The 56,069-nt window shown below is 56.9% G+C and carries 61 protein-coding genes (2 of these 61 cut by a window edge); 42 read left to right on the plus strand and 19 right to left on the minus strand.

Features of this window, described 5'->3' with window-relative positions:
* Together KDN35_RS01185 and KDN35_RS01190 are read left to right on the plus strand one after the other, a co-directional pair.
* Positions 1-1,185, plus strand: the 3' portion of a protein-coding gene (locus tag KDN35_RS01185) for a CotS family spore coat protein (RefSeq protein ID WP_212131894.1). The gene continues 750 nt to the left of window position 1, outside the view; 1,185 of the gene's 1,935 nt are visible here — the last part of the coding sequence; its start codon lies beyond the left edge, outside the window; the stop codon is at positions 1,183-1,185.
* A gap of 135 nt (positions 1,186-1,320) precedes the next feature.
* Positions 1,321-2,460 carry a glycosyltransferase family 4 protein gene (locus KDN35_RS01190; RefSeq protein ID WP_171564258.1) on the plus strand — a complete coding sequence of 380 codons (1,140 nt, stop codon included), beginning with the start codon at positions 1,321-1,323 and terminating at the stop codon, positions 2,458-2,460.
* A 292-nt stretch (positions 2,461-2,752) separates the two neighbouring features.
* Here the strand turns inward: KDN35_RS01190 and KDN35_RS01195 are convergent, their stop codons facing one another.
* Entirely contained in the window at positions 2,753-3,091 is a 339-nt protein-coding gene (locus KDN35_RS01195; protein ID WP_212131895.1) for a hypothetical protein, read from the minus strand.
* A 502-nt stretch (positions 3,092-3,593) separates the two neighbouring features.
* Here KDN35_RS01195 and KDN35_RS01200 point away from each other — a divergent pair.
* Genes KDN35_RS01200 through KDN35_RS01220 form a run of 5 tightly spaced genes read left to right on the plus strand, consistent with a single transcriptional unit; the run spans position 3,594 to position 8,439 of the window.
* Entirely contained in the window at positions 3,594-4,442 is an 849-nt protein-coding gene (locus KDN35_RS01200) for a DUF7847 domain-containing protein (RefSeq protein ID WP_249178832.1), read from the plus strand.
* Positions 4,426-5,070, plus strand: a complete 645-nt coding sequence (locus KDN35_RS01205; protein ID WP_212131896.1) for a DUF4129 domain-containing protein — start codon at positions 4,426-4,428, stop codon at positions 5,068-5,070. The genes KDN35_RS01200 and KDN35_RS01205 overlap by 17 nt, the downstream gene beginning before the upstream one ends.
* Positions 5,054-6,190 carry a DUF4350 domain-containing protein gene (locus tag KDN35_RS01210; protein ID WP_171564254.1) on the plus strand — a complete coding sequence of 379 codons (1,137 nt, stop codon included), beginning with the start codon at positions 5,054-5,056 and terminating at the stop codon, positions 6,188-6,190. The genes KDN35_RS01205 and KDN35_RS01210 overlap by 17 nt, the downstream gene beginning before the upstream one ends.
* A 7-nt stretch (positions 6,191-6,197) precedes the next feature.
* Complete coding sequence (locus tag KDN35_RS01215; RefSeq protein WP_171564253.1) at positions 6,198-7,118, plus strand: AAA family ATPase; 921 nt, start codon at positions 6,198-6,200, stop codon at positions 7,116-7,118.
* The gene (locus KDN35_RS01220) at positions 7,069-8,439 is read left to right on the plus strand and encodes a DUF58 domain-containing protein (RefSeq protein WP_171564252.1); all 1,371 of its coding nucleotides are present in this window, start codon (positions 7,069-7,071) and stop codon (positions 8,437-8,439) included. The genes KDN35_RS01215 and KDN35_RS01220 overlap by 50 nt, the downstream gene beginning before the upstream one ends.
* Here KDN35_RS01220 and KDN35_RS01225 read toward each other — a convergent pair.
* Entirely contained in the window at positions 8,406-9,386 is a 981-nt protein-coding gene (locus tag KDN35_RS01225; protein WP_171564251.1) for a stage II sporulation protein M, read from the minus strand. The genes KDN35_RS01220 and KDN35_RS01225 overlap by 34 nt on opposite strands.
* An 89-nt stretch (positions 9,387-9,475) precedes the next feature.
* Here KDN35_RS01225 and KDN35_RS01230 point away from each other — a divergent pair, with 89 nt between their 5' ends.
* The 7 genes from KDN35_RS01230 (at position 9,476) to KDN35_RS01260 (ending at position 17,212) form a co-directional block, all read left to right on the plus strand.
* Positions 9,476-10,297 (plus strand): RDD family protein, encoded by an 822-nt coding sequence (locus tag KDN35_RS01230; protein WP_171564250.1) that lies wholly within the window; start codon positions 9,476-9,478, stop codon positions 10,295-10,297.
* Positions 10,298-10,403: 106 nt separating this feature from the next.
* A complete protein-coding gene (locus tag KDN35_RS01235; RefSeq protein ID WP_171564249.1) occupies positions 10,404-10,919 on the plus strand; it encodes a coiled-coil domain-containing protein in 516 nt (171 codons plus the stop codon).
* Positions 10,900-11,979, plus strand: coding sequence for a phosphodiester glycosidase family protein (locus tag KDN35_RS01240; RefSeq protein ID WP_171564248.1), 1,080 nt, complete (start codon positions 10,900-10,902; stop codon positions 11,977-11,979). Before KDN35_RS01235 ends, KDN35_RS01240 begins: the two co-directional genes overlap by 20 nt.
* Positions 11,980-12,180: 201 nt before the next feature.
* Positions 12,181-14,211 (plus strand): gamma-glutamyltransferase, encoded by a 2,031-nt coding sequence (gene ggt, locus KDN35_RS01245; protein WP_171564247.1) that lies wholly within the window; start codon positions 12,181-12,183, stop codon positions 14,209-14,211.
* A 269-nt stretch (positions 14,212-14,480) separates the two neighbouring features.
* Positions 14,481-15,488, plus strand: a complete 1,008-nt coding sequence (locus KDN35_RS01250) for a M15 family metallopeptidase (RefSeq protein ID WP_249178833.1) — start codon at positions 14,481-14,483, stop codon at positions 15,486-15,488.
* Between the two features lie 216 nt (positions 15,489-15,704).
* Entirely contained in the window at positions 15,705-16,238 is a 534-nt protein-coding gene (locus KDN35_RS01255) for an RNA polymerase sigma factor (RefSeq protein WP_230077118.1), read from the plus strand.
* Positions 16,229-17,212, plus strand: a complete 984-nt coding sequence (locus KDN35_RS01260) for a hypothetical protein (protein ID WP_171564246.1) — start codon at positions 16,229-16,231, stop codon at positions 17,210-17,212. Before KDN35_RS01255 ends, KDN35_RS01260 begins: the two co-directional genes overlap by 10 nt.
* A gap of 174 nt (positions 17,213-17,386) precedes the next feature.
* On the opposite strand, the gene KDN35_RS01265 is transcribed toward KDN35_RS01260, so the two are convergent.
* Entirely contained in the window at positions 17,387-17,725 is a 339-nt protein-coding gene (locus KDN35_RS01265; protein WP_171564245.1) for a hypothetical protein, read from the minus strand.
* A gap of 149 nt (positions 17,726-17,874) precedes the next feature.
* Positions 17,875-18,441, minus strand: a complete 567-nt coding sequence (gene lepB / locus KDN35_RS01270; protein ID WP_171564244.1) for a signal peptidase I — start codon at positions 18,439-18,441, stop codon at positions 17,875-17,877.
* 395 nt (positions 18,442-18,836) lie between these two features.
* Between lepB and KDN35_RS01275 the strand changes: the two genes are divergently transcribed.
* The 3 genes from KDN35_RS01275 to KDN35_RS01285 all read left to right on the plus strand — a co-directional run bounded on the left by KDN35_RS01275 (position 18,837) and on the right by KDN35_RS01285 (position 20,158).
* Positions 18,837-19,259, plus strand: coding sequence for a MarR family winged helix-turn-helix transcriptional regulator (locus KDN35_RS01275; RefSeq protein WP_171564504.1), 423 nt, complete (start codon positions 18,837-18,839; stop codon positions 19,257-19,259).
* Positions 19,260-19,339: 80 nt separating this feature from the next.
* Positions 19,340-19,861 carry a hypothetical protein gene (locus tag KDN35_RS01280; RefSeq protein WP_171564243.1) on the plus strand — a complete coding sequence of 174 codons (522 nt, stop codon included), beginning with the start codon at positions 19,340-19,342 and terminating at the stop codon, positions 19,859-19,861.
* Positions 19,862-19,984: 123 nt separating this feature from the next.
* Positions 19,985-20,158, plus strand: a complete 174-nt coding sequence (locus KDN35_RS01285; RefSeq protein ID WP_171564242.1) for a DUF4025 domain-containing protein — start codon at positions 19,985-19,987, stop codon at positions 20,156-20,158.
* 186 nt (positions 20,159-20,344) lie between these two features.
* Here the strand turns inward: KDN35_RS01285 and KDN35_RS01290 are convergent, their stop codons facing one another.
* The 3 genes from KDN35_RS01290 to KDN35_RS01300 all read right to left on the minus strand — a co-directional run bounded on the left by KDN35_RS01290 (position 20,345) and on the right by KDN35_RS01300 (position 23,339).
* On the minus strand, positions 20,345-20,854 hold the full coding sequence (locus tag KDN35_RS01290; RefSeq protein WP_212131897.1) for an isoprenylcysteine carboxyl methyltransferase family protein: 510 nt from the start codon (positions 20,852-20,854) through the stop codon (positions 20,345-20,347).
* Positions 20,855-20,861: 7 nt separating this feature from the next.
* On the minus strand, positions 20,862-21,926 hold the full coding sequence (locus tag KDN35_RS01295; protein ID WP_171564240.1) for a type III polyketide synthase: 1,065 nt from the start codon (positions 21,924-21,926) through the stop codon (positions 20,862-20,864).
* Between the two features lie 159 nt (positions 21,927-22,085).
* Complete coding sequence (locus KDN35_RS01300) at positions 22,086-23,339, minus strand: MDR family MFS transporter (RefSeq protein ID WP_171564239.1); 1,254 nt, start codon at positions 23,337-23,339, stop codon at positions 22,086-22,088.
* Between the two features lie 345 nt (positions 23,340-23,684).
* Here KDN35_RS01300 and KDN35_RS01305 point away from each other — a divergent pair, with 345 nt between their 5' ends.
* The 3 genes from KDN35_RS01305 (at position 23,685) to KDN35_RS01315 (ending at position 26,163) form a co-directional block, all read left to right on the plus strand.
* The gene (locus KDN35_RS01305) at positions 23,685-24,329 is read left to right on the plus strand and encodes a GGDEF domain-containing protein (RefSeq protein ID WP_171564238.1); all 645 of its coding nucleotides are present in this window, start codon (positions 23,685-23,687) and stop codon (positions 24,327-24,329) included.
* A 204-nt stretch (positions 24,330-24,533) separates the two neighbouring features.
* On the plus strand, positions 24,534-25,151 hold the full coding sequence (locus tag KDN35_RS01310) for a DUF47 domain-containing protein (RefSeq protein WP_171564237.1): 618 nt from the start codon (positions 24,534-24,536) through the stop codon (positions 25,149-25,151).
* Positions 25,144-26,163 (plus strand): inorganic phosphate transporter, encoded by a 1,020-nt coding sequence (locus KDN35_RS01315; protein ID WP_171564236.1) that lies wholly within the window; start codon positions 25,144-25,146, stop codon positions 26,161-26,163. The genes KDN35_RS01310 and KDN35_RS01315 overlap by 8 nt, the downstream gene beginning before the upstream one ends.
* A 68-nt stretch (positions 26,164-26,231) precedes the next feature.
* Here KDN35_RS01315 and KDN35_RS01320 read toward each other — a convergent pair whose 3' ends face one another.
* The 4 genes from KDN35_RS01320 to KDN35_RS01335 all read right to left on the minus strand — a co-directional run bounded on the left by KDN35_RS01320 (position 26,232) and on the right by KDN35_RS01335 (position 28,871).
* Positions 26,232-26,471 carry a hypothetical protein gene (locus KDN35_RS01320; protein ID WP_171564235.1) on the minus strand — a complete coding sequence of 80 codons (240 nt, stop codon included), beginning with the start codon at positions 26,469-26,471 and terminating at the stop codon, positions 26,232-26,234.
* A gap of 180 nt (positions 26,472-26,651) precedes the next feature.
* Positions 26,652-27,281: a Crp/Fnr family transcriptional regulator gene (locus tag KDN35_RS01325; RefSeq protein ID WP_212131898.1), complete on the minus strand. Its 630-nt coding sequence runs from the start codon at positions 27,279-27,281 to the stop codon at positions 26,652-26,654.
* Between the two features lie 65 nt (positions 27,282-27,346).
* Positions 27,347-27,994, minus strand: coding sequence for a Crp/Fnr family transcriptional regulator (locus KDN35_RS01330; protein ID WP_212131899.1), 648 nt, complete (start codon positions 27,992-27,994; stop codon positions 27,347-27,349).
* Positions 27,995-28,040: 46 nt separating this feature from the next.
* Positions 28,041-28,871 (minus strand): methyl-accepting chemotaxis protein, encoded by an 831-nt coding sequence (locus KDN35_RS01335; RefSeq protein ID WP_249178834.1) that lies wholly within the window; start codon positions 28,869-28,871, stop codon positions 28,041-28,043.
* Positions 28,872-29,138: 267 nt separating this feature from the next.
* Between KDN35_RS01335 and KDN35_RS01340 the strand changes: the two genes are divergently transcribed.
* The 12 genes from KDN35_RS01340 to KDN35_RS01395 all read left to right on the plus strand — a co-directional run bounded on the left by KDN35_RS01340 (position 29,139) and on the right by KDN35_RS01395 (position 39,939).
* The gene (locus KDN35_RS01340) at positions 29,139-30,479 is read left to right on the plus strand and encodes an MFS transporter (RefSeq protein ID WP_249178835.1); all 1,341 of its coding nucleotides are present in this window, start codon (positions 29,139-29,141) and stop codon (positions 30,477-30,479) included.
* A gap of 167 nt (positions 30,480-30,646) precedes the next feature.
* Positions 30,647-32,125, plus strand: a complete 1,479-nt coding sequence (locus KDN35_RS01345; protein ID WP_171564231.1) for a 4-hydroxyphenylacetate 3-hydroxylase family protein — start codon at positions 30,647-30,649, stop codon at positions 32,123-32,125.
* Between the two features lie 36 nt (positions 32,126-32,161).
* A complete protein-coding gene (locus tag KDN35_RS01350) occupies positions 32,162-32,719 on the plus strand; it encodes an NADPH-dependent FMN reductase (RefSeq protein WP_212131900.1) in 558 nt (185 codons plus the stop codon).
* Positions 32,706-32,915, plus strand: a complete 210-nt coding sequence (locus KDN35_RS01355) for a tautomerase family protein (RefSeq protein WP_212131901.1) — start codon at positions 32,706-32,708, stop codon at positions 32,913-32,915. Before KDN35_RS01350 ends, KDN35_RS01355 begins: the two co-directional genes overlap by 14 nt.
* Entirely contained in the window at positions 32,912-33,457 is a 546-nt protein-coding gene (locus tag KDN35_RS01360) for a 3-hydroxyanthranilate 3,4-dioxygenase (protein WP_212131902.1), read from the plus strand. The genes KDN35_RS01355 and KDN35_RS01360 overlap by 4 nt, the downstream gene beginning before the upstream one ends.
* Positions 33,442-34,452 carry an amidohydrolase family protein gene (locus tag KDN35_RS01365; protein WP_212131903.1) on the plus strand — a complete coding sequence of 337 codons (1,011 nt, stop codon included), beginning with the start codon at positions 33,442-33,444 and terminating at the stop codon, positions 34,450-34,452. Before KDN35_RS01360 ends, KDN35_RS01365 begins: the two co-directional genes overlap by 16 nt.
* A gap of 2 nt (positions 34,453-34,454) precedes the next feature.
* Entirely contained in the window at positions 34,455-34,916 is a 462-nt protein-coding gene (locus KDN35_RS01370; RefSeq protein WP_171564226.1) for a RidA family protein, read from the plus strand.
* An 11-nt stretch (positions 34,917-34,927) separates the two neighbouring features.
* Positions 34,928-36,397, plus strand: coding sequence for an aldehyde dehydrogenase (locus KDN35_RS01375; RefSeq protein ID WP_171564225.1), 1,470 nt, complete (start codon positions 34,928-34,930; stop codon positions 36,395-36,397).
* A 26-nt stretch (positions 36,398-36,423) separates the two neighbouring features.
* On the plus strand, positions 36,424-37,209 hold the full coding sequence (locus tag KDN35_RS01380; RefSeq protein ID WP_171564224.1) for a 2-keto-4-pentenoate hydratase: 786 nt from the start codon (positions 36,424-36,426) through the stop codon (positions 37,207-37,209).
* Positions 37,202-38,089 (plus strand): acetaldehyde dehydrogenase (acetylating), encoded by an 888-nt coding sequence (locus KDN35_RS01385; protein ID WP_171564223.1) that lies wholly within the window; start codon positions 37,202-37,204, stop codon positions 38,087-38,089. The genes KDN35_RS01380 and KDN35_RS01385 overlap by 8 nt, the downstream gene beginning before the upstream one ends.
* Before the next feature lie 22 nt (positions 38,090-38,111).
* Positions 38,112-39,140 (plus strand): 4-hydroxy-2-oxovalerate aldolase, encoded by a 1,029-nt coding sequence (gene dmpG, locus KDN35_RS01390; protein ID WP_065066727.1) that lies wholly within the window; start codon positions 38,112-38,114, stop codon positions 39,138-39,140.
* A gap of 13 nt (positions 39,141-39,153) precedes the next feature.
* Entirely contained in the window at positions 39,154-39,939 is a 786-nt protein-coding gene (locus tag KDN35_RS01395) for a 2-keto-4-pentenoate hydratase (protein ID WP_171564222.1), read from the plus strand.
* A gap of 266 nt (positions 39,940-40,205) precedes the next feature.
* On the opposite strand, the gene lgt is transcribed toward KDN35_RS01395, so the two are convergent.
* Together lgt and ligD are read right to left on the minus strand one after the other, a co-directional pair.
* Positions 40,206-41,006, minus strand: a complete 801-nt coding sequence (gene lgt, locus KDN35_RS01400; RefSeq protein ID WP_171564221.1) for a prolipoprotein diacylglyceryl transferase — start codon at positions 41,004-41,006, stop codon at positions 40,206-40,208.
* Between the two features lie 116 nt (positions 41,007-41,122).
* A complete protein-coding gene (gene ligD, locus KDN35_RS01405; RefSeq protein WP_171564220.1) occupies positions 41,123-42,028 on the minus strand; it encodes a non-homologous end-joining DNA ligase in 906 nt (301 codons plus the stop codon).
* A gap of 161 nt (positions 42,029-42,189) precedes the next feature.
* Between ligD and KDN35_RS01410 the strand changes: the two genes are divergently transcribed.
* The 4 genes from KDN35_RS01410 to KDN35_RS01425 are packed head-to-tail and all read left to right on the plus strand — an operon-like array spanning position 42,190 to position 46,577.
* Complete coding sequence (locus KDN35_RS01410) at positions 42,190-43,809, plus strand: spore germination protein (protein WP_171564219.1); 1,620 nt, start codon at positions 42,190-42,192, stop codon at positions 43,807-43,809.
* A gap of 4 nt (positions 43,810-43,813) precedes the next feature.
* Positions 43,814-44,977 (plus strand): Ger(x)C family spore germination protein, encoded by a 1,164-nt coding sequence (locus KDN35_RS01415; RefSeq protein WP_171564218.1) that lies wholly within the window; start codon positions 43,814-43,816, stop codon positions 44,975-44,977.
* A complete protein-coding gene (locus tag KDN35_RS01420) occupies positions 44,970-45,206 on the plus strand; it encodes a hypothetical protein (protein ID WP_171564217.1) in 237 nt (78 codons plus the stop codon). Before KDN35_RS01415 ends, KDN35_RS01420 begins: the two co-directional genes overlap by 8 nt.
* A 12-nt stretch (positions 45,207-45,218) precedes the next feature.
* Entirely contained in the window at positions 45,219-46,577 is a 1,359-nt protein-coding gene (locus KDN35_RS01425) for a GerAB/ArcD/ProY family transporter (RefSeq protein ID WP_171564216.1), read from the plus strand.
* A 4-nt stretch (positions 46,578-46,581) separates the two neighbouring features.
* On the opposite strand, the gene KDN35_RS01430 is transcribed toward KDN35_RS01425, so the two are convergent.
* The 3 genes from KDN35_RS01430 to thiC form a co-directional block, all read right to left on the minus strand.
* Positions 46,582-47,532, minus strand: coding sequence for an ATP-dependent DNA ligase (locus KDN35_RS01430; RefSeq protein ID WP_171564215.1), 951 nt, complete (start codon positions 47,530-47,532; stop codon positions 46,582-46,584).
* Positions 47,533-47,669: 137 nt separating this feature from the next.
* Positions 47,670-47,840 carry a hypothetical protein gene (locus tag KDN35_RS01435; protein ID WP_171564214.1) on the minus strand — a complete coding sequence of 57 codons (171 nt, stop codon included), beginning with the start codon at positions 47,838-47,840 and terminating at the stop codon, positions 47,670-47,672.
* Positions 47,841-47,891: 51 nt separating this feature from the next.
* A complete protein-coding gene (gene thiC, locus KDN35_RS01440) occupies positions 47,892-49,673 on the minus strand; it encodes a phosphomethylpyrimidine synthase ThiC (protein WP_171564213.1) in 1,782 nt (593 codons plus the stop codon).
* Positions 49,674-50,109: 436 nt separating this feature from the next.
* Here thiC and KDN35_RS01445 point away from each other — a divergent pair, with 436 nt between their 5' ends.
* Complete coding sequence (locus tag KDN35_RS01445) at positions 50,110-50,988, plus strand: cation diffusion facilitator family transporter (RefSeq protein WP_171564502.1); 879 nt, start codon at positions 50,110-50,112, stop codon at positions 50,986-50,988.
* 262 nt (positions 50,989-51,250) lie between these two features.
* A complete protein-coding gene (locus KDN35_RS01450; protein ID WP_249178836.1) occupies positions 51,251-51,640 on the plus strand; it encodes a YcdB/YcdC domain-containing protein in 390 nt (129 codons plus the stop codon).
* A 119-nt stretch (positions 51,641-51,759) separates the two neighbouring features.
* Here the strand turns inward: KDN35_RS01450 and ku are convergent, their stop codons facing one another.
* Positions 51,760-52,686 carry a non-homologous end joining protein Ku gene (ku, locus tag KDN35_RS01455; RefSeq protein ID WP_212131905.1) on the minus strand — a complete coding sequence of 309 codons (927 nt, stop codon included), beginning with the start codon at positions 52,684-52,686 and terminating at the stop codon, positions 51,760-51,762.
* A 133-nt stretch (positions 52,687-52,819) separates the two neighbouring features.
* Between ku and KDN35_RS01460 the strand changes: the two genes are divergently transcribed.
* Together KDN35_RS01460 and KDN35_RS01465 are read left to right on the plus strand one after the other, a co-directional pair.
* Positions 52,820-53,047, plus strand: coding sequence for a hypothetical protein (locus KDN35_RS01460; RefSeq protein ID WP_212131906.1), 228 nt, complete (start codon positions 52,820-52,822; stop codon positions 53,045-53,047).
* A gap of 121 nt (positions 53,048-53,168) precedes the next feature.
* Complete coding sequence (locus KDN35_RS01465; protein WP_212131907.1) at positions 53,169-53,669, plus strand: GNAT family N-acetyltransferase; 501 nt, start codon at positions 53,169-53,171, stop codon at positions 53,667-53,669.
* Positions 53,670-53,778: 109 nt separating this feature from the next.
* On the opposite strand, the gene KDN35_RS01470 is transcribed toward KDN35_RS01465, so the two are convergent.
* Positions 53,779-53,922 carry a hypothetical protein gene (locus tag KDN35_RS01470; protein ID WP_171566931.1) on the minus strand — a complete coding sequence of 48 codons (144 nt, stop codon included), beginning with the start codon at positions 53,920-53,922 and terminating at the stop codon, positions 53,779-53,781.
* Between the two features lie 383 nt (positions 53,923-54,305).
* On the opposite strand from KDN35_RS01470, the gene rsmD reads away from it, so the two are divergent.
* On the plus strand, positions 54,306-54,914 hold the full coding sequence (gene rsmD / locus KDN35_RS01475; protein ID WP_171566932.1) for a 16S rRNA (guanine(966)-N(2))-methyltransferase RsmD: 609 nt from the start codon (positions 54,306-54,308) through the stop codon (positions 54,912-54,914).
* A complete protein-coding gene (gene coaD, locus KDN35_RS01480) occupies positions 54,911-55,396 on the plus strand; it encodes a pantetheine-phosphate adenylyltransferase (RefSeq protein WP_171566933.1) in 486 nt (161 codons plus the stop codon). The genes rsmD and coaD overlap by 4 nt, the downstream gene beginning before the upstream one ends.
* Before the next feature lie 4 nt (positions 55,397-55,400).
* Here the strand turns inward: coaD and ylbJ are convergent, their stop codons facing one another.
* On the minus strand, positions 55,401-56,069 hold the 3' portion of the coding sequence (ylbJ, locus tag KDN35_RS01485; protein WP_171566934.1) for a sporulation integral membrane protein YlbJ. The gene runs 561 nt beyond the window's last position; the window shows 669 of its 1,230 coding nt (coding positions 562-1,230); its start codon lies off the right edge, out of view; its stop codon occupies positions 55,401-55,403.

The raw sequence follows: 56,069 nt of genomic DNA on the forward strand, positions 1-56,069 counted from the left end.
GGGCCAGGCGGTCTGTGGGTGATCGACCTGGATGGGGTCGCGTACGATCTCCCTTTTCGCGACCTGCGCAAGTTGATTACGAGCACGATGGATGACATGGGCGTCTGGGATATTACCTGGATGCGCGGAATGATCGAGGCGTACCACGAGGCAAATCCGCTCAGTGCGGAAAGTTTCGACGTCCTGCTGATTGACATGGCCCTCCCCAACGAGTTTTACAAGCATCTCAAAGAAATATTTTACGATCCGGTGACGTTTTTGAGCACGGGAGGAGTGGAAGCTATCCAGCAGCGGATTGTCGCCGCGGACCAGTCCAAGTGGCAGGCGCTGGCGGAACTGGCCAAGGACAGAGCCAAATACAAGGCAGAGAATTACGAACAGTTGGCGGCGCTGCGCCAACCGAGCCGGCCGGCCAGGGAAAGTGTTCCGGATGCAGACAAATGGGTTCTGCAGCAGCCGGCACAAGCAGAGATGCAGCCAGAATCGGCTATGGAAGGCAAACGGGATATGGCTGCTGTGCCTGAACCGCTCGCACAAGGAAAACAGCGTGCGGCAGAAGAGCCTGCAGTTGCTACGAAGCAAGGAAAACAACGTGCGGCAGAAGAGCCTGCAGTTGCTACGAAGCAAGGAAAACAACGTGCGGCAGAAGAGCCTGCAGTTGCTATGAAGCAAGGAAAACGGCGTGCGGCAGAAGAGCCTGCAGTCGCGACAAAGGTAAAGGAACCAGTCGGTGCTGCGCCATCCGAAGCGGAAGCGAAGGAGCCCGCCGTCTCATTGGTGCCTGTCGTGCGGGATAAAGTGCGGATAAAACTCAAAGCCGCAGACGCCAAACGCGTCTACCGCAAGCGTGTTCGCGTTGTGAAACGAGATGAGAGCCGCCCGCAGAAAAAACGTAAGCCTGTGAAAGCGGTGAGGAGCGTGAGCCGGCGCAAACCGGAGAAGGCTCGGACGACGAAGCGCAAATCGGTCCAGACGCCTCGGACGACGATCACGCGCAAACTGACACAGTCTGCTTCGCAGGCAGCGAAGCGCAGAGCGAAGCAAAAAAGCAAAACCGGCGTCGTCAAGCTGAAAAAGTTGGCGCGCCGAGCGGCTTCCACGGTGAAGGTCAAACGAAAACAGCAGAAGTCATCCGCATCGGCAAAAAGAACGGTCAAAGTCAAAAAGAAAGCGGTCAAAAACTGAAAACGCCTCTTCGGCCAAACATCGACCACTTGAATTAAGGCGGCCGCAGCTGCCGTCCAAAAGCCGTACGGCTGCAGGCAAGACAGACGGGCCGCCAGCTTGAACCAAGCGGCGAGATGGGAAAGGAGAATTCGGATGAAGGGGTTACTGATCTGTACGGAAAAATTGCCCGTACCGCCAATCCGGGGCGGTGCCATTCAAACCTATATTGCCGGTATCGTCAATATACTTGGCAAGCACCACAACGTAACGGTATTGGGGACGTCCGATCCCTCGCTTCCGCAAGAAGAAACAAGGGAGAATGTTCGGTACGTGCGTGTCAACGGACAGGGCGTCTTTGAGCTGTACGCGAAAGAAGTGGTCCAGTATCTGCGCAACAATTCGTACGACATCATTCACGTATTCAACCGACCGCGCCTGGTTCCGCTGATTCGGGAAGTGTGTCCCCGCGCGCGGATCATTTTAAGCATGCATAACGATATGTTTGATCCAGCCAAAATTGAACCTGACGTCGCTATCAAGGCGATCGAAGAAACGGAGCGGATCATCACCATCAGCAATTACGTCGGCAAGGTGATCTGCGAGTTGTATCCGCAGGCGGCGTCCAAGGTGCGCACCATCTATTCGGGTGTAAATCTGGACGTGTTCGTGCCGTGGGAACGGTCGCAGACGGCCAAGCAAATTCGCAACCAGCTCCGCTCGGAGTACAAACTGAACGGAAAGCAGGTCATCTTGTTCGTCGGACGGCTCACTCCGAAGAAAGGGGCCGACGTCCTGGTCAGGGCGATGAACGAACTGTCGCGCCGCCATTCCGACATTGCGCTCGTCCTGGTCGGGGGTTCCTGGTACAGCGTGGACAAAGTGAGCGATTACGTGGCTTACGTCCGTGCTCTGGCTGCGCGTTCTCCCGTTCCGGTCATCACGACGGGATACGTGCCGGCCGAACAGATTCACCACTGGTTTTGGGCCGGCGATATTTTCGTCTGTCCCTCGCAGTGGGAGGAGCCGCTCGCCCGCGTCCACTATGAAGCGATGGCCGCTGGACTGCCGTTTGTCACGACGCAGCGAGGCGGTAATCCAGAGGTGATCATCAACGGCAACGGCCTGTTGGTCGAACAGCCGGAAAATCCGCAGGCATTTGCCGAAAAGCTGCACACGCTGCTCTCCAACCGCGATTTGCAGCGGAGAATGGGCAACGCCGGCCGGCGTTTGGCCGAGGAACGATTCACGTGGAGCCGGGTGGCAAAGGAAGTGCTGCAGGTCTGGAACGGATAGCACCCGTTCATTCGTTCGCCTTGTAAGATGACAGGCCAAAAAGCGCGTCCGTTTGGGAAGCAGACAGGGAGGATATGACCGGTACGTGCCGGAATACGCCTCCCTGTTTCTTTTTTCAGCGGAGCGTGATCCGTTGCGAAACAGGCTTGTCCACCTGTGGAAAGCAGACACGCCATGGGAGACGATCGGGAAAAACGAAGACCGGCCCAGGCGCGGAACGTGCACGCGACGGCGAAACGATCCAGGGATTTGCCCGAGCCGGCAGGCAGACTCGTCTGCTCCCCACAGACGTTCAGGAGGTCGGGATGACGGCCACGATCCGATTCATGGGAATAATCACACTGCCAGGGACAGCTTCTTCGCTGGGCGCAGGCTTCAATTCGATGATGCCGTCTTCCACGCGAACCAGGTTCCCGAACCGGTAACGGCGACTTTGCGCTCCCCAATCGACGGACAGGATGACTTCAACGGCTTTTTGGTTTTTCATGCAGCGTTCCAGTTCCTTTCGCAGGCTGTTCATGCTGATCGCATCCGCCGTCTCCGGAGAGTCGACATCTACTTTGACGACAGGAGCCGGGATGATGGCAGGCGGGGGTGCGTCCACACGAACCTCGGGTGCCGTGACGTTCACCTGTGGGGTCGGAGTGGTGACATTCACCCGCGGCGGTCGGACATATACGCGCAGCGTCTTGTCATTTTTCTTTATGCGCCGCGTTGTTCTAACAGTGAGAGAACGGGAGCGGGATGCGGAACGGGCTATCCTCTTTTTTGCTGCTTTGGCCGCTTTCATTACTGACACCTCCATCTGTGCATGGTGTAGTATATGCACGGCGGGAATGCAGGAATTGGACAAATATCCAGCAGGTGAAAAAATGAGCCAGTCCTGGAGGAACTCGACACATTTTTCCAAACATAGAGGAATTTTTTAAAAACGTAGGAAATTCGTGTATAATGGTCGGGGAATCGCTAATACATAGGTGGAGGTCTCGTGCATGAATTACTCGCAGTTTAAACCGATGGGAGTGGGAAGCCTGCTGGATCGGAGCTTTTCTCTCTATCGGCATCACTTTGTTCAATTTTTTCTATTGACGTTGCTGCTACTTGGACCATGTCTCCTGATGCAGGAGGTATTAATGACAGATTTTGACAGCGTGCCTCTGGTGAAGAGCGATGAAGAATCGTCGACTTTTTGGGAAATCTGGCAAAACCGCCTGGTTGAGCCCGACCCCGCCCTGAACGACAACGTGGGGGATAACGTGGGGCTCCTGCTGTTGAACCTGCTTGTCATTGTGCCGCTGACGTTGCTGTTTGCCTATCCGCTGACTCTCTCGGCGACACTGCTGATGACCAGAGCGGGGGTGACAGGGGAGACGATCAGCATGAAAGCGGCGCTGAAGCAGGCGCTGAGCCGGGTGTGGCCGCTCGCCGGCAGCACGTTTGTATTTGGACTGTTCATTTCAGGCATCCTGGTTATTTTGACTGTGCTTTTTATGGTGGTCGGCATCAGCATCGTAGGCATGGCGACCGTGGATGACAGCGATCTTTCACCGCTCGCCCTCATCGGTTGGCTAATCGGCGGGTACATCGCACTGATTATCACAGTCGTGCTTGTATCGAGCTTTTTTGTGATTCGTTGGGGGTTTTACCTGCCGGTAGTGTTGCTGGATCATGAAGGGCTTGGTATTGGAAGGAGCTGGAAGATAACAAAGGGCAACTTCTGGCGCCTGGCAGCGCTGTACCTGGTGATGACGGTGATCTACACCATCTTCTCTGGCGGCATTTCCGCCTTGTCGCTCGTCGTTTTTGGCACGTCCATCCTGAGCAAGCTGATCCAGGTGCTGGTCTCGTGCCTGCTGATGCCGTGGATGATGATTGTCTACGCTCTTTCCTATCTGGATCTGAAGCTGCGTTATGAAGGAACAGACGTGGAGGCGCTGCTGAAGCGGCAGGCTGCGGCGGAGTTGAATGGCAGCCATGATTGATGCGGATCAACTCTCCCGCGACAAGGAGCGGCTGGCGCAGATATTGTCTGCCGATGAGTATGCCGTTCGGGCAGAGGAGGGAAAAAGCTGGCTGGATGTGCTGATGGAGCCCATCGTGGAGATGATCAGCCGCCTGCTGAAGCACGCTGACGTGTCGCCGGGAGCAGTCAGCACACTGTCGGGTGTGATCATCATCGCCGCTCTGATCGGCCTGTTCGTGCTGATCATCTGGCTTATCAGCCGGATGGTGCGGACGGTACAGCGAAAAGCAGCGCCGCTTTCGAGAGGGGAACACATCCGCACGCACGCCGATTGCCTGCGGGAAGCCAAGGAAATGGGACAGCGGGGCGAGTGGCGGGAAGGCATGCGCCTCATGTTCCTGTCCCTGCTCTTGTATCTGCAGGAGCAGTCGTGGATCCGGGTGGAAAAGTGGAAGACCAACTGGGAGTATATGGATGAGCTGCGCGAACGCCAGCCGGCTTTGGAACCGCTGTTTCGCCGCCATGCACACGCCTTTGAACAGGTGTGGTACGGCAGGAAGCGCGTGGAGGAGTCGGTCTTTTGGCAGCATGTGAGCGAGCTGGAACAGCAGTGGAGCGGGGAGGGACAGCATGGGGACCGTCGCTAAATACCGTCTGGCTCTCGCCGCCGCCGTACTGCTGCTAAGCGTGCTGGGCTGGCTGTTCATCAATCCGGCAGCTCCGTCGTATCCGCCGTACGTCTCGTTTTCGCCCCAGCCAACCGGTCTCAAGGCAGTCGCGACGCTGCTGGGGGAAAAGCGAAGCGGCGTCAAAGAGTGGCGCCAAGCGTGGCGCTTTTTGCCGTCGGGCGGCGGTCAGGCGCTGATCGTGGTCGAACCGCTCCAGGTGACGGACATCGAACGGGAGGATATCCTCCGCTGGGTGGAGAGCGGCAACGACCTGATCGTGTTTGAAAAAAATCCGACCGGATGGGAGGAGGCTGACCTGTCGGCCGTTTCCGCGGGGGAGGCAGGAGATGAGGCAAAAAAAGAGAGGCCCATCTACACCTCTATCCCCGGTCAGAGCGGGACCGGGCTGGTGCATGCGCACAAGCGGCTGGACGACACGCCGGGCATGGAGAAGCTTCTCTCCGACGATCTGGGCATCATCGCCGGACGGACGCAGGTGGGGGCTGGCACAGTCACGCTGTTTCTCGTGCCCGAGTGGCTGACGAACGAGCAGGTGATGAACCACTCCCACTTCGAACTGATCTGGCCGTACCTGCAGGGGGACTGGAGCGTCGTCTGGCTGGATGAGTACCATCACGGCTATCGGCAGCAGCCGGGCATGCTCGCCGTCTACCCGGGTTGGTTGGTGGCGGCTCTGGCCCAACTGGGGCTAGTGCTCCTGTTTTGGCTGTGGCGGAAGGGCAAACGATTTGGCCCTGTCTACACCCTGCGGGAATGGACGGTTCGCCGTGGGGATGAAACGCTGCTGGCCGTGGCGAGCTGGTACGAACGGCGCCGCCTGACCCTGGATGCCTTGAAGATCCGGGAGGCGTACCTGCGGCAGGTCATGCAGGAGCGCTGGGGGCTTCACACCCGGGCTTCGTTCAGTGAAATCGCGGCGGCAGCCAGGGCGAGGTGGAGCGAAGCGGAGGCGGCCTCGCTCATCAGTCTGCTCGATCGGATCGAGAGGGCAAAGGCGGAGGGGCGCTGCTCGCTCAAGCAGTTGGTGGCCGAAAGCCGCATGCTGGATGACATGACAGAGCGCGTGGAAAAGGAGTGAATGAGACGTGGAACAATTGCTGCAAGAAATGGAGAAACGCGTGTTGGGACAGCGGCACAACATTCGGTTGCTGCTCGCGGCACTGCTTGCCGGCGGTCACGTGTTGCTGGAAGGGGTGCCCGGGATCGGCAAGACGAAGATGGTCCGCACCCTGGCCGGCTTGATCGGCGGCGAATACAGACGGATTCAGTTTACCCCCGACATGATGCCGAGCGACATCATCGGCAACGTCGTGTTCAACATGCAGCAAAACCGGTTTGAAACGGTGAAGGGACCGGTCTTTGCCAACCTGCTTCTGGCTGACGAGATCAACCGCACGCCCCCCAAGACGCAGGCGGCGCTGCTGGAAGCAATGGAAGAGCGGCAGGTGACGATTCACGGCGTCACCTATCCGCTGCCTGATCCGTTTTTTGTCATCGCGACGCAAAACCCGGTGGAGTACGAAGGCACGTACGCCCTGCCGGAAGCGCAGTTGGACCGGTTTCTGTTCAAACTGCAGGTCACCTATCCGTCGCATGAGCAGGAAACGCAGATTCTCAGGCAGCACGTGCCATTCTTTGCCGAGCCGGCGGAAGGGAGCGAGCCGGTCATCAGCATGGAGGAGATCGTCCGCGAGCGGCGGAAGCTGGCCGACGTGGTGGTGGAAGATTCGATCATCGAGTACATCGCCACACTGATTCGCAAGACGCGGGAGACCAATCGGCTGCTGCTGGGGGCCAGTTCGCGAGCAGGCATTGCCGTCCTGATGGCGAGCAAGGCCTGGGCTGTTTTGGATCAGCGGACGTACGTCACGCCGGATGACGTCAAGACAGTCGCACGGCCGGCTCTGCGCCACCGGCTGATTCTTGCGCCGCAAGTGGAATTGGAGGGGGGAACCAGTGACCACATCATTGATGAGACGCTGGCCGCGATTCCGGTTCCTCGCTAGGTTTTTCTTCGACGACTTCATCTTGCCGACCAGGCGGCTGATTCTCCTGGCGCTGTCCGGCTGCCCGCTGGCGGCGCTGGGATACCTGCTCGGCTGGGGGTATGCCGTGTTCTGGATGGTGAACGGGTTGCTCGTCATCGCGAGCGTAATCGACCTGGCATCGCTTCCCAGGCGCAGGGAGCTGATCGCGGTGCGTGAACTGCCGGAGCAGATTGATCTTGGCCGGGCGCTGCCCGTCTGCATCCGCCTGGAAAACAGGAGCGGCCAACTCGTCTGGTACGAACTGCTCGACGATTTGCCGCTCTCATTTGATCGGCTGGAGCTGCTCGCGGGAGAACTGCCGCCGGGCTCCGTCACGGTCCGCTACGAAACCCGCGCCAGGGAGCGGGGAACGTACACGTTGTCTCATCTGTATCTGCGCTACAGGGGGAGCATCGGATTGTGGCAAAAGCAGGCAAAGCTGTCCTGCAAGCAGTCGGTCAAGGTGTATCCCGATTTGTCCGCCGTGCGCGGGTACCTCAACTCGCTCCAGGAAAGCCTGATCGTCGATGGCAGGAAAGTGATGCGTCGGGCCACGTCGGGTTCAGAGTTTCACGCGATCCGCGACTACGTACCGGATGACGATCCCCGCCACATCAACTGGTCGGCCTCTGCGCGGACGCGCCGCCTGATGACCAACCAGTACCGCCCTGAGCAGGGAAAAGTTGTGACAATTCTCCTGGACTGCGGCCGGATGATGGGCGTGGAGCTGAACGGCCGGACAAAGCTGGACTTGTCGTTGGAAGCGGCGCTGACGCTGGCCGCCGTCGCCCTGCGGCAGGGGGATCAGGTGGCGCTGCTCGCCTTTTCCCATGAAACCAAGGTGTACGTGCCGCCGGGCAGAGGGCTTGCCCACCTGCACACCTTGCTGGACGCGGTCTTTGACCTGCAGAGCGACTTCGTCGAATCCAATCCGCTGCAGGCGCTGGAGTACCTGTTTCGGCAGCAGAAGCGGCGCAGCCTGACGGTGCTGTTTTCCGACATGGAAAACTACCTGCTTGAAGATCAGATGGCTGCGTACCTCAGGCGGTTTCGGCGCAGTCACCTGTTGTTATTGCTCTCCCTGGCCGACCCGCTGCTGCACGCCTGGAACAAGGCGGAGACTGTCAGCAGCCGCCTGGCGTATATCAAGGCCTTGGCCCAGCGCTTCCAGCTTGATCGGAAAGCGTTTCAGCAAAACATGATCGGCGCGGGCATCCAGGTGCTGGACGTCCCGGCCGATCAGCTCACGCTGGCGGTAGTGAACCGCTACTTGGAGATCAAGGCGAGAGAAGCGCTGTGACGCTGCCGCTTCAGCCCGTATATGTACCAGCCGACAATGACGATGAGGGTGAGAATCGCCACCGCGTATTTCGCCTCGAGGGAGAGTGCGGAGGGCGTGATGTACCCTTCGATGATACCGGCGACGACAAACAGCGGCAGCGTTCCGAGCAGCAGTTGGGCCGATTCCTTGGCCGCCTGCAGGAACTGGTATTTGCGGTGGTATGGTCCAGGTACGAGCATGCGGTAGCCCATGTGCAGACCGGCCCCGCCGGCGATGAAAATGGCCGTCAGCTCGATCACGCCGTGCGGCAGGATGTAGGCCCAGAACGCGTAGCTGGCGTTCGCCTGCCAGTAGACCGCGGCCAGCGCTCCGACCAGCAGGCCGTTGAACAGCAGCAGATAGAGCGGCACCAGGCCAAGCGTCACACCGCTGATGAAGGCGAGAATCGCTACCTTGATGTTGTTGAGCATGATCTCCGTGGAGATCAACGGACTGTCAATCGCTGCGTGTCCCTGGCCGAGCTGGCTGGGATCGATCCGTTCGGCCATCCCTTCCGGCAGGACGTAGTAGAGATTCAGCGGATCGGCCATGACGGCGGCAAATCCGGAAACGCCGCCGATCAGAAACAGGACGGCCGCCCAGCCGATAAACGGCAGGCGTTTGCGGATCAACTCCAGCAGGTTGACCCAGAAAAAACGGGAGAGCTGTCCGCCGCTGGTCGACTGCTGCTTGTACGCGATGTTGTGGGCACGGGCCACCAGTCGGTTCAAGTAGCGGGTCACCTCATCGTGCGGGTGATAGGTGCGGATGTAGGCCAAATGGGCAGAGGTCTTTTTGTACAGCAGCGTCAGCCGGTCAATGTCAGCCGCGCCAATCTCCCGCGGCCGCTTGTGAAAACGATCCAGCAGCCGCTCCAGTTCGGCCCAGGTGGATTTGTGGGTGTGCCAAAACGACGTCACATTCACGATGAACCCTCCGTTTGCGTGGTCTATTTACAAATAATAGGAATATGAATGGTACTTACTCGTTTCGGAGAAGGGAGAACGTTTTACCCATGAGTGATCAGAAAAGCATCGACCGCCCATACAGAGAAACGGCCATCGTCACTCCCGAGCACGTACAGCTCCGGTTTCAAACGGCCGGGTTGGGCAGCAGGGCGGCGGCCCAGCTGATTGACACGCTGCTCCTTCTCTTGGTTAATCTTACTGTATTTGTGTTGATTGTCATAGTCGTATTTGGCAGTGAAGAGGAATTTTTCCAGGATGAAAATAGCTACGCCTTGGCTATCCTGCTGATCGTCCTGACTGTGTTGAATTTCGCCTATTTTTTGCTGATGGAGTACTTCCGCGGCGGACAGACGCTGGGAAAGAAGTGGATGGGCCTTCGCGTCATCCAGGAAAACGGCCAGTCGCTGACGTTTTTGTCCGCCGTGATTCGCAACTTGTTCCGCATTATTGACAATCTCCCGGCCGGCTACTTTCTCGGCGGATTGGTCGTGTTTTTTCATCCCCGGGACAAACGGATCGGCGACATGGTGGCCGGAACGATTGTCGTGTTGGAAGACGAGGGGATGCGTCTATCCCGAAGACACAAGAAGCGGAAACTTGCCCGCTGGATGGCGGATGCACCGCCCTTTGTGTTGACCGAACAGCAGAAACAGGCAATCACCCGGGAAGACTGGCAGCTTCTCTCCGCCTATGTTGATCGCCTGATGACCATGGCGGAGGACAGGCGAATGATACTGGCCCTGGAAATCACACGACGGCTGTGCGACAGGTTGGATTGGCCTGACCGGAAGACGGCGATGGCTTTTCCGATCGGATTTTTGCTGCAACTGCACGAGCAGCTTCAACATGAGTGGAAGATTGGGCCGTAATCAGAAAGATCGGAGCGTTCCGATCTTTTTTGCAATGCGGTGTCGCCTGCCGTGATTGTGTTATAATAAAATGTCAACTCATGTCGCACAAGAGGAGGGAGAGCAGATGAGCGACAAGTACGTTACCGCTTCATCGACTTCATCGACCACACTGCGCCTCCCGGAACAGGGGAAGCAGGGAGGAAAGCGCAGGAGAAACGGCCTGTTCACCAGTTTGGTGCGGGCGGTCGCTCCCGGGACGGACGATAAGCGCTCGCTTGTGCCCACAGTCATCGCTGTGCTGTTGTGGCTGGGACTGGCCGGCGTCGGATACGCGTTTGCCGTTCACACGCTGGACAAGCAGCAGCAGTTCGTGACCCAGCGCCTTCAAGAGGTGCAGGCTCAGAACGAGCAGCAGATGAAGCAGGTAGAAGAACAACTGGCGCTCGTCCAAAACGAAATGAAACAGGTGCAGAGCGGATTGGCGACGCTCCAGGAAGATCTGCAGCTGACAGGCGAAACCATCGGCGGCACCAACAAGACCAAACAAGCCCTGCAGGATCGGATCGATCAGCTCAACAAGCAGTTGGGTGAGCTGAAGGCGTCGCTGAAAAAACTGGAGGATGCGGCCCGTGCCTGGTAAGATTCACCGCTTCTTCGCGTTTCTTTTGGCACCGGCGGTGGGGTTCCTGCTGGCGTTTTCCCAGGCCAACCCGGTGGACAAGCTGCCGGTGGAGCAGTTGACGCCGCCGGTGGAGGCGACCGGCAATCAGGTGGCGGCGCTGATGAAGCAGCTCGATGACACAAATGACCAACTGCGCGAGGCGTCATCCATCATGGAAGAGCTTCGCAGCCGGGCGGACAAGGAGAAACGGGAGTACGAGGAACAGCACAAATCAATCAACAACCTGTTGGAGACGAGCAAAACGCAGACGCAAAAGTCAGCCGACGTGCTGGACACGATCTTGTCCAGCATGCTGGGCAATCCGGTCGGGCAGAGCTTTGGCCCCAACTCCATCGTCAAAGTGTATTCCTTGGAAGAAGCCGGATACCGCGGTTACATGGCCAAAGTACGGCTGAAAAACCCCAACGCGCTGCGGATGGTGCTGGCGCATGACGCGGTCAAAAGCAAGGGAGAGACGACCAGCAGCGCCGGCAAACGCACGGGAGCGGTGCTGGCGATCAACGCCGGCGGCTTCATGAAGGATAAAAACGGCTATCTGACCCCGCTTGGGATTACTGTCGTTGACGGCAAGATTCGCACCTTTTCGACGAACACCAATCTGAGCTTCGTCGGATTCAACAAGCAAGGGCGGCTGGTCGGCGGCAAAATCACCTCGCAGCAGCAAATCACCCAGCAGGGGATTTTGCAGGGGGCCAGCTTCCTGCCGACGCTCCTCAAGGACGGCAAGCGCATGCCGATTCCGCGCGAATGGGCCAATGCCCGGCAGCCGCGTACGCTGATCGGCCACTTTGACAACGGCGACCTCTTGCTGATCGTCATCGACGGGCGGCGCAAGGGGTGGAGCAACGGCGTCACGCTGGAAGAAGCGCAGCGCAAACTGCAGGAATTCCACGTGGTGGACGCCTACAATCTGGACGGCGGCGGTTCCAGCGCCTTCTACTACAATGGCAAGATTCTGAACAAGCCTTCCGACGGCAGGGAGCGTCCGGTGGTCAGCAATCTGGTGATCATGCCGTAGCTGGACAGCTCGGCAGCGGATGCCGAAAACAGCCTGATTGAACATCGCTTCGAAGAACAGTCACTCGTCATGCGGGTGGCTTTTTTCGTTGGGTTCAGTCCTTTTGTCCCAGATGCACTCGCGCCTTTCTCACGTTGACCGGGCCTAATATTCAGAAATATAATAATTTTCATAGATCACCGGAGGGTGAGGAGGGATTTAATGAAAAAGGCAAAAGTGCTTCTTGCGTCCTTGGCGGCGCTGGTGTCGCTGGCAGCGCCGGTGCAGGCGGCCGTGCCGGGAATTCCTGCAGGTGCGGACGGAGCGACACAGGGCATTGTGGCGGTTTCCCACCCGGCGGCGGCACAGGTGGGCCGGGACATTCTGCAAAAAGGCGGCAATGCAGTGGACGCCGCAGCGGCGATCCAATTTGCCCTCAACGTGGTGGAGCCGCACATGTCGGGGATTGGCGGCGGCGGTTTCATGATGATTTACCTCAAGGATCAGGACAAAATCACGGTCATTGACAGCCGGGAAATGGCTCCTCAGGGAGCAGACGCCCGGATGTTTCTGGATGAAAAGGGTGAGCCAATCCCGTTTGCCGAACGGCACACCAACGGCAAGGCGGTCGGGGTGCCCGGCACGCTGCTCGGTGTGGATAAGGCGCTGACATCATACGGCACGATGTCGCTCGCCGAGGTAATCGAGCCGGCGATCGAGCTGGCAGAGAAGGGCGTTGAGGTAAACGGGGTGACCGCCCGATATATCGCCGCCACGAAGGACAAACTGCTGAAGCACAAGACGGCCGGAGAAGTGTTTGTGCCAGGCGGTACGCCCTTGAAAAAAGGCGATCTGCTGATCCAGCCCGATTTGGCGAAGACCTTCCGACTCATCAAGGAAAAGGGGACGGACGCCTTTTACAAGGGAGAAATCGGTGAGGCACTCGTGCGCGAAGTACAGCGGACCGGCGGTTCCATGACCATGGACGATTTGCAGCGGTACGAGGTCAAGGAACGCGAGCCGGTGCGCGCCAAGTTCCGCGGCTACGAAGTGGTCTCCATGTCTCCCCCCAGCTCCGGCGGATTGACGGTGATCCAGATTCTCAAGCTGATGGAGGGCTTTGACAACAAAAAGGCCGGGTTTGGCTCGGTGGAATACCTGCACAATCTGATCGAGGCCAACCGTCTGGCTTACGCGGACCGGGCCGCGTACATGGCGGACGAAGACTATTACCCCGTGCCCAAACAGGGCCTGATCCACGACGACTACATAAAGGAGCGGCGCTCATTGATCCGGCCGGATGCGGCCAACCCTGAGATTACTGCCGGCGATCCCTGGAAGTACGAAACAGACAAGAAGCCGGTGCCGGCCCTGAATCTGACCGACCCCCAACCCGTCAAGCAGACGACCCACTTTGCCGTGATGGACAAATGGGGCAACCTCGTCTCCTACACGACGACGATCGAAGACGTCTTCGGCAGCGGCATCATGGTCCCCGGATACGGATTTATGCTGAACAACGAGCTGACCGACTTTGACGCCGTGCCGGGCGGAGCCAACCAGGTGGAACCGGGTAAGCGTCCGCGCTCCAGCATGAGCCCGACCATCGTGCTGAAGGACGGCAAGCCGTTCATGGCAGTGGGATCGCCCGGAGGCTCCACGATTATCGCCTCCGTGTCGCAGACCATTTTGAACGTGATCGAGCACGGCATGGAGATCCAGGACGCCATCCTCGCACCGCGCATCTTTACCAGCAGCTATCCCAACGTCACCTGGGAGGCGGGCATCGACCAGGACGTCATCCTCCAACTGATGGCCAAGGGGCACGTGTTCAACGAGCATCCGGAAGACATCGGAAACGTGCAGGCAATCATATACGACTTTGAGACCGGCAAAATGTACGGAGGAGCCGACAACACGCGGGAAGGAACCGTGCTTGGGGTGGACGCGGTGGCGTATACGTCGGCGGAGCCGGAGCCGCTTCCCCCGGTGGAAAAAGGACCGTTCGTGCTGAAAGTGAACGGCCACGTCTACCCGTACACGGCTGACCAGAAGGCGTTGATCAACGGTACCGCGTACGTCGAGGCGAAAAAACTCCTGCTCGGACTGGGCGGCGACCCCTCCCGCTTCCAACAGGACGTCGTCACAGTGGGCGGCAAAGCGTTTCTGCCGGTGAAAAAAGTGGCCGAAGCGCTCGGTTACACGATTAGCTGGGACGCGAAAGAAGCAGCCGTCCTCCTCAAAAAACCGTAAACAGATTATTCCCTTCGAGGCCCTGCCGAACATGGCAGGGTCTTTTGGTTGTTTGCACATGTGGGAAGAAACGGTATGACGTATTGGTCAGGCAGGGGTGTATAATAGGGGAGATTATGCGCGCATCGTCGGCAGGCTGTTTCCCGTTTTGTACGGTTGAGGGAGCAAACCTGGCAAAAAGCGTAACATTTAAGGCTATGATTCCGTCATTCTACATGGTAAGGTAGAACAATACACATGTGTGTGCAAGGAACCAGGAGGTATATCGCATGAAAACACGAAAACCCGCCGGTCTAGCAGTTGCAGCCGTACTCTCCGCCGTGCTGTTGGGAGGATGTGAAGGGCTGCAGCCGACCGCTCCGGCGGACTCGCAGCCGACTTCGACGGATGGGGCTAACGCTCCGTCATCCTCATCGATCAGCCTGGCCGCCGTTCCGGACAGCATGGTGCTGGCACCGGGGGCCAAAAAGACCTTGCCGTACGGGGATGGCGTCACGTATCATTCTTCTGCGCCCGATGTCGTGACAGTCGGTTCCAACGGGGAGCTTTCCGTATCTTCCCAGGCAAAGGCCGGTTCCACAGCGACCGTTACCGTGGAGTATCAGGGCGAACGCAAAGACGTGACGATCACAGTCAAACCCTCTCTCGCTGCGACCGTGACGATGGTGAACGGCATTCCGACCGTTACCAATCCGGACGATTTGGTCGTGGTGGTCAACAAGGAACGGGCCCTGCCCGCCGATTACGTGCCGCCTCGTCTGGTCGAACCCAACGTGCCGTTCACGTTTTCCGGCAAGGCGGAGAAGCGCCTGTTGCGCGAAGAAGCGGCCCGTGCCCTGGAGGAGCTGTTCGCCAAGGCGAAACAGGATGGTATTCAGTTGTACGGTGTCTCCGGTTACCGTTCGTATCAAACGCAAAAGGGACTGTTCGAAGGTTACGTGAAAACGCAGGGAGCTGAGCACGCGAACCGCTACAGCGCCCAGCCGGGGAAAAGCGAGCATCAGACCGGCCTGGCTATCGACGTAGCAGGCACCGATCCCAGCACCTTGCTGGAGGAGCCGTTTGCCGATACCCGTGAAGGCAAATGGCTGGCGGAGCACTGCGCCGAATTCGGGTTCATCATCCGCTATCTGAAAGGGAAAGAAGAAATCACCGGCTACGCCTACGAACCGTGGCATATCCGCTATGTCGGAAAAGAAGTGGCCAAGGAGATCATGTCCTCTGGTGTTACGTTGGAAGAGTACTTCCAGGACAGCGGTCAGGTGCAGGCTCGTTAGGCATCCGATATACTGACAGATTGACGAAGCGGCTTTCCGCCCCGGATAGGGGACGACGGACAGCCGCTTCTTTCGTCGTCGGTTCGTGCGGCTGCCGGAGTGAGACGACCGCCTGGAACGAATCCCGGCGGTTTTTTATTCTGTAAGAAAAAAATGGCCGCTTGTATCTAACTAAATAGAGAGAAAGGAGGGAGAACGCTGGAACAGAACCATCTGTTGACGGACGGTGCCGTACTGAACCAGACCAGGGATGCCGCATTCGAACAACTGATGCAGACGCAGATGGCTCGGGTGTACCGGCTGTGCTGCTGGTTGGTCAACGACCGGACGGCTGCGGAGGACATTACCCAGGAGGTTTTCCTCAAGGTGTACAAGCATCTGTCTGCGTTTCGGGGAGACAGCCGGATTGAGACATGGCTCTATCGGATTGCGGTCAATGAGTCCAAACGGTACCTGCGCTCTGGGGTGTTTCGCAAACGGTTTTCCGCCTCCCAGGCAAACCGTGTAGCGTGCGCCGACATCGAGAAGGAGGTCATGCGGAAGGACGAACAGGCCGCGTTGTCACGGCTGATCGACACGCTGCCGTTTCGGCACAAACAGGTACTCATTCTCCACTACTACGAAGAACTGAGAGTGGAAACGATCGCCGAAATCCTGGGCATTACACCCGGAGCAGTCTACACCCGCCTGCACAGGGCGCGGGAAAAGCTGAAAGCATTGATGCGCAAGGAGGAGGAGCGATGGATTTAGACAAAAGGCTGCGCGAGCTGGCAGCGGCGAAGCGGATGGCATTTCAACCGTCCAGGGCGGACATGGAGCGGATCGAACGGAACATCCGCGAAAGGATCGGACAAAAACAGGGGAGGTTCCGTCGTGCCGCAGTCTCCATCGCGGCCGTGGCGACAGCCTGCGGGGCGGGCGCGTTCCTCCTGACGCCTGTTGTTATGGACTGGCAGCGCGATGCGGGAGGCGGCCGCGTTCCTGTCGTGGAGCCGGCAGACCCATCTGTTGAGGAGCAGTTCCCGTTTGCTGAGGAATTCATCCGATTCCTGAAGTCGTATACCGACCTGGAGCTCACTCAAATCGAGCCGTCGCCATTTGCAGACGTTTTTGCGGCAACGAATCAAGCCGTTCGGCTGACCACCAACCAAGGGAAGCTGGACGTCGTGTTTTTCCCCAATCCGGGGCAAGCGGAAAAGGTGGAGATCGACGAGGATTTTTCCGTGCCGGGCCACATTACCTTAACCTTCACTGGCGCTGAGCTAAAGACGGGCTTTACTCCGATGAAAGCATCGGGGCCGACCTATGTGTACGCGCATGATAAGCTGTTGCTGCTGACGAACAAGAGCGGATTCCTGCATTCGTTCCAAATCAAGTTGTTTCTCCACGACGTGTACCGGGATGTGTTTGAAAGTTTCGGCATCGATCCGGAGGAGTATGAATTCGACCGAGGGATCAAGCAAGGGAAGCAGGCATCTCACCTGTCGGAAAAAGCGTGGAAAGGATTGGATGCAGCCTGGACACAGGTAGCCGTAAACGGAAAGGTCGGCGACATCATCCCTGGCCTGTTTCTTAAACACGATGGCCAGGAAGCGCTGATTGTCTACAAGTCGTCCGATGCGGTCAATCACCTATACCGTTACGCGTGGGAGGAAGAGCGGGGCGAGTGGGTGCTCACGGCACACGGCAGCAAGCAGGGGAAAACCATCCGGAAACGCCCATGACTGACGATTCCCCGTTTCCTTGCCGTCGCTGTCTGGCGGAATCTGGGATACGTGCGGTTTAAGGAACCTGTTCCAAAACGAAACACAGCTCTCCGCGCAATCCGGACGGGAAACGCGGAGAGCCGTGTGCTGTTCGCGACAGTCAATGTCCGCCGCACCGTGAATGCGGCCGAATCAGTGACGGGTCTGGTAGGTTGGCAGGGGTGACGGCTGCTGCTGCAAGGGAATCTGCTGTGTGACTGACTGCTGCAGCTCCCGCTCCATTTGCTCGCACAGCGTGATCGCGTGCTGCATCTGGCGAATCGCCATGTCATGACCTTGCAGAGCCTGCTGAATCATCTGGACCGCCTGCTGCTCGCGAGCAGCCAACTGCTGCAGCGTGGCGGCGTTTTGCTGTTCCTGCTGCAGAAGCTGGCGGTAGGTGGCGCTTGCTTGCATTGTCTGTTGGATCAACTGCTGGATGGTCTGTTTGCACTGAGACAATTCTTGTTGGGCATGGGTGATCGTATGCACGAAAAAACGACCTCCTGATTGTGGGATTGATGCATGCGATTACCCTTTTATGTTGTGCAACATACGGAAAATTATCAGTCGTGTTGGTCAGATGCGCCCGTGACACCGCATGTGTTGTTCTCATGCAAAAACCAGCATCCCGGCTGCACTTACTTGGGCAGGCGGATGCTGTTCAACGGCCAGTAGACCAGTTCCGCCCGGCCGACCACGTGCTCCAGGCTGACGGGGCCGATGACCCGGCTGTCCATGCTGTTGTTCCGGTTGTCGCCCATGACGAAGACGTGGCCGGGGGGGACGGTGATCGGGCCAAAGTCTTCGGTGAGTGTGATGCCGTTCGCTGCCGCTTTCAACTTGTTGGCGGTGAGGTATTCCTCTTGTACAGGCTGGCCGTTGACATACAGCTGATCGTCTTTCGCCTCCACGGTATCACCCGCGACGGCGACGACTCGCTTGATCCAGTTTTCCCCGCTCGCGTCGGGGTGGATGATCACGATTTCGCCTCTTTTCGGCTGCTGCAGGTAATAGATTGCCTTGTTGACGATCACCCGTTCGCGGTCGTGCAGGGTGCTCTCCATGGAACGCCCTTGAACGACGTAAGGGGCCATCACAAACACATAGATAAAGGCGGTCAAGCCGCCAATCAAGACGAACGATTTCAACCAGTCTGCCAATTCCGTTTTCCATTTTGCCTTTGCCGTGCTTTGCGTATGTTCCATATGCCAATCTCCTATGTATCAGGTTTGTCGGGAGGCCGCCGGTTGGTTTCGAAAACAGGAGGCGCTGCCGTATCTATTATTATACATATATTATACATACGATACGGACGGAAACGGAAGTTGTTTCGTGGAAATAGGTGGAAAATAGGCTGTATTTCGCCAATTGTCCGTCACGAATTTGTCACGGAACTCGCCCCTTGCATCGTTTGCCATTTTGCGGTAAGATGTCAATGTAAAAAGTTTTACAGTAAAAATATTAAACGGTAAACGTATTGTCCTACTCACATCCCCTTTTTCAGAGGCCGACTGAATAACGCTTGCGCAGACTGTTAACAGCCGATATATTTTTATAGTAAAAGTATGAATTTTTGAAAAAGGGTGATGATGTGAGCGAAATGTCCCGCGCCGGTAAAATCGAGGAACTGGATCAGGTGTTTGTTGAGTTGGCTCGCTTCTTCATCAGCCATTGGCTGCTGGAAGAAGAAGTAATTAGCCCCAAGCAGTTCATCTTGCTGCGGGTGCTCTATGACAGAGAGCGCAGCACGGTGTCCGAATTGGCCGCTCTCTTGAAGCAGTCGAACAGCGCCACCACCATCGCACTGAATCGACTGGTCAAGTCGGGCTACGTCAATCGGCTCCGTGATGAACAGGACCGGCGGGTCGTCTGGGTTACGCTCTCGGACAAAGCGGTTCCGCTGATGGAGCGATTGTTGTCCAGACGGAGGGAACTCCTCACCAAACTGCTGGAAAACCTGACCGACAGCGAACTGGAACAGTTTACACTCTATCTCCGAAAACTGAAGCAAGGCTTGCAGTAACCTACTTGCCGTATCGGAGCAGCGGGCGGGGGATATTTCACAGGACAGCGTGAACCAACAGAAGATGGGAGTGTACGAAAATGAAAAAATCGACAACACTGTTGATGGGAACCATGGTTCTCGGCGCCACTCTGTTCGCGAACGCTGCTTATGCAAACGAAGCTGTTCAGGCTCACGGTTGGATCAACATGCCGGCAGAGGATCAATGGGTAGTCCAGCCGGGAAACAACGCGACTGTCACCAACCAAAGCGGCTGGATCAACATACCGACAGAGGATCAGTGGGTGGTCCTGCCGGGAAGCAACGCGACTGTCACCAACCAAAGCGGCTGGATCAACATGCCGGTTGAGGATCAGTTCGTAGTTCAGTCGAGCGTTACAGCACAAGTAACCACGCAAAACGGATGGATTGCCATGCCGGTAGAAGATCAAACGATCATCCTGTCGCCCAAAAGCGAGCAACCCACCGGCGTGGCTCACGGTTGGGTGGCTGCTCCGGTAGAGGACAGCGTGATCGTGGTGAAACCGGCTGCCAGCACCAACGATATCACTCAGGCTCACGGCTGGAGTTGGTCGGTGCCGTATGCGAACAACGACAAGTAAACACGCTCTTGCCCCTAACCCCTTCTCGATGCAGAAGGGGTTTTTTGACGCGCTCGCTTTGGCTAAATGGCAGGGAAGCCGCACACACTACGAATTGACCTAAATCAGGAAGGAGGAACTGACATGGCAGATGAGCGCCAAAATGAATTGGACCGCACTGCTGACACATCGATCAGGACATTTGCGTCAGAGTCCGAAGCAGATGCGGAGCAATCCCAGGAGGTGAACATCACCCAAGAGCAGGTGAGCGATATGTACAAAATGGGGACGATCGACGATGCCCAAGGACTGAACTGATGTCCTGATCTCGACCGTCCCCGCTTGCCTGCCGGGCGGGTACAGCAGACGGCAGGCTTGATCGTCTGATCCATCTCCTCTGATCCGTCTCCATCAAACAGCAACAACCCGGACTGCATATTTGTCCGGGTTGTTTGTTATGTCAAAGCGGCAGTCGTCCTTTCCCCTGATCACAATGCGTACCGCTTACGGCCGGTCGTAGACAGCCCGCTCTTCCGTGGGTATCCGGACGCGCCACAGCAGCCAAAAGTTGGCCAGGGAAAAGACGACGGCGGTCACGACGGCGGAAAAAGTGAGCGGCAGGACGAGCAGTTCAATCGACACCACCAGGTAGTTGGGATGGCGCAGGAAGCGGTACGGGCCGCGCCGCACGGGTTCGCTGCCGGGAAGGATGTAGATGCGCGTGTTCCAGCGTTTTCCCAGGCTGACGATGCACCAGTACCGCAGTCCTTGGGCCAGTGCAAATACGGAAAATGTCCAGGCCCACCACGGCGCGGTCCTGCCCTCATGGAGGAGTCCCTCCGCGAGCAGGCTGACAAGAAACAGCACATGCAGGGTGACGATGTACTTGTAGTGTTCGGCCCCTACTTCCCGTCCGCCCGCGGCGAGGATGTGGCGGGCGTTGCGCCGCGCGAGGGCCAGTTCCAGCAGGCGTTGGGCGACGACGACGGTATAGACGGTGACAAAAAAGCTCACGCTCTGCTCACCTCGCTTCCAACAGGATCAACTCCGAACTGAAGCCAGGTCCGAGGGCGGCCAGCAGTCCCTTTTCGCCCGGCTGCCAGTCCTCTTCCATGCACTTTTCCAGCACAAATAAAACGGTGGGCGACGACATGTTGCCAAAGTCGCGGAGGACGTCCTCGGCCAACCGTGTGGCTTCTGCCGGAATCCCCAACGCCTGCCGGTAGGCGGCCAGCACCTTCGCCCCGCCGGGATGGAAGATAAATCGCTGCACGTCCGGGACAGATACGCCAAACGGTCCGAGAAATCCCTCGACGTTGGCCCGCATCGACTGCCGAACCAGGCTGGGAATGTCGCGGGAAAAAATCACTTTCAGGCCCGGTTCGGTCAGTTCCCAGCCCATGATGTCCAGCGTATCCGGCCATGTTGTCGTGCGTGCCCCCATGAAACAGAGGCGGGGCGGAGCAGACGGCCGCTTCACCTCATCACCTTCCACCAGCACGGCAGCGGCTCCGTCAGCAAACAGGCAGGTGGCGACCAGGTTGCTTTTGGACAGGTCTTGTCGGATAAATGTCAATCCGCACAGTTCTACTGCCACCACCAGGACGCGGCTTCTGGGGTACGCCCGGGCGTATTCAAATGCCCGTGTAAGACCCATCGCCCCGCCGACGCATCCCAGTCCCCACAGCGGCACGCGGGCGATGTCCGGCCGCAGGCCCAAGCGGTTGATTAGATGGGCGTCGATGCTTGGGGTGGCGATGCCCGTGCTGGAGACGAAGATCAGGCAGTCAATCTCCGAAGCCGCCGTGTTGGCCTTGTTCAGGCAGCGCCGGGCGGATTCGGCACCGAGGGAGACGGCATGCTCCACGTACAGCCGGTTTTTTTCAGCAAACCCGTGTTCTGTTGTAAACCAGTCGAGCGGCATGCAGAAGTGGCGCTTGCGAATTTGGCTGTTGGCAAAGACGGCGAGCAGGCGATCAATGTCGGGGAAGGCTTGTTGGAAAAACGCACGGGCGACCGCCATGGAATCGTCCTGAGTGATTACATGTTCAGGAACAGCGGTCGCCGTGGCTTCGATGCGGGGCATCGCAATCCCTTCCTTTTCGTCAGGTAAGTAGTTCCAGTTTTCCCTAAACGCAGTTGTCCGATTCGTGACACACGGGAAAACAAAACGAAAGCGGAAGGGAGCGAGAACAGAATCGCTTGAGCTGCAGGCGGTCGTTGGCGGGAAATCGCCAGCCGCCCTTTATGACGCGGCAATCGGAGGCTTGGAACCGTCAAAAGGAGCCGGCTGCCGCTGGCTCATGGCCCGCTTCACCAGCCGGTACTGGAACAGGCCGGCGACGAGCAGGAGGACGGCGAGCAGGGAAAACCAGTAGGCGCCGCCGATGCTGCGGAACGACACGGCGCCAAGCGACGGGCCGATCGCGCCAGTGATGCTCCAGTTGGCCCCGAAAATGGAAAAGTAACGGCCGCGGTACGCTTCCGGCGCCATGACGGAAATTGCCTTTTGGATTTGCGGGCCGTACAGCATCTCGCCCAGTGTAAAGATGGCCTCCGCCACCACCAGCAGGAAAAAGGTGGGGGCCCAGCCGTAGCCGATGCCGACACAGGCGAGGAGCAGGTAGGCCAGCAGGATGACGCGATGGGCCGGAAAACGTTCGGCAAACTTGGCGATCACGATCTGGCAGCATACGACGAGCAGGCCGTTGATCGTGATCAAGGTGGCAAACACGGTCAGGAAATCATCAAAGCGCGTCCGCAGGTGCTGCGGCAGGATGATCTCCACCTGGGAGTACAGGAGCGAGACCGGAACGGCCGCCAGCGTCATCCACAACAGGGTGGTGTGCTCGTGCAGCCGCAGCTTGGGCGCTTTTGGCTTGTCTGCTTGGCCTTGGCTGCCCTGCTTCCGTTTCTCACGGGGGAGTGTCTCCGGTACTTTCCACACGATCAGCAGCATATAGGTGAAGAGTGCGGCCGAACAAATGCCGAAGACGATTGCCGGGTTGATTTTGTACAGCGTAACCCCGATCAGCGGTCCCGCCGCCGCGCCCAGGTTGAGGGCGGTATGCAGCAGGGCGAACACCTCACTGCGCTTTTCCTCCGGAACTACGTCCGTCACCTGTGCGCTGGCTGCCGGCCAGAACAGGGACGAGCCGATTCCGTTCAGAATGGTTAAAGCCGCAAAGTCATAGAGGGACTCCGCCCAGATGTAACCAGCCATGGAGATCGCTTCGATCGCCAGGGCGGCCACCATCAACGGCTTTCGTCCGTAACGGTCAGCCAATCCTCCAGAATAAAGTCCGGCGATCATGCTGGTCAGCGGCTGCAGACTGGTCACCATGGCCGCCACCACCAGATTGTTGTCCATTCTCTCATATAGATAAAAGGCCAGGAAGGGTCGGAGCATGAATCCGGCAAATGTGGTCAGAATCGTCCCGATTACGCGGATCCAGATGGTCGAGTCATAACGTGCAAAGACGGATTGAAGCCATGCCATGTGGTAAATTCCTCGCTTCTGATAAAAGAATTTTTTAGTAGTATACGAATTTTTTGTGAAATGAAAAAGAAGGTTTATACATATCTGAATACTGAGTTTTTCGTTAATGCCGTTTGCGTGAGCACGGCTTCCATGAGAGGGGTCGCGAACGGAGCGAGCGATACGCGAGTCGGTTTACACGTTGTCCCGACACTGCGCTGGCGATTTTTTTCCTTGAACTCACTGGAACAGACAGGTAAAATATTCCTATGAATAAGATAAAAGTCCTATATTTTCCGTGGTTATTTAGGTCTTTTGTATCATATCCAACGCGTTTTTGTGCGAACTACGTCGGAGGGGATATCGTTGGACTTACGTTGGATAGGGTTGGGGATATCCTGCCTGTTTAGCCTGCTGTGGACGGTTGTATACGGACTGCCGTCCCATCAGCTGACGGCCGTACTGGCCGCAGTGGTCGCGGTGATGCAGGCAGCAGCGGGTTACCAGATGGGATTGTATGCCGAGAGACTGAGAGAGGAGGCCAGTCTGGACTCGCTGACAGGTGCTCTTGTCAACCGCCGCTTTTTTGCATTGCTGGAAAAGGAGATAGAGCGGGCCCGCCGCCACGACTATCCGGTTACCTTGCTGTTTATCGACCTGGACAATTTTAAGATATTCAATGACAGCCATGGTCACTTGGCGGGAGACGAGCTGCTGTGCCGCTTTGCCGACATTCTGAAACGCAGCATCCGCGCGCAGGATGCGGTCGGCCGATGGGGCGGCGAGGAGTTTGTCATCATGCTGCCTCATGCGGAAACGCCGCACGGTGTAGCCGTGGGGGAGAGAATCCAGCGCAATGTTCGGGAGGATCTTGGGGGCGTAACGGTCAGCATCGGCATTGCCTCGTTTCCCGCGCACGCGTCCACGGCAACGGAACTGGCGGCGAAGGCAGACACCCTGATGTACGAAGCGAAAAAAAAGAAAGACTGCATTTTGGTAGCGCACCATTGAGGGAAGGAAACATTTGGAGATAATTGAACACCCGCATCCGGAATAGGGCGGGTGTTTTTCGCTTGTCATGCGTCTTTACAAAACCTTTACAATATCTTAATGAAAAAAATACGCGTTTGTCCTTGTTTTTAAATTTACCTTTCGAAAGTTGTTCGGTTATAATCGTTGAGGCGCTATTTTTCCAAAGGAGTGACGACGGAACATATGTGGAAATCCAACAAGGACATCTTCTTTGACCTGTTTGAACAGCAAATCGCCAATGTTCACAAAGGCACCCATCTGTTTTACGAGATGATTGGCAACTATCAGGATGTGGAAGCCAAAGTGAAAGCGATTAAAGCGGTTGAAAAAGAAGGGGATGAAATCGTTCGTCGGATCATGAACGAGCTGAACTCCACGTTCATCACCCCGCTGGAGCGGGAGGACATTCACCAGCTCGCGCATACGATGGACGAAATGATTGACTATATCGACGGGGTAGCGGATCGGATGTACCTCTATCAAGTGCACCAGCCCGATCCTCGCGTTCTGGCTCAGGCCAACATTCTGGTGAAATGCTCGGCCAAACTGATCGAGCTGATTCGCACCCTGCGCAAACTGGATCACAAGGTGGTGTCCCAATACGCTTCCGAGATCAAGGAATTGGAGCATGAGTCCGACTCCAACTACCGGAAAATGGTGTCCGACCTGCTCAACGCACCCGACGCCAATCCGATCGAGGCGATCAAGCTGAAGGAGATTTACGACAAGCTGGAAGACTGTGCGGACTTCGCCGAGGATGTTTCCAACCTGGTAGAAGGGATTGTGCTGAAGAATGCTTAGTCTTTCGCCTGACATAATCATACTCATCCTTGTCGTCATCATGGCGCTCAGCTTTGACTTTATCAACGGCTTTCACGACACGGCCAACGCGATCGCCACGTCCGTGTCCACCCGGGCGCTGAGTCCCCGCACGGCCATTCTGATTGCGTCGGTACTGAACCTGATCGGTGCGCTTACCTATACCGGCGTGGCCAAAACGATCGGGGGAAGCATCGCCGACCCGTTCAAGCTGGAGAACGGTCTGGTCATCGTCCTGGCCGCGCTTACGTCCGCCATTCTGTGGAACCTGATCACCTGGTGGTTCGGGATTCCCAGTTCGTCGTCACACGCCCTGATCGGCGGGGTGGCCGGTGCGGTTGTCGGTGCAGCCGGTTTCGACTCCATTAACATGGCAGGCTTTATCAGCATTGTCCAGGCGCTGATTTTCTCACCGATCGTTGCGTTTGTAGTCGGGTTTGTCATTATCAAGCTGGTCTCCGCACTGGTGGCCAACATGCCGTATCATCGTACGAACAGAGGCTTTCGCTTGTTGCAGGTGCTGTCGGCGTCCTGGCAATCGTTCAGCCACGGGGCCAACGACGCTCAGAAGACCATGGGGATCATCACTTTCGCGTTGATCTCCGGCGGCTTTATGACCTCGGAGACGGGTGAAATCACGATTCCGATCTGGGTGAAAATCTCGGCGGCGATCGCAATGGCGCTTGGCACGTCGTTTGGCGGCTGGCGGATCATTAAAACGATGGGTGGCAAGATCATGAAGATCAAGCCGATCAGCGGCTTCTCCGCCGACTTGTCGTCTGCCCTGATTATTACCATTTTTACCATGCTGAAACTGCCCGTCAGCACGACGCACGTGATCACCTCGTCCATTCTGGGCGTGGGAGCGTCGCAAAAATTCTCCGCAGTAAAGTGGGGATTGGCCGGCCGGATCCTGGTGACATGGGTCATTACACTGCCGGCGACAGGACTGCTCGCAGCTGCCTGTTACGTGGTATTCGACGTCTTTTTGTAACGGAATCGAGTTCCCGCCTCTCTCTCTTAACGGGGAGAGGGGCTTTTTTGTTTTACGGGGAAAGCGGATCAGGAAGTGCCGGTCAACCGCTCCCAAAAGCCGGGACGCGGTTTGATCTGCACCATCCGGACCGACGTATACGGGATGTAGGTGAGCGAGCCGTCCGCTGCTTCCAGCAGCAGCCCCGCCGTGCCGTAGTCGTGCAGCTTTCCTTCCTCATAAGCAGACAGGCCTGGCCCGATCATGCCCGGAGCGAAGTGAACGCGCACGTTCCGGTCCAGATACGCTTCCAACATGTCGTCATCCATGTGATCCTCCTCCTGTTCCTTTCGTCGTTTTCTTTCAGTTATGCCCACCTTTGCGACAATTCAGACCAGAAAAAAACACCCGACCCACCGGTCAAGCCCCCGTTGAGCAGTCTCGATTCTTCAAAAAAGGGAAACCCCCTCCCACTGCGGAGGGGGTTACAAGGACGTACTTTGCTCAAACTACACACTTTCCACTTGGGTCAGTATCTCTCGAATCCGCTCGATCTGAATAACCTGAATCACGCCGTTGGAGAATTGGATAAAGCCTTGCTGGCGCCATTTCTGGATGATCTTGTTGACCGTGATCCGGGACGTGCCGATGTATCGGGCGAACGACGTCTGGTTGATGGGAATGTTTTCATTCTCATGAATTTGAATCAATTTCAACAAAAAGTGAGCCATTTGGTGTTCGACCGGGCTGTCCAGATAGGAAATGATTTCGGCGAGGAGTCGTACTTTATAGATATGGGAGTTGGTGAAGATCATCGCCGCATGGGGATGATCCTTGCACACTCTTGACAAGGCTTCATCGGAGAAATGATAGAGAATCGAAGGTGTAGTGGTCACCGCGGTTGTCAAATAGGTTCCTCTGTGAGCCCCGTGTTCCCCTAGCAAGGTCCCGATCGGGACGTAGTCAATGACACGCTCGTGGCCGTTATCGGATAGCAGGCTGATTTTCACCCCGCCCTGCCCAAGGTAATAAAAGCCTCTGCCGTTTTCTCCCTGGCGATACACGAACGTATTCTTTTTCAGTTCCAGTTTTTGTCCATATGATAAGAACGGAGTCCACTTGTAGCGAAGGTTTACCATACGATCACCTTTCCTTCCCAACATCATTCTCTGTGCAACATTGGACAGGGAATGAGCGCCCCAGACTAAACCGTTTTCGCTGTCGGTGCAGACAGATTCAACTTCCGCAACACATCCGGACGCTTGATCACAAATTTGCGCTGCTCGATGTCGATCAGTCCGTCTTCTTTCCACTGTTTCAGGATTTTGTATACGGTGATTCGGGTTAATCCGGTGCAGTGCGCCAGGTCCTGTTGGGTGAGGGGGACTTCATAGTTTTTAAACTCATCGCAGATGTTGAGGAGCAGCGCGGCGATCTGCTCTTCGGAAGAAAGCGCTTTCATATTAATCGCATAAAGAAGAATCCGCATTTTTTGATTGACGGTTTGAGCAAACAGGGGCAGTAATTCCGGCCGCTCCTTCATCAGTTTCGCAAACTGTTCGCAGGAAAAATGATAGACCACCGAGTCCTTAACGGCGATCGCGGTGGTAAAGTGCGTTTGCCGGTCCATGGTTTGAATCCCGAGCAGTTGGCCAGGCACCACGATGTTCAACAACCGGTCTTTTCCTTTTACCGTGGAGGTGACGATTTTCACCAAGCCCTTGTGAAGGTAATAAAACCCGTCTCCCAGACTTCCCTGGTAGTAAATGACGGATTTTCCTTTCACGAATTGCCTCTTCCCGTACTTCAGAAACGTCTCCCACTTCAGGTCGGTTTCAAAAGGGGATACCATATCGAACACTCCTTTCAATATGGTTGTAAACGATTAACGGCTGTGGTTAGTGGCCGGCTTGGATCTGCGACATCTGCTGCAGCAGGCATGCCTCCTTGGTAACGTCTTGAATGGCGGAAGCCAGTTCCATAATCCCTTCTGTCTGTGCCTTTGCGAGATTTTTTGATGCAAGCACCATTTGTGAAAGAGAGGTGATCTCCTCCTGCAGCGAAGAAAGGCGCTTGGAGATTTCCTTTGCCAAACCGCCGGACGTCGAAGCCAAACGACGCATTTCTCCCGCAACGATCGCAAAGCCTCTGCCCTGCTCCCCTGCACGGGCGGCTTCAATCGAGGCGTTCAACCCGAGTATGCCCGACTGCTTGGCGATGTCTGAAATTGATTTCAATACGGAAAAGGTTGTTTCTACTTGCTGCAGCATTCCGGTCATGACCTGATGAAGCTTCTCGCTGTGTGACGACAACGTCTCAGCGCTTGACTGCATCACCACGGACTGGGCGGAAACCTCTTCCACAATGGCCGACAGGTGTTCGGCAATCTGTACTAGCTTATTTTGGCGATCCAGACTGACTCCGAAGACGAGCGCACCGGAAATCCTGCCGTCTTCCTCAATCGGCAGTCCGTCGGCAATGTAAGCGATTTCGTACACCGAGGAATCCATCAGCTTTGTCATCGGTCTTCCCTGCTTGATAATCGTATTGGCCAGACTGCCTTTCTTGATTGGATCATGCGGCGATAATCCGAATTGCAAGGTCTTTACGGGCAGGTAGGTTAAAAATTTCTCCCTATCCGTGATCCCGAGCGTAAAATCATCTTCAAAGCACAAAACCATCCTGTGCATGATGGAAGATACGTGCACGACACTTTCCAGCATGATCATACCCTTCAAGCTCCTATGTTTCATAAATCTAAATTTTCAGAAACTATCAGCACAATTATAAATGGGCGAAGAGCATATGTACAACGTAATCATTCTCGTCGCGAAAAAAAGTCTGAAAAAATGTTAACTGGTTTACAACCGGCGTGACGGAAGGGTTCGAAAAAGGGATTGGAACGTTAAGCGATTTACACAGGGAGGTCCTCCCTTTTAGTACAATCAGTTCACGACAATTTTAAATATTTAAACAATTATCAGGGGGAGGATATGATGAAAGGGAATCTGCAAATGGATGCGCCCGTTCTCGATCCGTCGTCGAAACCGGCAACCAGGACAATGCCAGCCATCACGCTGCTCGTTGTTGTCATCTGTTGGTTCAGCATGCTGGCAGACGGGTATGATCTCGGCATCTACGGCGCTGTGCTGCCTTCGTTGATGGAGTACAAGGATTGGTCGCTGTCTCCGGCGAAAGCGGGCGCCATTGGAAGCTATGCGCTGGTCGGCATGTTGGTGGGAGCCATCTGTGTCGGAACTGTCACGGACATGATCGGGCGCAAAAAGACATTGGCTTTTTGCGTATCGTTGTTTTCCATCATGATGGGGTTTGCCGCGATGGCACCCTCGCCTGACATGTTCGGTTTGTTTCGTTTTCTTGGAGGTATCGCGCTGGGCGGCGTGATTCCCACGGCGTCCGCCCTCACCATCGAGTATTCGCCGGTGGAACGGCGGTCGTTGATGTACGCCGTGATGTACACAGGGTACCCGGTCGGCGGTCTGCTCGGTGCGCTGCTGTCGATGTATTTCCTGCAGGATTTCGGATGGCGGTTCTTGTTCTGGCTCGGCGCCGTCCCGATTCTCCTCGTGCCGTTCATTCTCACGTATTTGCCCGAATCGATCAGCTTCCTGCTGGCGAAGAACAGACGCGAAGAGGCGGAGCAAATTGCCGCCCGGTACAACATTCCGCTTGATACCATCGGAGCGTACCAACCGGATCAAGCGAACGAGGGAAAGGGTAAATTCGCCTCGGTCGCCGCGCTGTTCGCCAAACAAAACATCCGCGCGACCATCTGTTTCTGGATCGCCTTTTTCATGGGCCTGCTGATGATTTACGGGTTGAGCACATGGCTGCCGAAAATGATGAAGGAGGCCGGGTACCCGCTCGGATCCAGTCTGGGATTCCTGTTCATGCTGAACCTGTCGGCTGCGGTGGGCGCGCTGTTGGCGGGCAGGGCGGCAGACCGGTGGGGATCGCAGAAGATCATCAGCATCTCCTACCTCCTCGCTGGGGTCTCGATGGCCCTCTTGAGTGTAAAATCGTCGATGCCGGTGGTGTACGCCCTGGTCGGCCTCGCCGGTTTCGGGACGATCGGTACCACGTTGATCATGAACGCCTACATTTCCAAGTACTTCTCCGCAGATAACCGGGCGACCGCGCTGGGATGGGCGATCGGGTTCGGTCGGATCGGGGCGATTTCCGGCCCGGTGCTGATCGGATTGTTCATGTCCTGGAACATGGGGCCCTCCTGGAACTTCTATACCTTTGCCATCGCGGGAATCATCGCTTCGGTCATGGTGCTGTTTATTCCGAAGCACCGCGACGGGAACATCTAACCAACGCGTGGGAGGCTGTCGATACTATCGGCAGCCTTTTTTTCTGACGTCACTTCAAAAATCGGGTGAAAACGTTAACCGCACTACAATTTTCAAAATTGTTCAATATTATAATGCAATCACAAGACAGGAACTCATCCTAACCAAGAAAGTAGGGAGGAATTACCATGGGAATCCGAACAGGTGCCCAGTACATCAACGGATTGAAATCCCGGCAGCCGGAGATTTGGCTGTCCGGACGGAAAGTGACCCATGTATGCGACGAGGTTGTGTTCCAGCAGCCAATACGTGAAATCGCAAAGCTATACGATATGCAGCACGATCCGGAGTACCAGGACAAGATTACGCACATCTGTACAGAAACCGGGGAACGGGTGAACAATGCGTTTCTGGTCCCGAAAACCCACGAGGATTTGCAGGCTCGCCGGGCGCTGTTTGAAGCGTATGCCAAAGCCACGTTCGGCTTGATGGGCAGAACTCCGGATTTTCTCAATGTTGTGCTTACATCGTTGTTCAGCAACGCTTCCTTTTTGGAAAAATACAATCCGCAGTGGGCGGAAAATATCCGCGCGTATTACCGGTACATCCGCGACAACGATTTGTTCTTGACGCACGCGATTATCAACCCGCAAAACGATCGCAGCAAGTCATCGCATGAACAGCAGGATCCCTTTATCCATTTGGGCACGGTGAAGGAAACGCCGCAAGGACTGATCGTCCGAGGCGCGAAAATGCTCGCCACCCTGGCGCCGATCACGGATGAAGTGATCATCTACACGTTCCCGGGATTCAAGCCCGGCGATGAGCGCTACGCGCTTGCCTTTGCCGTTCCGATTGACACGCCGGGACTGCGCATTCTCTGCCGTGAACCGATGCAGGACGGAACCCGCTCGCTGTTTGACCATCCGCTGGCGTCACGCTTTGAAGAAATGGATGCGGTGCTGGTCTTCCACGATGTATTGGTGCCGTGGGACCGGGTCTTCCTGTACAACAACGTGGAAGCGGCCAACCTGCTGTATCCGAAAACGGGTATCGCGCAGCAGCCGGCGCATCAAACCGGAGTACGCGGGCTGATCAAACTGCAGTTTGCCACGGAAGTAGCGGTCCGTCTGGCCGACTCCATCGGCGTGGATGTCTACCTGAATGTCCAGAACGACCTGGGTGAGTTGATCCAGGCGGTGGAATCGATCAGGGCGCTGTTGCGGATCGCCGAACAGGAGTGCGACGTATTGCCGTCCGGCGAAATCATGCCGGGATGGGTGCCGCTGGAAACGATACGCGGACTGCTGCCGAAGATGTACCCGCGCGCCGTGGAAGTGCTGCAAATCATCGGAGCAGGCGGTCTGCTGATGTCTCCGACGGGGGCCGATTTTGCCAATCCGGAATTGGTGGAAGACATGGAGAAGTATTTCGCCGGTCGAGCGGGTGTCTCCGGGAAGGAACGCGTCCGTTTGTTCAAGCTGGCCTGGGATCTGTGCGGAGAAGCGTTCGGTCAGCGGCTTCTGCAATACGAACGCTACTATACCGGCGATCCGATCCGCAAGCGGGCGATCTTTTTCAACAATTACAAACGGGAGCGCTCGTTTGACCTGGTCGATGACGCGTTGAGCGTGCTTGATCTTAATGAACCGGTCGTGAAAGCGTGAGGAACGGACGGCGCTTCGGACAAAGGAGGAAACGGGATGAAGCTGTTAGGCATATCAGGAACGATTGTGGGGGCAAAAACGCGCATACTCGTGGAAAAGGTTCTCGAGGAAGCGAAGAGGCTGGACCCTGAGCTGGAAGTGGAACTGCTGGATATGAAGCAGTACGATGTCCAGTTCTGTGACGGGCGTGACCCGTCCACCTACACCGGTGACACGAAAACGGTGATCGACATCGTCTCTTCCGCTGATTTCTACATCATCGGCACGCCGATCTTTCAGGGATCGATCACCGGGGTGCTGAAGAACCTGTTCGACCTGGTGCATCCGCAGGCGCTTCGCCATAAAGTGATGGGTTTTGTCGCCAACGGGGGCACGTATCAGCATTATCTGGTGATTGAAAATCAGCTGAAACCCATCGCCGGATACTTCCGGGCGTACGTCGCACCCGGCTATGTGTACGCGCATGCCGACCACTTCAACCGGCAGAATGAACTGGTGGACGAAGACGTGCTGCAGCGGATCAGGAATCTGGCCGAAGAAGTGGTCCATATGCAAAAAGCGTTAAAAGCCGGTGATATTCATGCCTATTCTTGAGATCAAGCTGCTGGAGGGACGAGATCAAGAGGTGAAGGAGCGTTTGATTGCCGATGTAACGAAAACGGTCTCCGAAACCCTGCAGGTCGCACCCGAACGGGTCAGGATCATCCTTTACGAGATTCCGTTGAACCATTGGGCGATTGGCGGAAAGACGGTGAAAGAAAACCAAGCGGAAAAGGAGCGATTGACATGAGTACGACGAGCATGTTCGCACCGATCAATTTGTGGAAATTTATCGAGGAAAACAAGGACCAGCTGAAACCTCCGGTCAACAACAAGGTGATCTGGAAAGACGCGGAGCTGATGGTGATGGTGCTGGGCGGACCGAACAAACGGCGTGACTTCCACGTCGATCCCTCCGAAGAAATTTTCTATCAGCTGAAGGGAGATTGTTATGTAGAGATCATCAACCAGGAAGGCAAACGCGAAGTGATTACCGTGCGGGAAGGAGAAATGTTCCTGCTTCCGGCCAATGTTCCGCACTCGCCGCACCGGGTGGCCGATACCATCGGCATTGTCATCGAGCGAAACAGGGCCCAGGGAGAGCTGGAGGACTTCGTCTGGTTCTGCGATCAATGCGACCATGAAATGCACCGCGTCACCGTTCAGCTGATCAATATCGAAACGCAGGTAAAGCAAGCGATCGAAGGATTCAACGGCAGCCTGGAGCTGCGGACTTGCAAAAACTGCGGATACGTCATGCCGCCGGAAGCGAGCGAATGGAAATGCGAGTAGATTTTCATACCCACATCATCCCGGAAGACCTGCCGAACTTCGCCGAAACATTCAAGGGAGAGCGCTGGCCTGTCCTGCACCGGACATGCGCATGCGGCGCCAATATCCTGGTCGGGGGAAAGGTGTTCCGCGAAGTGACCGACCAGGTATGGGACCCTGCGAAGCGGCTCCAGGATATGGACCGGGAAAAGGTGGACATCCAGGTGCTGTCTCCGATTCCCGTCACGTTCTCCTATTGGGCGCCCGCTGAAGAAGCGGAAGTGATGGCCCGCATCCAAAACGATTTCATTGCGGAAACCGTGAAACAGCATCCCGACCGGTTTATCGGCCTGGGAACGGTTCCTCTGCAGAACACGGCCGTCGCCATCCGTGAAATGGATCGCTGCGTTCACGAACTGGGCCTGAAAGGGATCGAAATCGGTACCAACGTGAACGGAAACAATCTGGATGACCCTGCATTCCTGGAATTTTTCGAGATGTGCGAGAAGTGGGACGTGCCGCTGTTTGTCCACCCGTGGGAGACGTTGGGCAGAGAGCGGATGCCTCGCCACAATCTCATGTACACCGTGGGGATGCCGAGCGAGACGGCCCTCGCTGCAGCCAGCCTGATCCTTGGCGGCGTGATCGAGAAATTCCCTCGCCTGCGGATTTGTTTGGCCCACGGCGGGGGATCATTCCCTTACATTCTTCCCCGGCTGGACCAGGGCTGGAAGGTATGGCCCCATCTCCGGCTGCTGGAACAGCCGCCCAGCCATTACGCCAAGAATTTCTATTTTGATTCGTTGGTCTATGATCCGGCGAACATCCAGTACATGATTGACCGCTTTGGCTATGAGCGGATCCTAATGGGCTCCGATTACCCGTTCCTGCTGCGGGAAATTCCCCCGGGCGAAGTCATTGACCAGATGCTGACGGTTACGGAAGAACAGAAGCGGGCGATGCTCGGGGAAAACGCGCTTCGCTTCCTGAATATGAGCCAGGTGAAGGTGAGGTAACGATGACGATACATGCGGCGACACCCGAACAACGATTGCAGGATCTGGGCCTGACGCTGCCTGCGCCGCGGCAGGCGGCGGGAAATTACGTGGGCTGCGTTCGCACCGGCAATCTCCTGTTTCTGGCCGGTCAAGGGACGGACGAGTACCGCGGCAAACTGGGCGAAGACGTCACGGTGGAAGTAGGCTATCTGGCGGCAAGACAGTGCATGCTGAATCTCCTGGCGGTCGTCAAACGGGAGATCGGCGAATTGAGCAAAGTGAAACGGATTGTCAAACTCCTGGGCTTTGTCAACAGCGCTCCTGATTTTACGGATCAACCCAAGGTGATGAACGGCGCCTCCGATTTGCTGGTGCAGATTTTCGGAGAGAAAGGCAAACACGCCCGTTCTGCGGTAGGCATGGCGCAGCTTCCGCACAACAACGCGGTCGAAGTAGAGATGATCGTGGAAATTGAGGAGTAGGGGGGATTCCGATGAGCCAGACTGCACAGGAAAGAGAAAGAAAGTTGAAGGACGCCAAGCTGTTCATCAACGGCGAATACACCGACGCCATCTCCGGCGAGACGTTCGACACGCTCAACCCGGCGACCAATGTCAAGCTTGCTTCGGTGGCCAATGCCGGCGAGGAAGATGTGAACAAGGCGATTGAAGTGGCGCAGCGCACCTTTGAAAGCGGCGTCTGGAGCGATATGCCTGTCGAAGAACGGGCGAAGATTCTCTGCAAAATGTCCGATCTCGTCATGGAACGGGTGAACGATTTGGCCTGGGTGGAAACGCTCGATGTCGGCAAGCCGATCAAGGAGAGCCGCGGTTTTGACATTCCCAGAGCCGCCTGGAACCTGCGCTTTTTTGCAGAGATGGCCAAATACCTGATTCATGAAAACTACGAGATGCGCAAATTCATGTCGTACACGAAATACGCTCCAGCAGGGGTGACCAGCCTGATCATTCCGTGGAATCTGCCGTTCATGCAGATGACCTGGAAAGCTTCCGCGGCCCTGGCAGCCGGCAATACCGTGGTGGTCAAGCCGGCCTCCTATACTCCCCTGAGCGCCGTGATGCTGGGGGAAATCGCCAATGAGGCAGGCCTGCCCCCGGGTGTGTTGAACATCGTGACCGGCCCGGGAGGAACCGTCGGCACGGCGATGACCACGCATCCCTACGTGCGCCGGATTTCGTTTGTCGGTGAGACGACGACAGGCAAGACGGTCATGAAAAACGCCGCTTCCCAACTGATTCCGGTCTCTCTCGAACTGGGAGGAAAGTCGGCAAACATCGTGTTTGAAGACGCCGATCTCGATGAAGCGGTGACGGGGTCCATCGAAGCGATTTACCGCAACCAGGGTGAAATTTGCCTGGCCGGGTCGCGGCTGCTGGTGCAGGAAAGCATTTACGACCGGTTCCTCGACAAATTCGTGAAGGCGGTGCAGCAGATCAAGGTGGGCGATCCGCTCGACCCGGAGACGGATATGGGGGCGCTCGTATCGCGCAGCCACCTGAAAACGGTCGATGACTACGTGCAGATCGGTCTGGCCGAAGGCGCCAAGCTTGCTTACGGCGGCAAGCGAATCACCAGCCTGGGTGACGGAAACTTTTACGAGCCGACCGTCTTTTATGACGTAGACAATAAAATGCGGGTGGCCCAGGAGGAAATTTTCGGTCCGGTTGTCGTCGTCATTCCGTTCAAAACGGAGGAAGAAGCGATTCGCATCGCCAATGACTCCATCTACGGATTGGCCGGGGTGGTCTGGACGAACGACCTGAGACGTGCCCACCGCGTAGCCGCTCAGGTGCAGTCCGGCCTGCTGTGGATCAACTGCTGGTATGTGCGCGACCTGCGCACGCCGTTCGGCGGGGCAAAAGCGAGCGGCATCGGCCGTGAAGGCGGGCGGCACAGCTTCGAATTCTATACGGAAGCAAAGACAGTTACCATGAAACTATGAAATTGGAACGCAGGGAGGTAGCGTCGTTGGACTTGGCAAAAATCACGAAATTTGCCGACCATTTGGCAGAGGCGGAACGAAGCGGTCGCGGGGTAGAGCCGTTAACGGCCCTGGACCCCAATTTGACGACAGAAGAAGCGTACCGCGTGCAGCTGCACACGATTGAGCGAAAGGTGAAGGCCGGCGACGTCGTTGTCGGAAAGAAAATCGGGTTGACTTCGTTAGCCATGCAGACACTGCTTGGGGTCGACCAGCCTGATTACGGTCATTTGCTGGCGGGCATGGCCGTTGAAAACGGAGGGGAGATTCCGTTTCAGCGCGTGATCCAGCCCAAGGTGGAAGGGGAAATTGCCTTCGTGTTAAAGCGCGACTTGCAGGGGCCGCGCGTTACCGCATCAGATGTGCTGCAGGTGACCGATTATCTCCTCCCTGCTCTGGAAATCGTGGACAGCCGGATCGCGGATTGGAAAATCAAGCTGCAGGATACGGTCGCGGACAATGCCTCCTCCGGTTTGTACGTGCTGGGCGGACGCCCCGTGAAGCCGGATCAAATCGACCTCGCACTGGCTGGCATGGCCCTGTACAAAAACGGCGAGTTGGTCAATACCGGTGTAGGAGCAGCGGCGTTGGGCAACCCTGCGAACTGCGTGGCATGGCTAGCCAACAAGCTGTTTGAGTTTGGGATAACGCTGAAAGCCGGGGAAGTGATTCTCTCCGGCGCCCTGTCTGCGGCGGTCAATGCGGCCCCCGGAGACTGTTTCAGCGCGCGAATCGCCCATCTCGGGGAAGTAGGAGTGAGATTTCATGTCTAACGTAAAGGTTGCCATTCTCGGCTCCGGAAACATCGGTACCGATTTGATGATGAAGCTGGGCAGGTCAAGCAAGCTGGAGCTTACCGCGATGATCGGCATCGATCCCGACTCGGAGGGACTGCGCATGGCGAAGCAGCGCGGTTATGAAGTGTTTGACGGCGGACTGAAGCAGTTTTTGGAAAACAGTCCGGAGCTTGCCGATATCGTGTTTGACGCCACGTCTGCGAAAGCGCATATTCGTCACGCCAAGGCTCTTCGGGAAGCGGGCAAGCTTGCCATCGACCTGACTCCGGCCGCAGTCGGCCCATATGTCGTTCCGGCCGTAAATCTCGGTTCCCACCTGCACGAAACAAACATCAATCTGATTACGTGCGGTGGCCAGGCGACGATTCCGATCGTTCATGCGATTAACCGCGTGAGCCCGGTCAACTACGCTGAGATTGTCGCCACCATTTCCAGCAAAAGCGCCGGTCCGGGCACCCGCGCCAACATCGACGAATTTACGGAAACCACCGCCCACGGCATCGAAGCCATTGGCGGCGCGAAGAAAGGCAAGGCGATTATCATCCTGAACCCCGCTGAGCCGCCGATTTTGATGAGGAACACGGTGTATGCGCTGGTTGACGAAGAAACGCTGGATGAACAGGCGATTGCTGCATCCATTGAGCAAACCGCAGGCTATATTCAATCGTACGTACCCGGATACCGTCTCCGTACCGAGCCCATTTTCGACGGCAACAAAGTCACCGTCTTTTTGGAAGTGGAAGGGGCCGGCGATTACCTGCCCACCTACTCCGGCAATTTGGACATCATGACAGCGACGGCGGTGAAAGTGGCGGAGGAATTTGCCGCGCACCACGTGAAGGCAGCATCCGTCTGAAACTGGAAAGGAGACGAAACAGATGAGTGGTAAACGGGATATTCTCATCACGGAAGTGGCGCTTCGCGACGGCAGCCATGCGATTAACCATCAATTTACCGTGGAACAAGTGGTGAGCGTGGCCCGCGCTTTGGACGAGGCGAATGTTCCCTTCATCGAAGTTTCCCATGGAGACGGTCTGGCCGGTTCTTCCTTGCAGTACGGGCTGTCCCGAACGAATGAGATGGAACTGATCGAGGCGGCAGTTGCCGTCTGCAAACAGGCGACGGTAGGTGTGCTCCTCCTGCCGGGAATCGGCACAATCAAGGATTTGAATGCCGCTGTGAAGCTGGGTGTTGGCATGGCCCGGATCGCGACGCACGTTACCGAAGCCGATATTTCCGCTCAACACATTGCCCGCTCCAAAGAACTTGGCCTCTTCACCGTCGGTTTTTTGATGATGTCTCACATGGCACCTCCGGAAAAACTGGTCGAGCAGGCGAAACTGATGGAGAGCTACGGAGCCGATGCGGTGTATGTGGTTGATTCAGCCGGCGCCCTGCTGCCTCATGAAGTGGCCGAACGAATCAGGGCATTAAAGCAAAGCATCGGCGTTGAGATAGGGTTCCACGCGCACAATAATTTGTCCCTGGCGATGGCCAACACGCTGGCGGCGATTCAGGAAGGGGCAACGCGCATCGACGGCAGTGTCCGCTGTTTGGGGGCCGGCGCGGGCAATACGCAAACGGAAGTACTGGTCGCCGTGCTGGAACGGATGGGCATCGAAACCGGCATTGATCTTTACAAAATGATGGATCTGGCGGAAGAGATCGTTGCGCCCATCCTTCAGGTTCCGCAGGAGATTACCCGGGACAGCCTGGTCCTCGGATACGCAGGCGTGTATTCCAGCTTCCGGCTACATGCGGAGCGTGCCGCGAAGAAGTTCGGAATTGATTCCCGCGATATCCTGATTGAGCTCGGGAAGCGAAAGGCGGTAGGCGGTCAGGAAGACATGATCATTGATGTCGCTGCGGAAATCTTGAAGCAGCGCAGTGCAGCGGGACTGCGATAAGGAGGTGGACAGCTTGCTTGCGGAACATTCCTACAGATCATTGGCGCAAAAGCTGGTCGATGCGGAGTTCAACCGGCAGGAAGAGGTGAAACTTACGGCTGAATATCCAGACTTGTCGGTAGAGGATGCGTACCGGATCCAGGATGAGCTGGTTGCCATCAAGCGCGAGCAGGGCCATCGGGTGATCGCGCTGAAAATGGGCTTTACCAGCCGGGCCAAAATGAAGCAGATGAACGTAAACGAGCCGATCTACGGCCATGTGTTTGATTACATGTCCGTTGACAGCGGCGTCCTGTCTTTCCGTGAATTGATTCATCCGAAAGTGGAAGCCGAAATCGCGTTCATCCTCGGCAGGGATATCGAAGGACCGGGAGTGACGGGCGCTCACGTGTTGGCCGCCACGGAATACGTCGTTCCCGCCCTGGAGATTATCGACAGCCGCTACCTGAATTTTCAGTTCACCCTCCCCGACGTGATCGCGGACAACACGTCCGCTTCCCGTGTGTTCATCGGATCGAGGCAGCGCAGACCGGATGAGCTGGAACTGGATCTGGTCGGAGTTACCCTCTCCATCAACGGGGAATTGAAAGATTTGGGCGCAGGGGCGGCAGTGCTGGGACATCCGGCCCATTCCGTCGCCATGTTGGCCAACATGCTGTCTCGCAGAGGGCGCAAGCTGCACGCCGGTCAACTGATCTTGACCGGCGGCATTACCGGAGCGCAGCCACTTGCTGTCGGCGATGTCGTTTCTGCCAAATGGGACGGACTGGGCTCCATTGAGTTTACCGTCAAGGAATGACCGTAATCTGCTAGATGGCCCCGGTACGCGACCGGGGTCGGCTTATTTTGTTTCAACCGTATCTGTTCCGATCAGTCCAGACACGTCCTTATGGATTTCAACTGCTTTCCGGGCGTCTCAGGGACAAGAGCTGTGGGAACGTTTGGCCGTTGACTGTTTGAAAAGAATGAACCCCTAACGTATTGATCGGTCAACCATAGGGGTTCCAACGTCTACGTTTAAGGGGTTCATACTACACGGATCGGTTTTTTGGGCGTATGTATTCGTCATTTCGGCGTTTGCTCGGAGTGATCGGACGGCTGTCTGCTCGCGCGGGCATACACCAGCATGAGCACAACCCCGACGACGATCAGGCTGAGGCTGACAAGCTGGGCGACGCGCAGCGTTTGGCCGAGCATCAGGCTGTCAGTGCGCATGCCCTCAATAAAGAAGCGGCCGAGCGAGTAGAGGATCATGTAGCTGAACAGCACCTGTCCGTCAAAGCGTTTCAACCGGTACAGCATGACCATCAGGATGGCGAAGACCACGAGGTTCCACAGCGATTCGTACAGAAATGTGGGGTGGTAGTACTGGCCGCCTATGTACATCTGTTCGCGGATAAACGCAGGAAAATGCGACATGAACTCCTCGGTGGCCGGCCCGCCGTGGGCTTCCTGGTTGATGAAGTTGCCCCAGCGGCCGAGCGCCTGTCCCAAAATGACGCTGGGCATCAGCACATCTCCCAGCTTGCGCAGCGGAAGATTGTGCTTGCGGACGTACCAGACACCGGCAAGAAAACCGCCGATCAACCCGCCGTGGATGGCCAATCCGCCCTTCCATACGGCAATGACGTCAAACAGATTGTCTTTGTACTGCTCCCACTCAAAAATAACGTAATACAAACGGGCACAAATAATCGCGGCCGGGATGATCAGCACGACCATGTTCAGCACGTGGTCGGGATCGATCCCGGCCCGTTTGGCGTTGTAGCGGGCCAAATACGTGCCCAGAAAAAACGCCAGCCCCATGATTACGCCGTACCAGTGAATCTTGATGGGGCCGAGCGTCAACGCAATCGGATCAATCATGATGAATTCCTCCTTGCCATCAACCATCTGATGCACAGTATAGCACAACCGGCACAGACAGTTCCATTACAGGGAAGGCAGAAGCAAGGAGGGGCGAGGCCGCGTTCTCAACGTGATCATCTCCGCCTGGCGAGAAAGGCGAGAATCGGGTCCAGGGATGCCCGCCGGTTGGGATCGTGGACCGGCGCGAACAAGTCTCCTCGTTCCTTTAGCCGCTGTGGCACGGTATGGACGGTAAAGTCGGTCGGATGAATCCGGGGCACTTCGTCCCACGTGATCGGAGTGGAGACCGTCGCTTGCGGGCGGGCGCGCGTGGAGTAGGGAGCAGGCAGTGTTTTGCCGCGCCAGTGCTGCAAATAATCAATGTACAACTTGGTTCCCCGGTTTTTCACCAGGCGTTCGATCGTGACCAGGCTGGGGTGTTTTTCCGCCAGATAGGTGGCGACGAATTGACTGACTTGACGGGTTTCGTCAAAGCTGTAGCGACGCTCGATCGGGATGTAGACCTGCAGGCCGCTGGCCCCCGATGTCTTGACGAATGAGGGCAGATTCAACCCGTCCAGCACTTCTTTCAACAGCAGCGCCGTCTCGGCTGCCGGTGCGAACTCGGGGGTGGAAGGGTCCAGGTCGAACACCAGCTCGGTCGGCGTTTCATCATGGGCGAGATGAAATGACACGTGCCACTCCAATGCAGCCTGATTGGCCATCCAGACCAGTGTGGCGGTGTCGTTGCACAGCGGATACCGCGTGTTTTCCCAGCGGCTCGTGGCAATCCAGTCCGGCGCGTACGCGGGCAGGTTTTTCTGGTAAAAATGCTTGTCGCCAACGCCGTGCGGATAGCGGATCACGGTCAACAGGCGGTTTTGGGCGTAGCGCAGCAGGGGAGGCGCCACCTCCAACAGGTAGCGGATATAGTCCCATTTGGTGACATTTGCTTCCGGCCATAGCAGTTTGTGCGGGTTGGTGATGGTCAGTTCCCTGCCTTCGACGCTCAATACGAGATCGGTCGCGGCTGTCGGCATCGCTTTGCTACCCTCTTTCCGGAAAAATGTTCGGGATTGCATCCGATGGTTTGCCACTACTATGCCCCGGTGCATGACGGTTATGCGGGCTAAAGCGGGCTGCATATTTTTCCGGTTCGGCACCCATAATACGGATAGCTTGCCAACGGTTGGTGAATGCGATGGCTAAGAACGGAAAGTCAAGCAAGGAAGAATTGATACATACGATCAATACCTGCAGTTTGACCGAGATGGAAGGGGTTCCTCTTTACCCCACCCTGCAGGAAAATGTGCACGTGTTAAAACAGCTGTTTTCCGACTGCTCCGACTTTGTCATCCGCGAGTTCAACATGAAAAACGGCGTCGCGGCGGTGGCTGTATTCGTCGACGGCCTGGTTGATACGAGAGAGGTCAACCAGGCGCTGGAGGCGTTGATGATCCTGGAGAGCGGCGATCGCGACGTCGATGTGATCCAAAAGAAACTGCTGCCGGTTTCGCAAATCGCCAAGGTAAAGGATTACAAAGAGTTTTTACAGGCCGTGCTGTCGGGAGACACCGGCATCGTGGTGGACGGAAACACGGAGGCGCTCACCATGGGCATGCGCGGCCCGGAAAAGCGCTCCGTCGATGAACCGGAGGGGGAGGCGGTGGTGCGCGGCCCGCGGGAGGGCTTCATCGAAAACATTCGGACCAACACCTCCCTGCTGCGGCGCAGACTCAAGACCCCCCGGTTGAAAATGAAATCGTTGGTGATTGGCAGGGAAACCAATACCAACGTGGCGCTCGCGTACCTGGAGGGGATCGCCGACCCGCAATTGGTGGAAGAAGTGACGCGGCGCATCAGTGTGATCGAAACCGACGGAATTTTGGAGTCGGGCTACATCGAAGAATTGATTCAGGACAACATCTATTCTCCTTTTCCCCAGGTCCAGTATACCGAGCGTCCGGATACGGTGGCGGGAGCACTGTTGGAAGGGCGTGTCGCCATTATGGTCGACGGTACGCCTATGGTGCTGATCGTGCCCACCACGTTCTGGATCATGCTGCAGGCGAACGAAGACTACTACGAACGATTCATGCCGGCAACCCTGATCCGCTGGCTGCGTTATTTGTTCCTGCTCATTTCGCTGCTCACGCCCGCCGCCTATGTAGCCATCACCACGTTTCATCAGCAGATGCTGCCCACCACCCTGCTGCTCAGCATCGCGGCGGCGCGGGAGTCGATCCCGTTTCCGGCGATCGTGGAGGCGCTGATCATGGAAATCTCCTTTGAAGCCCTGCGGGAGGCCGGGGTGCGTCTGCCCAAGACAGTCGGCCAGGCGGTCAGCATCCTGGGGGCGCTTGTCGTGGGACAGGCGGCCGTGGAGGCTGGGATTGTGTCAGCGCCGATGGTGATTGTCGTGTCCATCACAGGGATCGCTTCCTTTACCATACCTCATTTCAACGCTTCCATTGCGCTTAGGATGCTGCGTTTTCCGCTGATGATCGCCGCCTCGATTTTGGGCATATACGGCATTCTCGTCGGCATCGTGCTGATTATGGGACACTTGGCCAACCTGCGTTCGATGGGCGTTCCCTACTTGTCCCCGATCGCGCCGATGTCAGTGAGTGACCTGAAGGACGTGCTGATTCGTGCTCCGTGGCCGTTCATGAAAAAACGGCCCAGCTTTCTCGGCGTGCAGGACGCCCGGCGGATGCGAACCGGCCAAACCGGCCAACAGCAGCGCAAAGGCCAATCCGGGGCTGTTCGCCAAGGCGGAGGCGGGCATGGCGACAAAGGCCGCACCAAAGGAGAGGGATGAACGAATGAGACGGTGGATGAAGGGTTGTGTCGTCGCTCTCTGCGGACTGCTGATGAGCGGATGTTGGGACCGGACGGAAGTGAACGACATTGCCATCGTGATTGCGTTTTCCATCGACAAGGAGGCCAATGGTGAATATCGTTTGTCCGTTCAGGTTCCGCTGGTAAGCAGTTTGGGCGGACCGACCGGTGGCGGAGGAGGTACCAGCGGGGACAATGTCTATTACGTCGACTCGGCCACTGGCAAGACGCTGCGGGAAGCACACAGCCTGATTCAGGCCAGGATGAGCCGGCAGTTGTACTACGCCCACCATCGCGTGATCGTCATTGGGGAGGCGTTGGCCCGAGATGGACTGAGCGAGGTGCTGGATGTGGTGGCCCGTTTCCCTGAGAACCGGCTGACTGCCTACCTGGTGCTGGCCAAGGGGAAGGGGTTTAACATGCTGCAGGTGCAGCCCAGCTTTGAACGCTTCTCCGGTGAGGCGATGCGGGAACTGATCAAAATGGAATCGGTTCCCGTCACCGTCAAGGACATGGCACAGACGCTGAGCACACCTGGTGTGGACCCCTATCTGCCGTACGTGGCGGCCGTCAATTCCCATCCCAAAGGAAAGTCGAAGGAGATTCAAGTACTTGGGGTGGCCCAATTTCTCCGCGACAAGATGGTGGGGGTGTTCAACCAGGAAGCGGCAGGGGGACTGCGGTGGTTTCACCGTCAGTTTACGCCCTTTTCCACAAAGGTTTCCCTGACAGAAAAGGAAACCGTCAACGTCCGGTTCGACAAGGGAAAGGCGGAAATCAAGCCTGTAATCAAGCAGGGCCGTATCCAGTTTATGATCAATGTGGACGCGTCGGCGTCCGTTATCGAAAACTTGACCGATGCCGATCTGGGCAGGGCGGACAACCTGGCTGCGCTGGAGCGAAAACTGTCCAATCATATTACCGAAACAGTAAAGAAGACGTTGGCTCAGATGAAACGGCAGCGGACGGACACCATCGGGCTGGGCCTGGTGTTGGCTCGAGAGTATCCCCGCGAGTGGCGAAGCCATTTGCGGGATAATTGGAACGAGCGCCTTGCGCAGGCGGAATTCCACGTCCGGACCAAAGCCGAGATCACCAATATCGGCCAGACAACAGAGAACATCACAAAGGAAGATCGCCATGAATAGTGTCGCCCTGGTTTTGTACGTGCTCTTGCTGCTAGCGTCCCTGGTCCAGTTTTTCATGAAGCGAAAAAGCATGCCAGTCAAGCAAAGGCGAGTGATGGGTTTCTTTTACCTGCTCACGATCGGGTTGTTCATAGCACTGCAGTTTCAACTCCACGTGATCATGCCAACCAATTACCTGGCCGACGTCTTTTCCGTTGGCCTGCAGCAGTGGATGGAAAACATCTGGTAAGGAGGGCCTGTCATGATCCATAAACAGGTGATCAATCATCGGCAGATTGCCTGGCTGATCGGCAGCGTCCTGATTACGGGGGCGTTGTTCAGCCAGCCGAAAACACTGGCCCAGATCGCCAAGAATGATGCGTGGTTTGCCTTCATCCTCCCGACGTTTTACGCAATACTGGTAGCCCTGGTCTTCGCGAGGCTGTCCCGGGCCTACCCCGGAAAAAACCTGTTTGAAATCATCTTTCTGGCAGGGGGCAGGTGGATCGGTGGCTTCGTAAACGCCCTCGTTCTGTTTTACCTCTGGCTGTTGTTGGTGGCGGACATCAAGGGGGTCAGCTTGTTCCTGCAAGTGATGCTGCTGCCCCGGACGCCGCTTGAAATCATTTTGTTGGTATTCGTCCTGATGCTGGTGTACTACGGCCGAACAAGCACGGAAGTGGCTGCCCGCGTCAATGAAATGTACTTTCCCGTATTTTTTCTCATCACCATCATGCTGTACTTCACACTGAGCAACGAGTATGCGGTTGAACGGCTGGAGCCGGTGCTGGAGAGCAACATCGCGGCCGTCGGTCTCGGTAATCTCCTCCCGTCAGGGGTGTTTGGCAGCATCTTTTTGTTCGGTGCGTTTCTGCATGCCATTTCCCATCCCCGGCTCCTGTATTCCGCAATGAAACACGGGGCGATCATTGCCGGGTTCTCGCTGACGCTGTTGATGGTGGTTCAGTTGGGCGTGATGGGGTATCTGATCACCAGCAGGTTGACTTTCCCTGTTTACGCGCTAGTGCAGCAGATCCACATTACCGACTTCCTGGACCGCGTGGAAGTGATCGTGTTCAGCATCTGGTTTCCGGCCTTTACAATCAAGGCAGTCGTCACCTACATCGCCTTTCTTGTCGGCGTCGGATCGTTCGCCGGCCAGCAACACTACGCCGCCTCCAATGGGCCGTGCGGCTTGTTCATCGTGGTCTCCTCGCTACTGTCGTTTCCCAATACGGATGACGTGCTGCGCTTCTTCAGCTACGGCATACCGGCAATCACGCTTATCTTCCAACTTCCCCTGCTGGCCTTCCTGTTTGCCGCAGCCCTTCTGCGAGAACGGGGAAGCGGACGTGACTCGCATTCCGCCCATACGAGAGAGTATAGGCGCTGTCAGATCTGGGCCTGGATCAACAAACTGGCGTTAGGTGTGTGTCTCGTGTCGATCGTCGGCGGGGCCTTGCTGGAGAATCAGTACAGAGTGGCCGGCCTGATCAGCGGCGTAGCGTACTTTCTTAGCTTTCTGGTGGCGCTGGTGAGCTCCTATCTGGAAATGCAGGCGGTCAATCACCTGAAACACAAGCAGTCGCAGGGGAATGATACAGCCTCTGCGGACCACTAGAAGATCATCTCATCATCTCCCTGTCCAGCCTGCAGGTGTGCGGCGGTACGTCCACGATTGCCTGAATGGATGGCTGGCGAAGTGATCGCCCTTCCGTCCATTCCGCGTACTTGATTTTGGCCGTCAGCGTGGGGGTCACCCAGAATACGCCATGGTGACGATCGGGCCTGTTTACGAAGGGTTTTTCCCGGATAACTGCAGGCATCAGCCTGTCGGTCAGCTCCCGCCACTCCTGGCGGGACAGTTTGCCCGTTCCCGCATGACCGATGTACCAAAACCGGCCCTGCTCATCGTAGAGGCCCAACAGCACCGCGTTGACGACTCCGCCGTTCAAGGTGAAACCGCCAATGGCGGCAATCACATCCCGGTAGTGTTTGATCTTCAGCCACACGGCTTTTTTCGCACCGATGAGATAGGGGGCATCCAGCCGCTTCATGACGATGCCTTCCATGCCGTGCTGCCGGATCACCTCAAACAGGGCGGAACCGTTATCATGGGACGACACCACTTGCACGTGGCTGTTCGGTTCGATTGTTTCGGACAGCAGTTTGAGCCTGTCCTGCAAGGAGCGTTGGTTGATCCATTCCCCGTTTAGGTACAGACAGTCAAAAATCATGTAGGTAACCGGCACAGTCTGCTGCATCCGGGGCACGTTCTGCATGCGGCGAATCCCGTCCCGGCGCATCACTTCATGAAAGGACGGTTTGCCGTCGCTCCCCAGCGCGATCACTTCACCATCCAGGATCACGGAGTCGGCTCGGCAGTACGTTTCAATATCTGCTAGTTCAGGGTAGTGATGGGTGCGCTCGTTTCCCTTTCGATTGAACAGCTGCACGTGTTTGCCGTCATAATAGGTAAGGATGCGAACGCCGTCCCATTTCACCTGGGCAATCCAGCCCGGCTCCTGGGGGATGGTGTCGCTCGCCACTGGCTCCATCGGGATGATCGGTTTCATGTTCCACCTCGTCCAGGTAACGGAATTGGCCGTCAGACGGAAGAAAGGAGCCGTCCGAATCAGCCTCATCAATGATTGTTCCCCATTAGGACGAAGAAGAGGCGATGAGCGGCATCCGTCTCATCGCCTCGGGCTGTTTAGTAGTACGTACTCTCCGTGTACAGGCATTTGCGGCAGGTCATCGAAAGCTGGCCTCGGGCAAAGTCGTGTTCGCATTCGGATTGGAGCTTTGCCAACTGCTGCTTTACCTTCTTCCATTCAGCCTCCAGTCGTTTTGCTTCCGCGAGAAGCTGTTCCGCCTGATTCACGCGATCTCCTCCTCGTCTTGCAGGTGCGCAAGCGGAGCCAGGGAGCGCCGCTTACGTGTAGAGCTGGTTCCCCTGTTTTCGGAAGGCGTTCGCCTGCTTTTTCATCCCTTGTTCCACGGCTTTCTCTACAGTCAGGTTGTTCTGCTGCGCGTACGCGCGGATTTCCTGCGTGATGTTCATGCTGCAAAATTTGGGGCCGCACATCGAGCAGAAGTGCGCTGTTTTCGCCCCTTCCGCCGGGAGTGTCTCGTCGTGGTATTCACGGGCCCGTTCCGGGTCAAGCGACAGGTTGAACTGGTCGTTCCAGCGAAATTCAAACCGCGCTTTGGACAGGGCGTCGTCCCGTTCTTGGGCGCGCGGGTGACCTTTGGCCAGGTCGGCGGCATGTGCGGCAATCTTGTAGGCGATCAGCCCGTTGCGGACGTCTTCCTTGTTCGGCAGGCCAAGGTGCTCCTTGGGCGTCACGTAGCACAGCATCGCCGTGCCAAGCCAGCCGATCATGGCTGCTCCGATCGCGGAGGTGATGTGGTCGTAACCGGGAGCGATGTCAGTGGTAAGCGGCCCCAATGTATAGAAGGGGGCTTCCTGACACACGGTGAGCTGCCGTTCCATGTTCTCACGGATCAGGTGCATCGGCACGTGACCGGGGCCTTCGATCATCACCTGGACATCGTGTTTCCAGGCGATCTTGGTCAGCTCTCCCAGCGTTTCCAACTCGGCAAACTGTGCCTCGTCGTTGGCATCGGCGATGGAACCGGGGCGGAGGCCGTCTCCCAGCGATACGGCGATGTCGTACGTCTTCAGAATTTCGCAAATCTCTTCAAAATGGGTATACAAAAAGTTTTCCTGGTGATGCGCCAGACACCAGGCAGCCATGATGGAACCGCCGCGCGAGACGATGCCGGTCACCCGTTTGGCCGTCAGGGGAATGTAGCGCAGCAGCACGCCGGCGTGGATGGTGAAGTAGTCCACCCCCTGTTCGGCCTGTTCGATCAGCGTGTCGCGGTACACCTCCCAGGACAGCTCCTCCGCCTTGCCGTTCACCTTTTCCAGTGCCTGGTAGATCGGGACGGTGCCGACCGGAACCGGGCTGTTGCGGATGATCCATTCCCGGGTGGTGTGGATGTGTTTGCCCGTAGACAGGTCCATGATCGTGTCTGCCCCCCAGCGGACGGCCCAGATCATTTTTTCCACTTCCTCGCCGATGGAGGAGGTGACGGCGGAGGTGCCGATGTTGGCGTTTACCTTGACGTGAAAATGGCGGCCAATGATCATCGGTTCGCTCTCCGGATGGTTGATGTTGGCAGGGATGATCGCCCGGCCGCTGGCCACTTCCTGACGCACAAATTCCGGCGAGACGCCCTCGCGGATCGCCACAAATTCCATCTCCGGCGTTATGATGCCGCGGCGGGCGTAATGCAGTTGGGTGACGTTTTTCCCCTGGCGGGCGCGCAGCGGCTTCTGTCTTTTGGCGGGAAAGATAGGGACGGATGGTTCCTGCGGGAAGTTCCGGTAGCCGTCGTCCTCCGGCTTGGGCTCGCGGCCCTCGTATTCCTCGGTGTCGCTTCTTTCCGCGATCCAGTTGCGGCGCAGGGCGGGCAGTCCCTTGGTGATGTCGGCGATGTAATCGGGTGCCGTATACTCTCCGCTGGTGTCGTAAACGCGCAGCGGCGGGTTGGGCACTTCGCCGTTCGGGGTAATAGTAGGCTGCTGGGAAATCTCCCGCATCGGCACGCGGATGTCCGGTCTGGAGCCCTGGACGTACGTTTTGCGGCTGCCCGGAAACGGCGGGACGGCCGCTGTGGAGATAAAGGGGAAGGGGGAAGTGGACATGAAAAAAACCTCCTTGTCACGGTTGCACGTGTCGTGAACCCTGCGGGAGGCGGAGAAACTGCGTCACGAAAAAACGCCGCATGAACCCATGCGACGCCAGACGCAGACGAAGAAAGAGCGTGCGCGAACAGACGCACACCGCATTTCTTGGTGTCAACAACATTCCTCCGCTGGCATTACCCAGTTCAGGTTCAACGGTCGACGGCGGATCAGCCATCCTCTCAGCCTGGTTCCCCAAGCTCCCGTGCATATCTGTATTGTTGTACAGCACCAGCTTACCATTTCCAATTCTATCCGGCAAGAGGTTTTGGCAGTGTCCAACTTATTTTCCCTCTGCCTATCATGCTGACCCGGACAAAAACTGTTTCCGTAGACCCACTCGGGAGTCGTCTGGTACGATGAAGGTCGTGTGAGAAGGAATTTTGAGGTGATGCAGGTGGATGTGTACGCGAATCTGAAGCAGGGAGAACGCGGGGTGTGGGTCAGCATCATCGCCTATGTCTGCTGCTCCCTGGTGAAAGTGGGGGTGGCGCTGCTGGCAGGCTCGGAAGCGCTGCTGGCGGACGGACTGAACAACACAACTGACGTGGTCGCGTCCGTCGCCGTACTGATCGGCCTGCGCATCTCTCGCAAACCGCCTGATCACGACCATCCCTATGGCCACTTACGCGCAGAAAGCATCTCGGCTCTTGTCGCATCCTTCATCATGTTGGCGGTCGGGATCGAAGTCCTCAGCCGGGCAATCTCTGCGTTGTTCACCCCGGAGATGAACGCGCCTGACATGCTGGCCGGCTGGACCGCCCTGGCAACCGCTGCCGTCATGTTCGGCGTTTACCGCTACAACCGGCGGCTGGCGCAGGTAACCCAAAGCCAGGGCTTGATGGCTGCGGCAGCAGACAACCGCTCCGATGCGCTGGTCAGCGTCGGCACGTTTGTGGGAGTGGCCGGCTCCCAGTTTCAACTGCATTGGCTGGACCCGTTGACAGCGCTCGTGGTGGGCGGGATCATCCTGAGGACGGCGTGGTCCATTTTCCGCGAGGCGGCCCACCGATTAACAGACGGGTTTGACCGCAGCGAACTGGTTGCGCTGCGCTCCACCATCGCCGAAATCCCCGGGGTCAAGGACGTTACAGATATCAAGGCGCGCTACCACGGAAGCAACGTGCTGGTCGATGTCGTGATTCACGTGGACCCCACTCTGAACGTGACGGAGAGCCACACGATCACCGAGGAAATCGAGGCGCGGATGAAGGCCGTTCACAATGTCAAAGCCGTGCACATCCACATCGAACCGGAAGGACAGTCCGAGCACTGACGACACGACAAACCTGTCTTGTGCCCGCAAGGAGGGCATGGGACAGGTATTTTTCATCTTTTTGGCTTTGGTATAATGTGGATGCAACAAGATGTACTCAACAATCAGGGAGAAAAATTGAAAGGGTTCAGGAGGTTGTGCACCGTGCGGAAACAGGATGCGGCAGGCGTGGAGACAGCGCTGGACAGACTCAGGAAGCGGGCGATGTCTCTGTTTAATATCCCATCGTCGTACCGGCTCATGATCGAAGACGGGGAGCGGCTTGAAGAAGCTGGAAGCATTCCCTCACGTGACGGTGACCACCAAAAAAGACGGCGTCTGGTTTCACTTTCGCCAGGAGTCGCTGGGTTTGCCGCTGCCGCTGTCTGGCTGCCGCGTTAAGGTGCATGTAAGCGGGGCGGTGACCGATTTTGCCTGTTTCGGCGAGCAGCGGCTGCCGGAACCGCCCGCGCAGTTGGTCGGGGAGGAAGTGTGTGAGCGCTTCCTGGAACACGACGTAACGCTTAGGCTCATGCTGAAGCTGCTGCCGAAAAGCGTTTTCGCTAGCGGGAGAGGAACGTGGCGGCTGGTGTATGAGCCGGAGCCAATCTGCCTGACGTTTTCGGCGGTAACAGGCCCGCAGGCAAAACGCAGCACGTTTAGAGTGCTTTAACAACGCCGCTTCAATATCGGCGGCGTCACCATGGACGGCACGATCACCATCCGCCTCTTCGAAGAGCACGTCCGCTCGTCCTTTCTCTATAAAGAGAATATGAGCAGACTTGCCGTAGATCAGGACGACTTCGCTTTTTTGCGCTTGAGCTTCTTGGTGGTCGTCGTGGTGGTGTCGGCAGCCGGCTCCTCACGTGCCTCTTTGTCAGCTGCAGTCCGTTTTTTGGCGGGTGCGGCCGGAGTTGGCTCCGGCTCCAGTTTGACCGGAGTGGAGGCTCCGCCGGTTGCGGCGAGACTCTCTTTCAACGCCTGCATCAAATCGATCACGTTTGCGCGCGGTGCCGCCGGAGCGACCGCCACTTCCTCTCCTTTCCGCTTGTTCTCGATCAGTGTCTGCAGTTGGCTGCGGTATTCGTCACGATACTTGGCCGGATCAAACGGCGTCGTCATGTTGCGAATCAGCTCTGCGGCCATCTTCAGCTCGTTGTCAGCCAGCGGGACGTCCGCTTCGGGCAGCGACGGCACCTGTGAGACGGGGCGAACCTCGTCGGGATAAAAGATGGTTTCCAGCATGATGCAGTGTTCGTACAGCCGGACCACCGCCAGACTTTGCCGGTTGCGCATCGTCACGCGGGCAACGGCAATTTTTCCTGTTTCCTCCATGGCTGCCCGCAGCAGAGCGTACGCTTTTTCTCCGGTTTCCTGGGGGGAGAGAAAGTAGCTTTTGTCAAAGTAAACCGGGTCGATTTCGTGCAGATCGACAAAATCGAGGATCTCGATTGCTCTTCGCGTTTCCGGGGAAATCGCTTCCAGATCCTCGTCGCGAATGATTACAAAATTGCCTTTTTCGTATTCAAATCCCCGCACAATCTCCGACGCGTCCACTTCCCGCTGGCAGTGCGGACACATTTTGGCGTACTTGATCGGCGTGTGGCATTCGCTGTGAAGCTGGCGAAAGCGGATGTCCCGCTCTTCCGTCGCGGTATGCATCCGCACCGGGATATTGACCAGACCAAAACTGATCGAACCTTTCCAGACCGTGTGCATGGCAGTCCTCCTGTCAGGGTTTGCTGTCCGTAGTATTTGCACCCCGTTGGAATTACCAGGAGGGAAATGCAGGTTATTTTGCTCGACAAGGCGCGCTTTCTTTTTGTACAGTGAAAGCAAGAGGGGGAGAGCGATGGAAGAGTTGAAAAGCATGATCGCGGGATTGGGGCAGCAGTTGAGAGGGCTGGACGAGCGGATCGGCGGGCTTGAACAGCGCATGGATCGATTCGAGCACCGCTTGGACATCATTGAAAGTGACGTGCGCGAGATCAAGGACCAGGTGATGTTGATCAAAGCGCAGGTCGCCCATAACACGGAGAAGAATGGGAGCATTCGCGAATTGCAGGAACTGGTGAATTAGCACGACACGGATATTCGCCTGCTCAAAAAAGTGGTGGCCAACCACTAACAGCCCCCGCCTGCACATCGCGGTGAGCAGGGGAGGCGCCCGCCTGGCCATAACAGGAGGAGTGTTATTTCGCATGCTGGAAACGGATCGTTTGTTATTTCGCCCGTATTGCCTGGATGATCTTCCTTTTCTTGCCAGTCTGCTAAAAGACCCGGACGTGGTCCGCTACATCGGGCATGGCAAGCCGAGAACGGATGAAGAGGTCACACGCTTTTACGACTGGGTGCAGCAGTCCTACGCTTCCGGTCTGGGGCTGATGGTGGCAGTGCGGAAACAGGACATGCAGCCCATCGGCCATGCGGGACTGGTGCAGCAAATAGTGGACGGGAAGCCGGAGACAGAGATCGGTTACTGGATGGCGAAGGAATACTGGGGAAACGGCTACGCGTCCGAAGCGGCGATGGCGTTTCGCGAGTACGGAGCAGCGGCGAAAGGGCTGAGGAGATTGATCTGCCTGATTCAACCGGGAAACGCCGCATCCGCACGAGTTGCCCAAAAGATCGGAATGTTCCGGGAAAAAGAGACTGTCTTCAAGGAGAAACTGGTGCACGTATACGCGTGGGAACAAACCTGACAAACGCTTTACGAAAGGGACATTCCCTGGCAGCGGAGCTTCATCACCCATCCAATTTTCAATACAAAGCCAGCCGTTTCTTACGTACGGCTGGCTTTCCGTCATTCATTTACTGCCCGTGTTTGATCACTTCGGACTTGTCGGCTTCAGACTGCATGCGGCGCGCCTCTTCCTTGCCGATGCCTGTGCGGTCGGCGAGGGACTGGGCGGCAGCGGCTTCCTGTTTTTGTTTCGACGGCTGTTTTTCTGCCATGGAGTCTGCCTCCTTTTTAACGGATAGTGTGCCGCCCGGATCACAAAAAAATACCTCACCGCCATTGGCGATGAGGCAGCGGTTTAACTTCTCCCTCAGGGAGATCGGCCACGGCATGCTCCTATCAGACACGCAGTGCGCCAAAGTAAACCGCCTTTCAATTATGGGAGAGGAGAAACCGGAGGAAGAGCTTATGGGGAAACGTAAGTCTTCTCCGCGGTTGTCAGCGACACCGTTGCGTCGCTATCCATATTCTTTGCCAGAACTTCCATCTCTTATACATGCACGGCGCAATTTTTTTCCACGGCACAATTTTACGCAGCAGACCGGTTGTGTTAGTATGAAATCATTCTCATTCTCCATACATACAAAGGTGAGGCATTATGCGAGTCATCGCAGGTGAACACAAGGGACGCAGGCTGTTGGCCGTCCCCGGCAAAAGCACGCGGCCCACGACGGACAAGGTGAAGGAATCCATTTTCAATATGATCGGCCCGTACTTTTCCGGCGGCTGGGCGCTCGATCTCTACGCCGGAACCGGCGGGCTGGGGATCGAAGCGCTCAGCAGGGGAGCGGAACGGGCCATTTTTGTGGAACGGGACGCGAAAGCACATGCGGTCGTCAAGCAAAACATCGCTGCCTGCCGGCTGGAAGACCGTTCCGAGCTGTACCGCACGGATGCGTCTCGGGCGCTGAAGGCACTGGGGAGACGTGGGGTCGCGTTTGACCTGGTCTTTCTCGATCCGCCATATGCCCAGCAAAACATCGTTGCGGACATCCGTGTCATGCAGGAACTGGGTTTGCTCGCTGACGGGGCGTGGATCGTGGCGGAACACGACAGCGACATCCGCCTGCCGGAAACGATTGGCCGCTGTGCAGTGGAGCGCGTCGCCACCTATGGGGAGACGACGGTGACGCTTTATGCCCACGAATTGGAAAAAGACGATCAAGCCGAGCAAACGGCGTCGGAAGGAGATGCATCCATCTCATGAACATCGCAGTATGCCCAGGCAGTTTTGACCCTGTGACGAATGGACACCTCGACATCATCACCCGCGGCGCCAACATTTTTGACAAGGTGATCGTAGCGGTGTTGATCAATGCCAAGAAACAGTCCTTGTTCAGTGTGGAAGAACGCATCGAACTGCTGCGCGAGGCGACAGCCGGATTGGACAACGTCGAAGTGGAGTCCTTCAACGGCCTGTTGATCGATTACGTTCGCCAGCGTCAGGCACGGGCGGTGATCCGCGGACTGCGGGCCGTCAGCGATTTTGAGTACGAGATGCAGATGGCTTCCATCAACAAAAAGCTGGATGACCATGTTGAGACGCTGTTCATGATGACGAGCCATCAGTATTCGTTTCTCAGTTCCAGCATCGTCAAGGAACTGGCCCGATACAGCGCCGACGTGAGCGACCTGGTGCCGCCGGTTGTGGAGCGTGCGCTGCGCGCCAAATTTGCTGCACAACCCTGAGCGATCAGTGTATCTGGTGCCTGTTGGCAAGACGCACGAGCAGACTGAGCAGGGCCAATGCAGCGAGAATCACGGCCGCGAGCAGTCCGGAGTGCAGCAGCGTATCCCACCAGTCCATGACCGGAATCCCGGACGTAGACGGCAGAAAGACCGGGATGCTGCTTCCCTTGAACCAGGAAGATGCGGTGAGCGGTTCCCACGCCAAATAGGTAAGCACAGCCGAAAGGATCGCGTGAATGGCGCGGGCGAGCAGGTACGGCGCCACCCTGAGATCCGTCTGGCTGAGGATGCTGGCCACCTGGGCATGCACGCTCAAGCCGCCCCAGGAGATGACCGCGCTGGCGATGACCGCCTGCCAGATCAGCGGGACGGATGGGGGGACTTCACTTGCGGCCTGTGCGCCAAGCGTGACCTCGAACAGCCCGGCAATGATCCCGTTGGAGAGGGCGGGCGGCAGACCGATTGGACCGAGCAGCACCGCCAGCAGGCTGCTCAAAAACCGGGTCAGATTGATGGCGGAAAACAGCTGAATCAGGACGGAAAAGACGATAATGAAGCCGCCGATCATCAGCAGCGTGTGCAGGGCAGACTGGACTGCTTCCCCCATCAGCCGCCCAAACGGCCGGCGGTCGCGCAGCCGCGCCCGATGCATCGCCTGCAGCGCCCGGAGCGG

Origin of the sequence: Brevibacillus sp. NL20B1 (genome assembly GCF_018195675.1) — a bacterium.
Lineage (GTDB): Bacteria > Bacillota > Bacilli > Brevibacillales > Brevibacillaceae > Brevibacillus > Brevibacillus aydinogluensis.

Coding starts and splice junctions, on each gene's coding strand:
- KDN35_RS01300 (WP_171564239.1), bottom strand. CDS start 23,339: ATGGCATGGCTTCAATCCGTCTTTGCACGTTATGACTCGACCATCTGG.
- KDN35_RS01205 (WP_212131896.1), top strand. CDS start 4,426: ATGGCAGCCATGATTGATGCGGATCAACTCTCCCGCGACAAGGAGCGG.
- KDN35_RS01275 (WP_171564504.1), top strand. CDS start 18,837: ATGTCCCGCGCCGGTAAAATCGAGGAACTGGATCAGGTGTTTGTTGAG.
- KDN35_RS01325 (WP_212131898.1), bottom strand. CDS start 27,281: ATGGTAAACCTTCGCTACAAGTGGACTCCGTTCTTATCATATGGACAA.
- KDN35_RS01250 (WP_249178833.1), top strand. CDS start 14,481: ATGAAAACACGAAAACCCGCCGGTCTAGCAGTTGCAGCCGTACTCTCC.
- coaD (WP_171566933.1), top strand. CDS start 54,911: ATGAACATCGCAGTATGCCCAGGCAGTTTTGACCCTGTGACGAATGGA.
- KDN35_RS01365 (WP_212131903.1), top strand. CDS start 33,442: ATGGAAATGCGAGTAGATTTTCATACCCACATCATCCCGGAAGACCTG.
- KDN35_RS01370 (WP_171564226.1), top strand. CDS start 34,455: ATGACGATACATGCGGCGACACCCGAACAACGATTGCAGGATCTGGGC.
- KDN35_RS01385 (WP_171564223.1), top strand. CDS start 37,202: ATGTCTAACGTAAAGGTTGCCATTCTCGGCTCCGGAAACATCGGTACC.
- thiC (WP_171564213.1), bottom strand. CDS start 49,673: ATGTCCACTTCCCCCTTCCCCTTTATCTCCACAGCGGCCGTCCCGCCG.
- ggt (WP_171564247.1), top strand. CDS start 12,181: ATGAAAAAGGCAAAAGTGCTTCTTGCGTCCTTGGCGGCGCTGGTGTCG.
- KDN35_RS01375 (WP_171564225.1), top strand. CDS start 34,928: ATGAGCCAGACTGCACAGGAAAGAGAAAGAAAGTTGAAGGACGCCAAG.
- KDN35_RS01335 (WP_249178834.1), bottom strand. CDS start 28,871: ATGATCATGCTGGAAAGTGTCGTGCACGTATCTTCCATCATGCACAGG.
- KDN35_RS01460 (WP_212131906.1), top strand. CDS start 52,820: ATGGAAGAGTTGAAAAGCATGATCGCGGGATTGGGGCAGCAGTTGAGA.
- KDN35_RS01430 (WP_171564215.1), bottom strand. CDS start 47,532: ATGAAACCGATCATCCCGATGGAGCCAGTGGCGAGCGACACCATCCCC.
- rsmD (WP_171566932.1), top strand. CDS start 54,306: ATGCGAGTCATCGCAGGTGAACACAAGGGACGCAGGCTGTTGGCCGTC.
- KDN35_RS01235 (WP_171564249.1), top strand. CDS start 10,404: ATGAGCGACAAGTACGTTACCGCTTCATCGACTTCATCGACCACACTG.
- KDN35_RS01415 (WP_171564218.1), top strand. CDS start 43,814: ATGAGACGGTGGATGAAGGGTTGTGTCGTCGCTCTCTGCGGACTGCTG.
- KDN35_RS01230 (WP_171564250.1), top strand. CDS start 9,476: ATGAGTGATCAGAAAAGCATCGACCGCCCATACAGAGAAACGGCCATC.
- KDN35_RS01340 (WP_249178835.1), top strand. CDS start 29,139: ATGAAAGGGAATCTGCAAATGGATGCGCCCGTTCTCGATCCGTCGTCG.
- KDN35_RS01470 (WP_171566931.1), bottom strand. CDS start 53,922: ATGGCAGAAAAACAGCCGTCGAAACAAAAACAGGAAGCCGCTGCCGCC.
- KDN35_RS01425 (WP_171564216.1), top strand. CDS start 45,219: ATGATCCATAAACAGGTGATCAATCATCGGCAGATTGCCTGGCTGATC.
- ligD (WP_171564220.1), bottom strand. CDS start 42,028: ATGCCGACAGCCGCGACCGATCTCGTATTGAGCGTCGAAGGCAGGGAA.
- KDN35_RS01210 (WP_171564254.1), top strand. CDS start 5,054: ATGGGGACCGTCGCTAAATACCGTCTGGCTCTCGCCGCCGCCGTACTG.
- dmpG (WP_065066727.1), top strand. CDS start 38,112: ATGAGTGGTAAACGGGATATTCTCATCACGGAAGTGGCGCTTCGCGAC.
- KDN35_RS01465 (WP_212131907.1), top strand. CDS start 53,169: ATGCTGGAAACGGATCGTTTGTTATTTCGCCCGTATTGCCTGGATGAT.
- KDN35_RS01330 (WP_212131899.1), bottom strand. CDS start 27,994: ATGGTATCCCCTTTTGAAACCGACCTGAAGTGGGAGACGTTTCTGAAG.
- KDN35_RS01240 (WP_171564248.1), top strand. CDS start 10,900: ATGCGGCCCGTGCCTGGTAAGATTCACCGCTTCTTCGCGTTTCTTTTG.
- KDN35_RS01280 (WP_171564243.1), top strand. CDS start 19,340: ATGAAAAAATCGACAACACTGTTGATGGGAACCATGGTTCTCGGCGCC.
- KDN35_RS01260 (WP_171564246.1), top strand. CDS start 16,229: ATGGATTTAGACAAAAGGCTGCGCGAGCTGGCAGCGGCGAAGCGGATG.
- KDN35_RS01360 (WP_212131902.1), top strand. CDS start 32,912: ATGAGTACGACGAGCATGTTCGCACCGATCAATTTGTGGAAATTTATC.
- KDN35_RS01285 (WP_171564242.1), top strand. CDS start 19,985: ATGGCAGATGAGCGCCAAAATGAATTGGACCGCACTGCTGACACATCG.
- KDN35_RS01315 (WP_171564236.1), top strand. CDS start 25,144: ATGCTTAGTCTTTCGCCTGACATAATCATACTCATCCTTGTCGTCATC.
- KDN35_RS01355 (WP_212131901.1), top strand. CDS start 32,706: ATGCCTATTCTTGAGATCAAGCTGCTGGAGGGACGAGATCAAGAGGTG.
- KDN35_RS01295 (WP_171564240.1), bottom strand. CDS start 21,926: ATGCCCCGCATCGAAGCCACGGCGACCGCTGTTCCTGAACATGTAATC.
- KDN35_RS01320 (WP_171564235.1), bottom strand. CDS start 26,471: ATGGATGACGACATGTTGGAAGCGTATCTGGACCGGAACGTGCGCGTT.
- ku (WP_212131905.1), bottom strand. CDS start 52,686: ATGCACACGGTCTGGAAAGGTTCGATCAGTTTTGGTCTGGTCAATATC.
- KDN35_RS01190 (WP_171564258.1), top strand. CDS start 1,321: ATGAAGGGGTTACTGATCTGTACGGAAAAATTGCCCGTACCGCCAATC.
- lgt (WP_171564221.1), bottom strand. CDS start 41,006: ATGATTGATCCGATTGCGTTGACGCTCGGCCCCATCAAGATTCACTGG.
- KDN35_RS01420 (WP_171564217.1), top strand. CDS start 44,970: ATGAATAGTGTCGCCCTGGTTTTGTACGTGCTCTTGCTGCTAGCGTCC.
- KDN35_RS01345 (WP_171564231.1), top strand. CDS start 30,647: ATGGGAATCCGAACAGGTGCCCAGTACATCAACGGATTGAAATCCCGG.
- lepB (WP_171564244.1), bottom strand. CDS start 18,441: ATGGAACATACGCAAAGCACGGCAAAGGCAAAATGGAAAACGGAATTG.
- KDN35_RS01410 (WP_171564219.1), top strand. CDS start 42,190: ATGGCTAAGAACGGAAAGTCAAGCAAGGAAGAATTGATACATACGATC.
- KDN35_RS01200 (WP_249178832.1), top strand. CDS start 3,594: ATGACAGATTTTGACAGCGTGCCTCTGGTGAAGAGCGATGAAGAATCG.
- KDN35_RS01350 (WP_212131900.1), top strand. CDS start 32,162: ATGAAGCTGTTAGGCATATCAGGAACGATTGTGGGGGCAAAAACGCGC.
- KDN35_RS01310 (WP_171564237.1), top strand. CDS start 24,534: ATGTGGAAATCCAACAAGGACATCTTCTTTGACCTGTTTGAACAGCAA.